The sequence below is a fragment of the Acetobacter pasteurianus genome (assembly GCF_009914215.2).
Taxonomy (GTDB): Bacteria; Pseudomonadota; Alphaproteobacteria; order Acetobacterales; family Acetobacteraceae; genus Acetobacter; species Acetobacter pasteurianus.
In genome coordinates, this window is record NZ_CP039846.2 from 460792 (window position 1) to 518462 (window position 57671).

General features: G+C 57.7%; 54 protein-coding genes (2 of these 54 only partly in view). 30 read left to right on the forward strand and 24 right to left on the reverse strand.

The genetic code is table 11. The features are described 5' to 3' along the window. Positions 1–899 carry the 5' portion of a cell division protein ZapE gene (zapE, locus tag FCN51_RS15585; RefSeq protein ID WP_012812673.1) on the reverse strand. The gene continues 451 nt to the left of window position 1, outside the view, so only the first 899 of its 1350 coding nucleotides appear in the window; it begins with the start codon at positions 897–899; its stop codon lies beyond the left edge, outside the window. A gap of 17 nt (positions 900–916) precedes the next feature. Here zapE and FCN51_RS15590 point away from each other — a divergent pair, with 17 nt between their 5' ends. Next, on the forward strand, positions 917–1255 hold the full coding sequence (locus FCN51_RS15590) for a carboxymuconolactone decarboxylase family protein (protein ID WP_003628378.1): 339 nt from the start codon (positions 917–919) through the stop codon (positions 1253–1255). A 10-nt stretch (positions 1256–1265) separates the two neighbouring features. Here FCN51_RS15590 and FCN51_RS15595 read toward each other — a convergent pair whose 3' ends face one another. After that, positions 1266–3464: a ComEC/Rec2 family competence protein gene (locus FCN51_RS15595; protein ID WP_201762589.1), complete on the reverse strand. Its 2199-nt coding sequence runs from the start codon at positions 3462–3464 to the stop codon at positions 1266–1268. A gap of 38 nt (positions 3465–3502) precedes the next feature. On the opposite strand from FCN51_RS15595, the gene gltX reads away from it, so the two are divergent. From gltX to FCN51_RS15645, 10 genes are all read left to right on the forward strand, one after another. Further along, positions 3503–4909, forward strand: a complete 1407-nt coding sequence (gene gltX / locus FCN51_RS15600; protein WP_160256305.1) for a glutamate--tRNA ligase — start codon at positions 3503–3505, stop codon at positions 4907–4909. Next, entirely contained in the window at positions 4902–5843 is a 942-nt protein-coding gene (locus FCN51_RS15605) for an aspartate carbamoyltransferase catalytic subunit (RefSeq protein WP_003628385.1), read from the forward strand. The genes gltX and FCN51_RS15605 overlap by 8 nt, the downstream gene beginning before the upstream one ends. Continuing rightward, entirely contained in the window at positions 5840–7132 is a 1293-nt protein-coding gene (locus FCN51_RS15610) for a dihydroorotase (RefSeq protein ID WP_003628387.1), read from the forward strand. The genes FCN51_RS15605 and FCN51_RS15610 overlap by 4 nt, the downstream gene beginning before the upstream one ends. Beyond that, on the forward strand, positions 7132–7773 hold the full coding sequence (gene plsY, locus FCN51_RS15615; protein ID WP_124295176.1) for a glycerol-3-phosphate 1-O-acyltransferase PlsY: 642 nt from the start codon (positions 7132–7134) through the stop codon (positions 7771–7773). Before FCN51_RS15610 ends, plsY begins: the two co-directional genes overlap by 1 nt. A 30-nt stretch (positions 7774–7803) precedes the next feature. Beyond that, complete coding sequence (dprA, locus tag FCN51_RS15620) at positions 7804–9042, forward strand: DNA-processing protein DprA (RefSeq protein ID WP_160256306.1); 1239 nt, start codon at positions 7804–7806, stop codon at positions 9040–9042. A 29-nt stretch (positions 9043–9071) separates the two neighbouring features. Further along, positions 9072–11765 (forward strand): type I DNA topoisomerase, encoded by a 2694-nt coding sequence (topA, locus tag FCN51_RS15625; protein ID WP_160256307.1) that lies wholly within the window; start codon positions 9072–9074, stop codon positions 11763–11765. Positions 11766–11771: 6 nt separating this feature from the next. Continuing rightward, a complete protein-coding gene (locus FCN51_RS15630; protein ID WP_160256308.1) occupies positions 11772–13802 on the forward strand; it encodes an RNB domain-containing ribonuclease in 2031 nt (676 codons plus the stop codon). A gap of 46 nt (positions 13803–13848) precedes the next feature. Beyond that, positions 13849–15504, forward strand: a complete 1656-nt coding sequence (locus FCN51_RS15635; protein WP_201762616.1) for a S41 family peptidase — start codon at positions 13849–13851, stop codon at positions 15502–15504. Positions 15505–15514: 10 nt separating this feature from the next. Further along, positions 15515–15856: a DUF1491 family protein gene (locus tag FCN51_RS15640; protein ID WP_003628397.1), complete on the forward strand. Its 342-nt coding sequence runs from the start codon at positions 15515–15517 to the stop codon at positions 15854–15856. 129 nt (positions 15857–15985) lie between these two features. Beyond that, entirely contained in the window at positions 15986–17221 is a 1236-nt protein-coding gene (locus FCN51_RS15645) for an OmpA family protein (protein WP_012812663.1), read from the forward strand. A 103-nt stretch (positions 17222–17324) separates the two neighbouring features. Here FCN51_RS15645 and cysK read toward each other — a convergent pair whose 3' ends face one another. Then, complete coding sequence (gene cysK, locus FCN51_RS15650; RefSeq protein WP_201762590.1) at positions 17325–18326, reverse strand: cysteine synthase A; 1002 nt, start codon at positions 18324–18326, stop codon at positions 17325–17327. Between the two features lie 139 nt (positions 18327–18465). On the opposite strand from cysK, the gene FCN51_RS15655 reads away from it, so the two are divergent. Next, positions 18466–18915, forward strand: coding sequence for an RrF2 family transcriptional regulator (locus tag FCN51_RS15655; RefSeq protein WP_012812661.1), 450 nt, complete (start codon positions 18466–18468; stop codon positions 18913–18915). 123 nt (positions 18916–19038) lie between these two features. Here the strand turns inward: FCN51_RS15655 and FCN51_RS15660 are convergent, their stop codons facing one another. Further along, complete coding sequence (locus FCN51_RS15660) at positions 19039–19566, reverse strand: Ig-like domain-containing protein (RefSeq protein WP_012812660.1); 528 nt, start codon at positions 19564–19566, stop codon at positions 19039–19041. Positions 19567–19954: 388 nt separating this feature from the next. Between FCN51_RS15660 and FCN51_RS15665 the strand changes: the two genes are divergently transcribed. The 3 genes from FCN51_RS15665 (at position 19955) to FCN51_RS15675 (ending at position 23623) form a co-directional block, all read left to right on the forward strand. Continuing rightward, entirely contained in the window at positions 19955–20482 is a 528-nt protein-coding gene (locus FCN51_RS15665) for a hypothetical protein (protein WP_003628405.1), read from the forward strand. A 105-nt stretch (positions 20483–20587) separates the two neighbouring features. Then, on the forward strand, positions 20588–22627 hold the full coding sequence (parE, locus tag FCN51_RS15670; protein ID WP_004448940.1) for a DNA topoisomerase IV subunit B: 2040 nt from the start codon (positions 20588–20590) through the stop codon (positions 22625–22627). Between the two features lie 69 nt (positions 22628–22696). Further along, positions 22697–23623 (forward strand): EamA family transporter, encoded by a 927-nt coding sequence (locus FCN51_RS15675; RefSeq protein WP_160256311.1) that lies wholly within the window; start codon positions 22697–22699, stop codon positions 23621–23623. Between the two features lie 24 nt (positions 23624–23647). Here FCN51_RS15675 and FCN51_RS15680 read toward each other — a convergent pair whose 3' ends face one another. From FCN51_RS15680 to FCN51_RS15735, 12 genes are all read right to left on the reverse strand, one after another. Further along, on the reverse strand, positions 23648–25165 hold the full coding sequence (locus FCN51_RS15680) for a complex I subunit 4 family protein (protein ID WP_004448938.1): 1518 nt from the start codon (positions 25163–25165) through the stop codon (positions 23648–23650). A gap of 118 nt (positions 25166–25283) precedes the next feature. Further along, positions 25284–27215: a DNA mismatch repair endonuclease MutL gene (mutL, locus tag FCN51_RS15685; RefSeq protein WP_160256312.1), complete on the reverse strand. Its 1932-nt coding sequence runs from the start codon at positions 27213–27215 to the stop codon at positions 25284–25286. A 17-nt stretch (positions 27216–27232) separates the two neighbouring features. Then, the gene (locus tag FCN51_RS15690) at positions 27233–27763 is read right to left on the reverse strand and encodes a DUF3035 domain-containing protein (protein ID WP_003628412.1); all 531 of its coding nucleotides are present in this window, start codon (positions 27761–27763) and stop codon (positions 27233–27235) included. A gap of 46 nt (positions 27764–27809) precedes the next feature. Then, positions 27810–28325, reverse strand: a complete 516-nt coding sequence (gene lspA, locus FCN51_RS15695) for a signal peptidase II (protein ID WP_003628414.1) — start codon at positions 28323–28325, stop codon at positions 27810–27812. Then, positions 28322–31237: an isoleucine--tRNA ligase gene (ileS, locus tag FCN51_RS15700; RefSeq protein ID WP_160256313.1), complete on the reverse strand. Its 2916-nt coding sequence runs from the start codon at positions 31235–31237 to the stop codon at positions 28322–28324. Before ileS ends, lspA begins: the two co-directional genes overlap by 4 nt. Before the next feature lie 172 nt (positions 31238–31409). Then, on the reverse strand, positions 31410–32357 hold the full coding sequence (locus FCN51_RS15705; RefSeq protein ID WP_004448934.1) for a bifunctional riboflavin kinase/FAD synthetase: 948 nt from the start codon (positions 32355–32357) through the stop codon (positions 31410–31412). A gap of 3 nt (positions 32358–32360) precedes the next feature. Beyond that, positions 32361–33065, reverse strand: a complete 705-nt coding sequence (gene mtnC, locus FCN51_RS15710; RefSeq protein ID WP_124305776.1) for an acireductone synthase — start codon at positions 33063–33065, stop codon at positions 32361–32363. A gap of 11 nt (positions 33066–33076) precedes the next feature. Beyond that, positions 33077–33622: a 1,2-dihydroxy-3-keto-5-methylthiopentene dioxygenase gene (locus tag FCN51_RS15715; RefSeq protein ID WP_160256314.1), complete on the reverse strand. Its 546-nt coding sequence runs from the start codon at positions 33620–33622 to the stop codon at positions 33077–33079. Continuing rightward, a complete protein-coding gene (locus FCN51_RS15720) occupies positions 33619–34242 on the reverse strand; it encodes a methylthioribulose 1-phosphate dehydratase (RefSeq protein ID WP_160256315.1) in 624 nt (207 codons plus the stop codon). The genes FCN51_RS15715 and FCN51_RS15720 overlap by 4 nt, the downstream gene beginning before the upstream one ends. 33 nt (positions 34243–34275) lie before the next feature. Then, positions 34276–34533, reverse strand: a complete 258-nt coding sequence (locus FCN51_RS15725) for a twin-arginine translocase TatA/TatE family subunit (RefSeq protein WP_004448930.1) — start codon at positions 34531–34533, stop codon at positions 34276–34278. A gap of 128 nt (positions 34534–34661) precedes the next feature. Continuing rightward, positions 34662–35120 carry a CHAP domain-containing protein gene (locus tag FCN51_RS15730; RefSeq protein WP_003628427.1) on the reverse strand — a complete coding sequence of 153 codons (459 nt, stop codon included), beginning with the start codon at positions 35118–35120 and terminating at the stop codon, positions 34662–34664. Next, complete coding sequence (locus FCN51_RS15735) at positions 35117–35779, reverse strand: RecX family transcriptional regulator (protein WP_160256316.1); 663 nt, start codon at positions 35777–35779, stop codon at positions 35117–35119. Before FCN51_RS15735 ends, FCN51_RS15730 begins: the two co-directional genes overlap by 4 nt. Positions 35780–35978: 199 nt before the next feature. On the opposite strand from FCN51_RS15735, the gene FCN51_RS15740 reads away from it, so the two are divergent. The 7 genes from FCN51_RS15740 to FCN51_RS15770 all read left to right on the forward strand — a co-directional run bounded on the left by FCN51_RS15740 (position 35979) and on the right by FCN51_RS15770 (position 44627). Then, positions 35979–37226, forward strand: coding sequence for an aspartate aminotransferase family protein (locus tag FCN51_RS15740; protein WP_201762591.1), 1248 nt, complete (start codon positions 35979–35981; stop codon positions 37224–37226). Between the two features lie 11 nt (positions 37227–37237). Then, on the forward strand, positions 37238–38224 hold the full coding sequence (gene argF / locus FCN51_RS15745; protein ID WP_160257143.1) for an ornithine carbamoyltransferase: 987 nt from the start codon (positions 37238–37240) through the stop codon (positions 38222–38224). A 4-nt stretch (positions 38225–38228) separates the two neighbouring features. Beyond that, positions 38229–38546: a hypothetical protein gene (locus FCN51_RS15750; RefSeq protein ID WP_003628432.1), complete on the forward strand. Its 318-nt coding sequence runs from the start codon at positions 38229–38231 to the stop codon at positions 38544–38546. Between the two features lie 123 nt (positions 38547–38669). Beyond that, the gene (gene hslO / locus FCN51_RS15755) at positions 38670–39620 is read left to right on the forward strand and encodes an Hsp33 family molecular chaperone HslO (protein ID WP_004448926.1); all 951 of its coding nucleotides are present in this window, start codon (positions 38670–38672) and stop codon (positions 39618–39620) included. Positions 39621–39722: 102 nt separating this feature from the next. Then, entirely contained in the window at positions 39723–40703 is a 981-nt protein-coding gene (locus FCN51_RS15760) for a hypothetical protein (protein WP_236661321.1), read from the forward strand. Positions 40704–40802: 99 nt separating this feature from the next. Then, entirely contained in the window at positions 40803–43370 is a 2568-nt protein-coding gene (gene hrpB / locus FCN51_RS15765; RefSeq protein ID WP_160256318.1) for an ATP-dependent helicase HrpB, read from the forward strand. Between the two features lie 138 nt (positions 43371–43508). Next, a complete protein-coding gene (locus tag FCN51_RS15770; protein WP_160256319.1) occupies positions 43509–44627 on the forward strand; it encodes a S1C family serine protease in 1119 nt (372 codons plus the stop codon). A 16-nt stretch (positions 44628–44643) separates the two neighbouring features. On the opposite strand, the gene FCN51_RS15775 is transcribed toward FCN51_RS15770, so the two are convergent. Then, positions 44644–45498, reverse strand: a complete 855-nt coding sequence (locus FCN51_RS15775; RefSeq protein WP_160256320.1) for an aldo/keto reductase — start codon at positions 45496–45498, stop codon at positions 44644–44646. Between the two features lie 106 nt (positions 45499–45604). Between FCN51_RS15775 and FCN51_RS15780 the strand changes: the two genes are divergently transcribed. Beyond that, positions 45605–46051, forward strand: a complete 447-nt coding sequence (locus tag FCN51_RS15780; protein WP_004448917.1) for a DNA polymerase III subunit chi — start codon at positions 45605–45607, stop codon at positions 46049–46051. A 61-nt stretch (positions 46052–46112) separates the two neighbouring features. Here the strand turns inward: FCN51_RS15780 and FCN51_RS15785 are convergent, their stop codons facing one another. Next, positions 46113–47597 carry a leucyl aminopeptidase gene (locus FCN51_RS15785; protein WP_003628446.1) on the reverse strand — a complete coding sequence of 495 codons (1485 nt, stop codon included), beginning with the start codon at positions 47595–47597 and terminating at the stop codon, positions 46113–46115. A 143-nt stretch (positions 47598–47740) separates the two neighbouring features. On the opposite strand from FCN51_RS15785, the gene cysQ reads away from it, so the two are divergent. The 4 genes from cysQ to FCN51_RS15805 all read left to right on the forward strand — a co-directional run bounded on the left by cysQ (position 47741) and on the right by FCN51_RS15805 (position 51647). Beyond that, positions 47741–48511, forward strand: coding sequence for a 3'(2'),5'-bisphosphate nucleotidase CysQ (gene cysQ, locus FCN51_RS15790; protein ID WP_174714300.1), 771 nt, complete (start codon positions 47741–47743; stop codon positions 48509–48511). Between the two features lie 89 nt (positions 48512–48600). Continuing rightward, a complete protein-coding gene (locus FCN51_RS15795; RefSeq protein ID WP_160256321.1) occupies positions 48601–49602 on the forward strand; it encodes an L-threonylcarbamoyladenylate synthase in 1002 nt (333 codons plus the stop codon). Next, the gene (locus tag FCN51_RS15800) at positions 49599–50162 is read left to right on the forward strand and encodes a hypothetical protein (RefSeq protein WP_012812648.1); all 564 of its coding nucleotides are present in this window, start codon (positions 49599–49601) and stop codon (positions 50160–50162) included. Before FCN51_RS15795 ends, FCN51_RS15800 begins: the two co-directional genes overlap by 4 nt. Positions 50163–50177: 15 nt before the next feature. Continuing rightward, positions 50178–51647 (forward strand): FAD-binding oxidoreductase, encoded by a 1470-nt coding sequence (locus FCN51_RS15805; RefSeq protein WP_160256322.1) that lies wholly within the window; start codon positions 50178–50180, stop codon positions 51645–51647. Between the two features lie 89 nt (positions 51648–51736). On the opposite strand, the gene FCN51_RS15810 is transcribed toward FCN51_RS15805, so the two are convergent. The 3 genes from FCN51_RS15810 to FCN51_RS15820 form a co-directional block, all read right to left on the reverse strand. After that, entirely contained in the window at positions 51737–52204 is a 468-nt protein-coding gene (locus FCN51_RS15810; RefSeq protein WP_124295162.1) for a hypothetical protein, read from the reverse strand. A 33-nt stretch (positions 52205–52237) separates the two neighbouring features. Next, on the reverse strand, positions 52238–52894 hold the full coding sequence (locus FCN51_RS15815; RefSeq protein ID WP_124295161.1) for a hypothetical protein: 657 nt from the start codon (positions 52892–52894) through the stop codon (positions 52238–52240). A 275-nt stretch (positions 52895–53169) separates the two neighbouring features. Then, a complete protein-coding gene (locus FCN51_RS15820; RefSeq protein WP_160256323.1) occupies positions 53170–53736 on the reverse strand; it encodes a cob(I)yrinic acid a,c-diamide adenosyltransferase in 567 nt (188 codons plus the stop codon). Between the two features lie 70 nt (positions 53737–53806). Here FCN51_RS15820 and FCN51_RS15825 point away from each other — a divergent pair, with 70 nt between their 5' ends. Together FCN51_RS15825 and FCN51_RS15830 are read left to right on the forward strand one after the other, a co-directional pair. Beyond that, positions 53807–54265, forward strand: coding sequence for a DUF423 domain-containing protein (locus FCN51_RS15825; protein WP_004448904.1), 459 nt, complete (start codon positions 53807–53809; stop codon positions 54263–54265). Further along, entirely contained in the window at positions 54262–55227 is a 966-nt protein-coding gene (locus tag FCN51_RS15830) for an SAM-dependent methyltransferase (protein ID WP_012812645.1), read from the forward strand. The genes FCN51_RS15825 and FCN51_RS15830 overlap by 4 nt, the downstream gene beginning before the upstream one ends. A 72-nt stretch (positions 55228–55299) precedes the next feature. On the opposite strand, the gene FCN51_RS15835 is transcribed toward FCN51_RS15830, so the two are convergent. Both FCN51_RS15835 and FCN51_RS15840 read right to left on the reverse strand, forming a co-directional pair. Further along, positions 55300–55587, reverse strand: a complete 288-nt coding sequence (locus tag FCN51_RS15835) for a hypothetical protein (RefSeq protein ID WP_004448902.1) — start codon at positions 55585–55587, stop codon at positions 55300–55302. A gap of 9 nt (positions 55588–55596) precedes the next feature. Continuing rightward, positions 55597–56172 carry a hypothetical protein gene (locus FCN51_RS15840; protein ID WP_174714313.1) on the reverse strand — a complete coding sequence of 192 codons (576 nt, stop codon included), beginning with the start codon at positions 56170–56172 and terminating at the stop codon, positions 55597–55599. 99 nt (positions 56173–56271) lie between these two features. On the opposite strand from FCN51_RS15840, the gene FCN51_RS15845 reads away from it, so the two are divergent. Beyond that, the gene (locus tag FCN51_RS15845) at positions 56272–56535 is read left to right on the forward strand and encodes a DUF1653 domain-containing protein (RefSeq protein ID WP_236661323.1); all 264 of its coding nucleotides are present in this window, start codon (positions 56272–56274) and stop codon (positions 56533–56535) included. A gap of 24 nt (positions 56536–56559) precedes the next feature. On the opposite strand, the gene acs is transcribed toward FCN51_RS15845, so the two are convergent. Further along, on the reverse strand, positions 56560–57671 hold the 3' portion of the coding sequence (gene acs / locus FCN51_RS15850; RefSeq protein ID WP_160256325.1) for an acetate--CoA ligase. Its footprint extends 811 nt past the window's final position; only the last 1112 of its 1923 coding nucleotides appear in the window; its start codon lies beyond the right edge, outside the window; its stop codon occupies positions 56560–56562.

Below are 57671 nucleotides of genomic sequence, written 5' to 3' on the forward strand. Positions count from 1 at the left end.
CTGCTTTTGGCCTGAGAATCCGCAGGTACAAGCCATGTTTCACGGTCCTGCTCACGCCCTCGGCGGTAATCACGCGGCGAATCCAGCTCAATCGTATCCAGTTCACGCTGGATAACGGCAATAAACGGTTTAAACGCATCTGCGCCGGGGCGGTTCTGGAACAGTTGCGAAGGTTCTGTGTTGGAGGTGGCCACAATCACCACCCCATTTGCAAACAGGGCCTCAAACAGCCGGCCCAGAATCATGGCATCGGCAATGTCGTTCACCTGAAACTCATCAAAGCACAAAAGCTGTGCCTTGCTGGCAATGGTTTTAGCCAGCGGCGGAATGGGGTCTGCCATATTGGGGTTGGCGGCTTTAAGATCATGCAGATCACGGTGCACATCCTGCATGAAGCGCAAAAAGTGGATGCGCTCCTTTTTCTGCACGGGCGCGCAGGCGTAGAACAGATCCATCACCATGGTTTTGCCGCGCCCCACACGGCCCACAATATACAGCCCACGCGGGCGCACCGGGCGGGTGGCAGATGTATCTGCCTGCGGGCGCAACCTGCGGGCCAGCCCGGCCAGCAAGCCTTTGGCCTTGCCTTCCATCCCCTGCGCGGGTGATGGCGCAGCCAAAGCTGGCATGCTTGCCAGTTCCTGCCACAAGGTGTTCAGCCGCGTTATTACACGCAGCTGGTCTGGATCACTCTTGAGTTCCCCCGCTGCAATACGCTGCTGGTAAACTGCCAATGGCCCCAGCCGTGTTGCGGCTGATGCCCCGTTCATGTCTGTCTGTGTCATAATCCTGCCCGATAACGGCTCCACCGCACATTCCGCAAGCGTACAAGCCTCTCCTAACCGTGTCGTGACAAAAAGCGCCACATCTGATGCAGTTGTGATCGGTTTAGACCACATAATTCAGAGAGGCGATCATGACAGACTGGAATGCTTACCGTGCAAACATGGCACAGAATGTCAAAACGCTGGCGTCCCTAACACCCAATACTCTTAAAGGGCTGCAAACGCTGGAAACACCCCTGCCAGAAAAAAAGCATCTGGATGACAAAACGCGCGAGCTGATTGCGCTGGCCGTAGCCGTGACCACCCGATGCGATGGGTGCATTGCCGTGCACTCCGCCGCTGCCAAAAAAGCCGGTGCCAGCAAGGAGGAAATTGCCGAAGCCCTTGGCGTGGCCGTGGCGCTAAATGCCGGGGCAGCACTTGTATATTCCAGCCGCGTGATGGAAGCGTTTGAAGATACGCCGGAATAAAGCCCCTTATTTATTCCGAAGGGGCTAGTGGCAGAACAGGCATACCGTGGCCACCGGGTTTTAACACCCATGGGCGTTGCCCGCGCCATGCACGATCTGTTCTGACCACATTTTTGCTTTGATGCACAAACACGGCTTCCGCCCCGTTTTCCCACGCTGAAAACCGATCCAGCCTTATGGGCACATTCAGGCAGGAAGCGCGTAAGGGCGCTGTGCTGATAACCACATCCGCCCCTGTGCATATATCGGCAGACAATGGCACGCGCCCATCCGAGGCATCCTGCCTGCGCACCACCACCTCCTGCCCACGTAGCAGAGCCACACAGGTATCTGGTGTATCTTCTACCCCGCATGTCAGCGCGCCATCGGGCGCTTCTCCCTCCGGCGGAAACACCTCTACGGGTTGGGCAAAATATTGGCCCCATGCCTGCATAATAGGCCGCTGTGCACGAGATTGGCCGATGACATAAACCTTACCGGAATCCCGCACCCCTACCAGCCCGCCATCTGGGCTAATCACCACATCTGGTTGCACCAGTAACCACGGGCTTGCCATGCCCAACACCAAACCAGCGCACCCTACCCAGCGCCAATGCTGCCGCCATAAACATATCCAGCTCAAGCCCAGCATAACGGCCAGCAGCCCCCACCCCGGCATGTGTGGCACAACCACGCGCGCGGCAGGCCAGTGCGCCACTATGTGCGCCAACCATATAACGGGGCGGATACCTGCACCCATCAACCATAAAAACGGGACATCCATATGCAAGGGCATGAAGCCCACGGCCAGCAAGCCTAATGGCATAATCCAGACAGCCATCAGCGGTACGGCCACCATGTTGGCCACCACAAAAAACGGCTGGATAACGCCAAAATGCGCCATAGCCACCGGCAAGGTGGCACAGCCTGCCAGCACACTGGTTAATGCCAAAACAGCACCATGCCATGCCAGCCAGTGCCCAAACCCCGTTGTGCTGGCGCGCCAGCGCGTAAGTTTTGGCTGCAATACCTCATACCCGGCCACCAGCGCCATAACCGCCGCCATGGACATCTGAAACGCAACACCCATCACCACCTGCGGCATACACAGCACCAGCACGCAGGCCGCCACCGCCAAGCTACGCATGGAAACAACGCGCCGCCCTGCGGCAATGCCCAGCACTGCCACTGCGGCCATGAACAGGCTGCGTTGGGCGGGCAGATGCGCCCCCGTAAGCAGTACATAAACCAGCCCTACACTCCACGCGCATAAAGCGGCCAAGGCCTTACAGGGCCAACGCAAGGCTGTGTATTCCGTGGCAGCCAAAAGCAGGCGGCTTGCTGCCATAACAAGGCCCATCACAATGCCCAGATGCAGCCCTGCAACGGCCAAAAGATGTGCCAAGCCAGAGGCTGCAAAATCTTCCCGCACCTGTTTTTCTACAGTTTCAGAAGCTCCCACCAGCACAGTGGCCGCCACACCACCCTCCGGGCCGGGGAGAATAGTATGGATACGGGTGTTGATGCGTTCGCGCAGGTTTTCAAACCACAGTTGCAGTTTATGCCCGTGCCCCGTTTGCCCCATTGCAACAAGCTGCACATGCCCCAAGGCCCGGCCACTCCCCGCCTGATTGGCAAACCATGCATCAAACTGCCTGTCTCGCGCGCCGGGAAGTGCTGGAAATGGAGGTGGCTGCAAAAGAGCCTTTACATTCAGATGGTCGCCCGCCTGCAACGAAACAGAATCATTGGGTTGGAGATATATAGAAAGCACGCGCCTTAAGGGCGGCATGCCCTCATCCAGCACGTTGTGAAAAACGGCCTGCGCCAGATCTACTCTGCGCTCAAACGGTACATCAGTGCCATCTGCTAGTGGTAATAGGGCTATGGTCTCCACTGTGCCCGATATTTCTGTGGCAAAACGGGGCAAATCGGGCATGGGCGTATGCCTGTGCGTGCCACCCCAAGCTGCGGCAAACCCAAGGGCCACAGTTATGCACCCGCCCCAGAGCAGACGCCCCCAAAGCGAATAACGCATACGCCACGCCGCAATGCTGGCCAGCACAGCCATACCGCACGGCAGCACAAACCCTTCCAGCAGGCTGGGTTCTGTACGCAACAGGCCAAAATACAGCACCGCACCCAGCGCCAAGCCCACCGGTGCCCACAGCACCAGCCGCCTTTGTTCCTGAACAAGCAAAGAATGCAGGTGTAACATCAGGCGTGGCATATGGCTCCTTGCGCTTGCGCATGGTATGGAACCACCCCATGACCACCATCCGTACACGCTTCGCTCCGAGTCCTACAGGCCTGCTGCATATTGGCAACGCCCGCGCAGCCCTGTTCAATTTCCTCTTTGCCCGTCATCACGGCGGCGAGTTCCTCCTGCGTATTGAGGATACCGACCGTGAGCGTTCCACCCAACAGGCTGTAGACGTTATTTTTGACGGTCTGGCCTGGATGGGGATTGAACCGGATGAAGAACCCGTTTTCCAGTCCTCGCGTGAGGATCGGCACCGGGAAGTCGCCCTTGAGCTGCTGGAAAAGGGCCTGGCCTATAAATGCTACTGCACGCCTGAAGAGCTGCACCAGATGCGTGAGGACGCCAAGGCCAAGGGCCTGCCCCCGCGCTATAACGGCATGTGGCGGGACCGTGACCCATCCGAAGCCCCGGCTGGCGCACCTTTTGCCGTGCGTATTAAAGCCCCGCGTGAAGGGGAAGCCACCATCAATGACCTCGTGCAGGGTGAAGTGCGCGTTGCCAATGCCGAACTGGATGACATGATCATCCTGCGGTCTGATGGCACCCCCACCTATCAGCACGCCGTTGTGGTGGATGACCACGATATGGCCATTACCCACGTGATCCGTGGTGATGACCACCTGACCAACACCTTCCGCCAAGCCATGATCTACCGCGCCATGGGGTGGGAACTTCCGCGCTTTGGGCATCTGCCGCTCATTCACGGGCCGGATGGCGCAAAGCTTTCCAAACGCCACGGCGCGCAGTCTGTGGTTGAGTTCCGTGAAATGGGTTACCTGCCCGAAGCCCTGTGCAACTATCTGCTGCGTCTGGGGTGGGGCCACGGGGATGCAGAAATCCTCTCGCGTGAAGAGCAGATCAAGCTGTTTGATATTGATGGCGTTGGCCGCTCTCCTTCCCGCATGGATTACGCCAAGCTGCTGCACATCAACGCCGTATGGCTGCGGCAGGCGGATGATGAACGCCTGACCAACGATGTGATGGAACGATTCAAGAAAATGGACGGCGTAAGTGTGGATGAAACCACCCGCGCCCGCGTGGCCGCCCTGATGCCGGGGCTGAAGGAACGCGCACGCACGCTGGTTGAGCTGGCAGAAAGTGCGGCTTTCCTTGGCCGTCAGGTACCGCTGATGTTCAATGACAAAGCGCAAAAGCTGCTGACGCCAGAAGCCCGTACCATGCTGGGTGAACTGGCGCGTGATCTGGCCGCCGTGCCGGACTTTACGCCAGAAGCCATTGATACCACCCTGCGCAACTTTGCTGAAAAGCATGAGTTGAAGCTGGGCAAGGTGGCCCAGCCTGTGCGCGCTGCCGTAACAGGCTCCAACACCTCCCCCGGCATTGATGCCACCCTGCAAGCACTGGGCAAGGATGAAACCCTCGCCCGTTTGGGAGCCGTTCTGCATGGCTAGCTTTCCCGGCCGCCACACCCGGCATCTGCTCGGGCTGGAAGGCATGACGCCCGACCAGATCGAGCCTTTGCTGGATCTGGCCGAAAGCTATGCCCTGCTTAACCGCTCCCGCAAGGTGCCGCGCGATGTGCTGCGGGGGCGCACCCTTATCAACCTGTTCTTTGAGGACAGCACGCGCACCCGCACATCTTTCGAGCTGGCGGGTAAGCGTTTGGGGGCGGACGTTATCAATATGTCCGTTGCCCAATCCTCGGTGAACAAGGGTGAAACCCTGCTGGATACGGCCGCAACGCTTAACGCCATGCGGACAGACCTGCTGGTGGTGCGTCATTCCCAATCCGGCGCACCGGCCCTGCTGGCGCAAAAGGTGGAAGCCAGCGTGGTCAACGCTGGTGACGGCATGCACGAGCACCCCACACAGGCCCTGCTGGATGCGCTGACCATTCGCCGCCACTTAGGCACATTAGGTGGGCTGAAAGTGGCCATTTGTGGGGATGTTTCGCATTCCCGCGTGGCGCGCTCCAACATCTTCCTGCTGACAGGCATGGGCAGCACGGTGCGGCTTGTTGGCCCGCCAACACTGGTGCCCGGTGCCATGAAGCAACGCGGGGTGGAAATCTTCCACAACATGGAAGAAGGCTTACAGGATGTGGACGTGGTGATGATGCTGCGTTTGCAGCGTGAGCGCATGTCCTCCGGCCTTATCCCCAGCGCGCGTGAATATTTCCGCTTTTTTGGGCTGGATCAGCGCCGGTTGCAGTTAGCCCGCAAGAATGCGCTGGTTATGCACCCCGGCCCCATGAACCGTGGGGTAGAAATAGACAGTCTTGTCGCTGATTCTAGCCAGAGCGTCATTCAGGAACAGGTTGAAATGGGCGTTGCCGTACGCATGGCCGTTCTGGACCGCCTTACCCGCAGCAGGCCCGCCGCATGAATACCCTTTTATTTGAAAACGTCCGCCTGATAGACCCCGCATCCGGGCTGGACCAACCCGGCCGCCTGCTGGTGCGCGATGGCGTTATTGCAGGCACAGATAAAGCCGGAGCCGAAGGCACGCCAGAAAACGCCACCGTTATTGATGGCAAAAATGCCGTACTGTGCCCCGGCCTTGTGGACATGCGCGTAGAAATTGGTGAACCGGGATACGAATACCGTGAAACCGTTTCCTCCGCCGCGCGGGCCGCTTCTGCCGGGGGCATTACCACCCTTGCCGTGCTGCCCACCTGCAAACCGGCCATAGATAACCCGGCCCTTGTGCGCATGCTGCGCACCCGTGGGGAAGAAACCGGGGCCATTACCATTCTGCCCTATGGTGCCCTTACCAAAGGGTGTGAAGGGAAGGAACTGGCAGAAATTGGCCTGCTGCACGAAGCCGGTGCCGTAGCCTTTACAGATGGCGCACGTGCGCTAGACCCCGCACGCCTGATGCGGCTGGCCCTTTCCTACGCCAGTGGCTTTGGGGCCATGATTGTGCAGCACCCGGAAGAACCCTCGCTGGCGGGGTCTGGCTGCGCCACGGCGGGAGCTTTGGCCACGCGGCTAGGTCTACCCGGCATTCCGGCAGCGGCAGAAGCTATCATGATTGCACGGGATATTCGTCTGGCTGAACTTACGGGCGGACGTCTGCATTTCGCCCATGTTTCCACCGGTGAAGGCGTGGCCCTTATCCGCCAAGCCAAGGAACGCGGGCTGAACGTAACGTGTGATACCGCTCCGCCGTATTTTGACCTGAACGAAAACACGATTGGCGATTTCCGCACCTACGCCAAATTCTCTCCCCCATTGCGGAGCGAGGATGATCGGCTGGCCATTTGCGCCGCGCTGGCAGATGGCACGATAGACGCCATTGGCTCGGACCATCTCCCGCGTGATGCAGATGACAAGCGCCTGCCCTTTGCGCAGGCGGCAACCGGTGGCACAGGCTTGGTAACACTTCTGGGTGTTACGCTGGCACGCGTACATGATGGTACGCTCACGCTGCCTCAGGCACTTTCCCTGCTAACCCATCGCCCTGCACAGTTGCTTGGCGCAGAATGCGGCACGCTGGCTGTAGGCGCTGCGGCGGATCTGTGCCTGTTCGACCCCGAACAAAGCTGGCTGGTAGAAGCAGGCAAACTGCCGGGCCGTGCACAAAACACACCTTTTGATGGCCGCCCGCTGGAAGGCCGCGTGCTGGGCACATGGAAAGCTGGCCGCCGGGTGTATGAGGCAGGGCAGGCATAATGGAAGCTCTGCCTCCCTATGCCTTAAAGCTTGTGGCTGCCATGGCGTTCATGGGGTACACGCTGGGCAGCGTGCCTTTTGGCCTGCTCCTTACCAATCTGGCTGGTGCGGGAGATTTGCGCAAAATTGGTTCCGGCAATATCGGGGCTACCAATGTATTGCGCACGGGCCGTAAGGATCTGGCCGCCGCAACGCTGCTGCTAGATGCTGCCAAGGGCTTTTTGGCGGTTGCCATTGCCTGGATTATGACCCCGCCTGATTTTTCAGACCGCACCGTAACTGTGGCCGCTCTGGCCGCTGTGGTGGGGCATTGCTACCCGATATTTCTGGGGTTTAGGGGCGGTAAAGGTGTTGCAACCGGTCTGGGTGCCATGCTGGCTCTTTCTCCTCTTACTGGGCTAGCTGGCTGCGCCACGTGGCTGGGTGTGGCCAAGCTCACGCGTATTTCCTCTGCTGGGGCTTTGGCGGCCTTTATCATTATGCCGGTGGTATTGCTGGCACTTTATGGCTTTTCCTTTCAGGCTTCTCCCAAGCCTTTGGCTGCGGTGCTTATCAGCGTGTTGGTAATTGCGCGGCATCATGAAAACATTGTCCGCATTTTCAGCGGGAAAGAGCCGCGGATTGGCGAAAAAAAGCCGTGATCCGCAATTTGGCTGCCTGATTACCTAAGCATGACATCCCTGCCCGCCTGCCTTCGTCTGGCACGTACCGAACAGGTTGGCCCACGCACATGGCGGAAACTGGTAGATAAATACGGCTCTGCCGCAGAAGCGCTGGAAGCCCTGCCCTATCTGCCAGTGCGCGGGCGCAACCAGCCAGTTATACCGCCCATGGATGTGGTGATGCGGGAAATAGACGCCACCTTGCAAATGGGCGGCTGTTTTCTCACACTTTTTGATGCAGATTACCCTGCTCTTTTACGCCAGATTCCAGATGCGCCACCCGTGCTGAGTGTTCTGGGCGATGTTTCATGCCTCAGCCGTGCGGGGGTTAGCATTGTGGGGGCACGTAATGCCTCGGCACAGGGCATGCGGCTGGCAGAAAGCCTTGCGACAGAACTGGTGGAAGCCGGGCTAACTGTTATTTCTGGCTTGGCGCGCGGTATTGATAAAGCTGCCCATAAAGGTGCGCTGCATCGCCAAGGCTGCACCATTGCCGCCATTGCTGGCGGGCTGGATTGCCCCTACCCGCCAGAAAATGCCAGCCTGCAGGCAGAAATTGCCCAAAAAGGTGCAGTGGTTACCGAAGCCCCATTGGGCACGGCCCCCTTGGCACGCCACTTCCCTCGCCGCAACCGGCTTATTGCTGGCTTGGGCCTTGGGTGTGTGGTGGTGGAAGCCGCACCCCATTCCGGCACACTTATTACTGCACGCATGGTGGTGGATTACGGGCGGGAATTATTTGCCGTTCCCGGATCACCGCTAGACCCGCGTTGCCGGGGCAGTAACAATCTTTTGCGTAACGGCGCTATTCTTACAGAAAGTGTGGCAGATATTTTGCCGCATTTGCCGCCAGTCATTCCGCAATCTGCTGGCTCTACAGTGTCCCTCCCCGGCGTTTCTGCTCCACGCCAGAAAAAATCTGTATCCCCTGCTCAAACCGGTCTGCCTTTTGTTTCAGACCCTCCTGAGCCCGCATTTTTTGCTTCTCCCCAAAATGTGGATGAAAAAGAGCCAATTGCTCTAAAACCGCATTTTTCAGCGGCTTCCACCGCGCAAGATGTGCGTGAAAACCTGCTTTCGCTCCTCTCCTTTACGCCTATAGCGGTTGACGATCTGATTAGGCGCTGCCAGTTCTCGGCTTCTGCCGTGCTTGTCGCGCTCACGGAACTTGAGCTTTCGGGCTGCGTCTCCACTTATTCTGGAGGCATGGTCGGTCTGGCGGATAATCAGGCAGAAACGGCAGGGTAAGTGCTGCTTGCAGGCAGGTCGGAGAGAGTATGACTGACGTTGTTGTGGTCGAATCGCCCGCAAAGGCAAAAACGATCAACAAATATCTGGGTGATGGCTACACGGTGCTGGCCTCCTTCGGGCATGTGCGCGATCTGCCACCCAAGGATGGCTCCGTGCTGCCGGATGAAGACTTTGCCATGAAGTGGCAGTCTGATGAGCGGGGCATGAAGCAGGTTGCCGCCATTGCCAAAGCGCTTAAGGGTGCCCACCGACTGTACCTGGCCACTGACCCGGACCGTGAGGGTGAAGCCATTTCGTGGCATGTGCGCGCCATGCTGGAAGAACGCAAAGCCCTGAAAGGGGTGGATGTTCAGCGCGTTACGTTTAACGAAATTACCAAATCCGCCATCCGCTACGCTATGGAGCACCCGCGGGATCTGGATTTCCCGCTGATTGAGGCCTATCTGGCCCGCCGGGCGCTGGATTATCTGGTGGGCTTTACGCTTTCCCCCGTGTTGTGGCGCAAACTGCCGGGGTCTCGCAGTGCGGGGCGTGTGCAATCTGTGGCGCTGCGCCTGATTTGTGAGCGCGAAGCCGAGATTGAGGTTTTTAAACCGCGGGAATACTGGAGCGTTATTGCATCGCTGCTCACCCCCGCAGGTGCTGCCTTTACTGCACGGCTGACTCATCTGAACGGCAAAAAGCTGGATCAGTTTGATCTGCACAATGCGGAACTGGCCGAGGCCGCCAAAAAGGCGGTGGAAGCTGAAAACCTTGCTGTAAAATCTATCGAACGCCGCAAGGTTCGCCGTAATCCGCAGCCACCGTTCACCACCTCCACCTTGCAGCAGGAAGCCTCCCGCAAGTTGGGCATGAGCGCGCAAACCACCATGCGCACCGCCCAGCAGCTTTATGAAGGGATGGATCTGGGCGGTGAAACCGTAGGTTTGATCACCTATATGCGTACCGATGGCGTGACGATGGCGCAGGAAGCCATCAACGCCATTCGCCAGCATATCGGCCAGAAAATTGGCACGGAATACGTGCCTGCCAAGCCGCGCATCTATACCTCCAAGGTCAAGAACGCGCAGGAAGCGCATGAGGCCGTGCGCCCCACCGATGTGTCCCGCACGCCCGAATCCGTCGCCCGGTTCCTAAACAATGACCAGCGCCGGTTGTACGAACTGGTATGGAAGCGTGCTGTTGCCAGCCAGATGGAATCCGCATCGCTGGATCAGGTAGCGGTAGATATTGCAGGCCCCTCCGGCCAGACCGTACTGCGTGCCAATGGCTCCATCATCACGTTTGAGGGCTTTCTCAAGCTCTACCGTGAAGGGCGCGATGATACGGAAAAAGCAGCGGATGATGATGCCCGTATGCTGCCAAGCATGCAGAAAAAAGATCCGCTCAAGCGCGAAAAGGTGGATGCCGAACAGCACTTCACCCAGCCGCCGCCGCGTTATTCCGAAGCATCGCTGGTGAAAAAAATGGAAGAGCTGGGCATTGGTCGCCCCTCTACCTACGCTTCCATTCTAACCGTGTTGCAGGACCGCAGCTATGTGCGGCTAGAAAACCGCCGCTTTATTCCCGAAGCACGCGGGCGGCTGGTCACGGCCTTCCTTGTCTCGTTCTTTGAGCGGTATGTGGATACGGGCTTTACCGCCAGCCTTGAAGAACTGCTGGATGATATTTCCGGTGGCCGTGCGCAGTGGAAGCAGGTTCTAGCCGCGTTCTGGAACGATTTTTCCAAGGCCGTATCCGGCACCAAGGAACTCACCATTACCGATGTGCTCAATGCACTCGATAAGGACCTGGGACCGTTCTTCTTCCCCGAACGGGCAGATGGATCAGACCCTCGGGTTTGCCCCTCCTGCGGTACAGGCCGCCTTGGGCTGAAGCTGGGCCGTTATGGCGCATTTATTGGCTGCTCCAACTACCCGGAATGCCAGTATACCCGCCGCTTAACGTCTGACAGCGCGGAAGAAGGTGATGATGCCGCCCTTAAAGACGGCATGCGCCTTTTGGGCCAGAACCCGGAAACGGGTGAGGATATTACCGTGCGCCAAGGCCCGTGGGGCCTATATGTGCAGCAGGGTGAACCCAACCCGGAAGACAAAAAAGCCAAACCCAAACGCGCCTCCCTGCCCAAAAATATCAATGGGGAAAGCATTACGCTGGATCAGGCCCTTGGCCTGCTCTCCCTGCCACGCCTTGTTGGTATTCACCCAGAAACGGGTGAGCCCATTCAGGCCGGGCTTGGGCGCTTTGGTCCGTTTGTAAAAATGGGTGCGGTGTATGGTTCGCTGGACAAGGACGATGATGTTCTGACCATCGGCCTCAACCGTGCTGTGGATGCGTTGGCTAAAAAGCTGGCTTCCATCCGCAATCTGGGCGTGCACCCCAAGGATGGTGAACCGGTTATGGTGCGCAAGGGCCGCTTTGGCCCGTATGTGCAGCATGGCCAGATGGTGGCCACCCTGCCGCGCGGTACGGATATGGATGCCGTAACGCTGGATGAGGCCGTGGCTTTGCTGGCAGATAAGGGCAAACCCCTAAAAGCCAAGGCTGGCGCCAAAAAGAAAGCCACCACCACCAAAACGGCGGCCAAAAAGAAAACCGCAACCAAAAGCACAGCCAAGGCTGATGCAGAGGGTGCGGAAAAAGCGGCTCCCAAGAAAAAGGCGCCCGCTAAAAAGAAGGCCGCCACCACAACGCGCAAGAAAAAAGCCGAGACCGAGTAATCTGTCATGTCGGCAAGCCCGTACGCTTCTGCCCTGCCATCTGTGCAGGAGCTACGGGCTTTTCTTGAAAGCCGCGCCGGAGCCTCCACCGGGCTCACGGACATTCTGCGCAACTTCCTGCTTCCCATGCGGCAAAAGGCCACCATACGCGCCCTGCTGCACGATATGGCTGTTGCGGGGGATTTGCTTGATCTTGCACCCGGCACGCTCAAGGCATCCATCGGCCTGCCAGATGTGGCCCGCATGCGGGTTTCCTATATTCGGGATGATGGCAACGCGGCTGGCTTTTTGGCTGATGATGCTCTCTCCCGCCCCGTTGTATTGCTGATAAAGCCGCCGGATACGCCGTATCTCTTTCCCGGCGATATCGTGCTGGTGCGCCTGCGCCCGGCAACCGGCACCCAAAAGCGCGAGGCACGTGGCCTGCGGCTGCTGACCCGGCTTGATAACAACCTGCCCGTTACCCCCGCACGCACGCCAGAACATCTACTGCTGCCATGTGATGCCCGGCTGAACCTGCCGCTTACACCAGAAGAAAACGCCAGTTCTCTCCCGCTCACATCAAGGCAGATTGGGCTTGCAACGCCTCATGCTCTGCCCAATGGCACTTATGCTGGACGTGTACATAGCGTTTTGGGGTACGCTGATGATGCAGGCATGCCCTCACGCCTCAGCCTGCTGATCCATCATTCACCCACCGCATTTTCAGAACAGGCCGAGGCCGAAGCCCGGCAGATCGCACAGCAAAGTGCTGCCTTACAGGGCGCACCAGCACCTGCTGGGCGCACAGATTTACGCCACCTGCCACTCATCACTATTGATGATGCCTCAGCGCATGATTTTGATGATGCGCTCTGGGCCGAGCAAACAGCCGATGGCTTTCATCTTATCGTAGCCATTGCCGATGTGGCGCATTGGGTAAAGCCCGGCTCCGCGCTGGATGAGGAAGCGCGAGAACGGGGTAATTCCATTTATTTGCCAGACAAAGTGGTGCCCATGCTGCCTCTGTCCCTTTCTGCGCAGGCGTGTTCACTGCTGCCGGGGCAGGATCGGCTCTGCCTATTTGCTGATATGCACATCACCCCACAAGGGCATGTGGTTTCTGCCCAAATCAGCCGCGGGATCATGCAAAGCGCGGCCCGGCTGACATATGAGGCCGTGCAGCACGTATTTGATGCTACACCCCACCAAACCTCCTTGCCGCCCGAACATCCTGCGGCCCTGTTGCCGCCTGCCCTGCTTCCTACACTGCGCAAGGTGGGGGCTATTATTCGGCAGGCCGCCACACAGCGCGGTGTGATGGAACGGGAAGAAACGGGTTGGAACGTACAGTTTGATGCCAACGGGCAACCCTGTGCCTTTGTGCCGCGTAACACTCAGGAAGCACATTATATGGTGGCGGCGTGCATGATTCTGGCTAATCAGATCGCGGCGGAAAAATTGCAAGCGCAGGCATTGCCAGCACTATTCCGCACCCATGCGCAGCCCAGCCCAGATAGCCCACGCCCCATGGCGCGCTATAGCACCCGTGCAGCGCCCCATTATGGCCTGCGGCTGGGCAACTACACACATTTTACCAGCCCCATCCGCCGGTATGCAGACCTGCTGGCACACCGCGCCCTAACCCAAGCAAACGACTCCTCTATGCAGGCCGAGACATCTGCCCACACACCAGATGTGGCTTTGGCATCACAGCTAAACTTTACAGAACGCCGGGCAGCTACCATCATGCAGGATAGTCTGAACCGGCTGGCTGCCATCTTTCTTGCCCCGTTTGTTGGCCAGAGAATGTCTGCCCATGTCATGACAGCAACACGGCATGGCTTGCGGGTGAGATTGACGAAAACCGGAACTCCGTCTTTCCTTGCATGGTCAGCTTTTCCGGATCGCACAGGGATGAATGACGACTCGCAGCACACCCATGCCTCGGCACATCACCCCCACGTGCAAAGTGGGGCTGTGCTTTCAGTTACCTTGGCGGGCACCTGCCCGGCACGAGGTACGCTGATGCTGACTGATGCCGTATATGAGCACTGATACCGCCATCTGGTTTGTGCGTGGTCTGCCGCGTGCCTTGCCGGGCATGGTGCTGGCTGTGTTGCTTTTTTGCCAGCCTGCGCCCCTGCACGCCCAAAGCAAAGCCGATACACCGCCACCAGAAAGTGCTCCGGGTTCTGCCTCCACAACACAGGCAGCGGCATCTGCATCACCTGCGGCTGAGCAACAGCCTGCTTCCGCTGCTGTGCCAGACAAGGCCCCCGTGCCGGATATGCTGATGGTTAAATCCGTTATCAGCACCGCGCTCCAGTTTTTGCAGCCGCGCACGCTGGAAGCTCACAGCTATCGGGATTTTACGCTTTGGGGGCTAGCAAGCCTTTCAGCGCTTGATCCTTCCCTGTCCTTCGATTCCCGCGGCGCCAATATCCAGCTTCTTTCTGGACAGACCAGTCTGCTCTCCCGCCCGGCCCCTACTGATGGCTCAGCGGATGATTGGGCACAAATTGCCGTGGATTTTCTGGATACTGCACGCGCGCATTCCCTTGCCGTGCGCACAACCAGCCGTGAAGAACTGGTGCAGGCCTTTTTTGATGAGCTGTTTAACCACCTAGACCCCTACTCCCGCTACATCGGCCCCAGTTCCGCCACCTCGGATCGAGCTGCTCGTGTGGGGGGGGAAGCAGATATTGGTGTCAGCCTTGGGCAGAGTGGCCGCTACCTTGTTATCTCCGCCATAAATGCCAACGGCCCGGCATGGACAGCCGCCGTAGATACGGGTGACCGGCTGCTTTCCGTCAACAACCGTTTAACGGCAGGCAAAACGCCAGAAATGGTTATGGACTGGTTGCGGGGGGAAGAAGATACCCCTGTGGTACTGCGCCTGCTCACACCCCGCCAGCGCCGTGCGCGCACTGTAACCCTCCGCCGCGCCAAAACACCGCCTGAAACCGTATTTGCTTTTGCCAGTGGTTCCATTGTGGTGCTGCGCGTGACAGCCTTTTCCGCCGACACTGCGGAGGAAATGAGCCAATATCTGGATCAGGCCGTGCAGGATACGCACCTAAAAGGTCTGATTATAGATTTGCGCGGCAACCGTGGCGGCGTGCTGCAACAGGCCGTAACCGCTGCCGCCCTGCTGCTTGATAGAGGTGTGGCAGCCGTTACCAGCGGGCGGGATTCTCAGGCCAACCATATCTGGGCCGTGCAGGGTGGAGATATGACAAACGGCCTGCCCATTGCCATTTTGGTAGATGGACGCACAGCAAGTGCGGCAGAAATTCTGGCCGCAGCCTTGGCAGACCATCGCCGCGCGGTGGTGATCGGCAGCGCCACATTGGGCAAAGGCCTGGTGCAAACCGTAGCCCAGTTGCCCGATGAAGGTGAGCTGTTTGTGACATGGAGCCGCGTGATAGCCCCATTGCGCTGGCCATTGCAGGGCTTGGGCGTGATGCCTCAGGTTTGCACCAGCCTTGGTGCCGCAGATGTAGAAAAAAATCTGCATGATCTGGCAGAAGGGCAAGTGGCCAATCAGGCTGCCATTACGGCGTCTCGCAACGCACGCTTCCCGATTCCCGTTTCACAGATCATGGCCATCCGCAAAACCTGCCCGGCCGCTCTGGGCACTGACCGGGATGTGAACGTGGCGCGCAACGTGCTGGAGAATCCGGAATGGTATAAAACGGCCATCAACGCCATTCCGGATGATGCCGTAACGGCGCCTCAGATTTCCGCAGCCCCGTAAAGCAGGATAGATGACACCCCCACCCCGCCTTAAAACCGATATCATGGCCCGCGCCATACTCCGCCAAAGTGGGCAGGATGGCAGCTCCGCCATGCTGTTGCGCAAGGGAGACCCAGACGCAGGGGGTATTCTGGTGGTGTTGGCGGCACGCAACGGTTCTGGCGTGGTTTTAAGCCAGACCCGTACACCAGAAGGTGAACCCGCATGGCTGCGTGCCACAGGTAATACGCCTGTTGATGCGGAACAGATTCAGAAGTTTATAGAACGTCAGGTTAAGTTTGACCCCGACTTATGGGTTCTGGAAATTGAATCGGACAGCTTCAGCCCTTCGTTTGAAGCAATACTGCTCTGATACAATTTCCTTAATTGTGGCTTATCGCACACGCCTGCGGCATTTATTACACATAAATCCTGTCTGTTTGTGTCAACTGGCCGTTCTACCTGTTGCACAGCGGGCAACTTTACAGCAAAGAAGGCAAGCATGTGTGCCTTCGTACTATTAGATGCGATGCCGGACGTATCGCGCGACTACTGCCATAGCAGGGAGAAGACCATGAAGCCGCGCCAGAAATTGCTTGCGCAAACGCTGCTTTCTGCGCCGCTGGCCGCGGGGCTTCTGTTGTGTGCTGCCGTAACCGCAAAAGCCCAGCCTGTGCAGGGGCTTTATATTGCGGGTGAAGGCGGTGCCACCTTTAACCAGGATCAGCGCGTACGTACGTCCGCCCAGTTTCCTGATGGGCGAGACCGCTGGCGCACGGGCGCTGCGGGTATTGGCTCCATCGGTTGGGGTTTGGGCAACGGCTTCCGTGTGGAAGTTGAAGGCGATTACCGCAGCATGGGCTACCAGCGGTTTGTGACCAACACCTTCAACAGCCGTGCAGATGGCCGCCGCCAGACCTATGGCGTTATGGCCAATGCCCTGTTTGATCTGGATGTTGGAAAACCGTGGCTGTTCCCGTATTTTGGGGCTGGTATTGGCTATGGCTGGACAGCCATGCGCACATCCATAACCGCACCGGGCAACCAGCTTGCAGAAAAAATGGGCGGCACGTTTGGCAACTTTGCCTATCAGGGCATTTTTGGCCTCGCCTTCCCCATTCCTTGGGTTGTAGGGCTTTCCGCCACAGCAGAATATCGGTTCTGGACCATGCTTGGCCCGCAGTCTCATGGCGCTACGTCATGGGGCACCATTGGCGGCACCATCAACAGCATCAACCAGACACACCCGTATCAGTTCTCCAGCGGGCACCACGATACCAAAACCGATTTCAACCACACCCTCATGCTGGGGCTGCGGTATGAATTCAATCCGGCCCCGCCGCCCCCACCGCCAGCACCTATTGTGGCAGCACCCGCCCCGGCAGCCGCCCGCAGCTATCTGGTGTTCTTTGATTGGGATAAATCCGACCTGACAGATCGGGCGCGTTCCATTGTTGGCGTAGCCGCACAGGCAGCCGCCCATGTGGCGCTCACCCGCATTACGGTTTCTGGCTATACGGATAACTCCTCCGCTCACCCGGGCCAGAAAGCGGGTGAAGAATACAACATGCGGCTTTCCCTCCGCCGTGCAGAGGTGGTGAAAGCCGAGCTGATGCGTGATGGCGTGCCGGGCACCACCATTGATATTCATGGATACGGTGAAACACATCCGCTGGTCACAACAGGCCCCAACACCAAGGAAGCCCAGAACCGGCGCGTGGAAATTATTTTCCGCTAAAAAGTTGCTTTAGCTTTACAGCTTCAAAAAAAGCCCGTTGGCCACATGGCCGAACGGGCTTTTTTGTGGCCAACAGGCCAAACCTGATGACTGAAAACCGACCTTACAGACCGGTAAACAGAGGAGTGGACAGGTAACGTTCAGCAAAGGAAGGCGCAATGGCTACAATGGTCTTGCCCTCGTATTCATCCTGCCCGGCCAGTTGCAGTGCAGCATGCAAGGATGCGCCGGAAGAAATACCTACCGGAATACCATCCAGACGCGCACAACGGCGCGCAGCCGCAATGGCCTCACGCTCTGAAACGGTGATGACACCATCCAGCAGCTTTGTATTCAGCGTGGCGGGGCAAAAACCGGGGCCAATACCCTGAATTCCGTGGGGGCCGGGTTCATCACCATTCAGAATCGCACTTTCTGCTGGTTCCACACCAAAAACCTGTAGAGTATTGCGGCGGGGCTTTAGGGCTTCTGCAATACCTGTGGCCGTGCCGCCAGTGCCAACACCAGCCACAACCACATCCACCTTGCCATCCGTATCAACCCAGATTTCTTCTGCCGTGGTGGCGGCATGCACTGCGGGGTTTGCCGGATTATCAAACTGATCTGGCATCCATGCATCTGGGGTTTCGTTTAAAATTTCGTTCGCACGGGCAATGGCCCCGGCCATACCCAAACGCGAGGGGGTGAGTTCCACCTGCGCGTCCATCAGGCGCAGCATACGGCGCCGCTCAATAGAGGCTCCCTCTGGCATGGTCACAATCAACCGGTAGCCCCGTGCGGCCGCCACAAACGCCAGAGAAATGCCCGTATTGCCGGATGTAGGTTCTACCAGCAGAGTGCGGCCCGGTGTGATCAGGCCCTTGCGTTCAGCATCCAGCACCATGGCGGTGCCAATTCTGTCTTTTACAGAACCAAGCGGGTTAAAAAACTCCAGCTTCAGCAGTACGCGGGCTTTGAGTTCATCTTCCTGTGTCAGCCGCGGCAACGCAACAAGCGGCGTGCCCCCCACCAGATTAAGGACAGACTCGTAAACCCGCCCTCTGGGTGCGGCAAAGCCGTAATCCTCTTTTTCCTGCGTTGATGCTGCCATTAGAAGCTCTCCCATGTCTGTTTTACAAATCTCAGACCCATATAATACGAATTTATAGCGTAGATAAACCATATCTGTGCTGCTATACTGAACATAAGATCTGGAAATAAAACATGATCAACCATACCCCCAACCAGGACAGGGACTGTTTTGCATGATCCTCCGTCGTGATAGAGCCATGACCGCCGTTCTTATTATGCTGGATGTTGCGTTTCACGCCGGGCGTTCCGGCACGGTAAGTGCTGCTGATATTGCAGAACGCTCCGAATTGGCGCGGCGTGGTATAGAACCATTGCTTCAGGCTCTTTCCCGTTCTGGTTTGCTGGAAAGCATTCGTGGCCCACGTGGGGGCTATCGGCTTGGCCGCCCCCGGCGCGATATTTCCTTGGTGGATATTATTGAAGCCGTGCTGAACACAGATGCCGATGCCAATGATGGCCCGCAGGGTGCGCTGTTCCAGAAAGTTCTGGCCCCATGTTGGGACAAGTTTGATCAGAAGCTGATTACGCAGATGAGCAAGACCACGCTGGATGATCTGGTCAAACAGGCAGAATCCGCGGGGCTAAAACGCCCGCTGGCCGAACCCATTACATTTTCCATTTAATTTCTATTCTGCCCCACACGCTGCCGGGTTTTGCCCGGAGCGTTACGGCATAAAAAACGGTGCTCCATTTCTGGAACACCGTTTTTTTAATTTCATCACCCAAAAGCTGGGCAGTGGGGCAGATTAGCGCTTACGCGTAACAGCCTTGCGCACCACTGCTTTCTTTTTAGGAGCTTCTGCCGCAGGTGCCGTTACAGCCGCATGCGGAATAACCACGCCCGTTGCATCCACCTGCGCCGTCACTGTCAGGCGGGTGCGCTGCTGGCCGGGGCCGGGAATAAGGATAACCGTAAACTTATCCTGCCCAGCATAGCCCAGTGTAGGGGTGTAGGTTACGTGCGTATCGCTATCCAGCGTGTACAGGAACGCCTTGCCGTGTTCTGGCGCAGGGGAAACCCCAAAGGATGCATACGGCTTGCCACCGGGCTGATCTACCAGCACTTCGCACAGCCCATCATCAGACCGCACGGTCATCGTGGTGGAAAGTGAGCCATCAGCTTCTTTCTTGATAGGCGTTGTGCTGCACACGGCAGACTTTTTAAGGTACCCAAAGGGATTGGGGGACCCGACATGAATAGGGCCGCCCGTTGTTGCACAGCCGGCAAGCATCCCACCAGTTAGCGCCAAACCGGCAATTCCTCGTAAGCGCACTCGACAGCTCCGCTTCTGTTGTATCAATTAAACTTGCAATCTCTTCTGCACGCTTCGGGGCGGAATGGAAAGAGGCCCAAACCGGGCACCTGCCCCTTACCCGCAAAGCATGATTCGCATCTGCCTTTAAAACATCCCGCTGCAGGAAGGAAGAGGCATACAGCACAGCTGGGCAGCTTGTCGCATATCAACTTACACACAACTGCGCGAAAACATCTTTTAACCGCAAATATTCTGTTAAACAGAGCCGCCTATTTTTCCAACTTTTACGCCAAAATAACATGCTGGCTTACCCGCACCCCCCAAAGCAGGCAGACGGTATGAAAAAATACCGGTTTCTTTCTTGCGTGAATGCGGTATTCCCTTCCCAGCATCTGTCGGAGGTACTATGTCCTTTTCCCGTTTCCTTGCCGCGGGGGTTCTTGCCGCGGGCGTTCTGCACAGCTCGGCTTCCTTTGCCGCCAGCGAATGTGGCCACTCCCCTGCGCATGAAGCCTTTAACGTGCAGGGCCTTAAAAGCGAACTGATGGTGACTGCGCTGTCTTGCAATGCGCAGGACCGCTACAACTCATTCGTGGCCAAATTCCGCACCACCCTCCTGCGGGAAGAAGATCGCCTTAACGGCTACTTCCGCACCACCTATGGCCGCCGTGCCCAGCAGGAGCATGATGATTACATCACGCAGCTGGCCAATGTGCAGTCTGAACGTGGCCTGCAGTCTGGCACAATTTTCTGCCAGCAGCGCCTTGCCATGTTTGATGAAGTGAACGCACTGGAAAGCGGGGAAGATCTTTCCAGCTATTCCGATGCCAAGGACGTCACGCAGCCAGCATCTTTTGAAACCTGCGCAGCGCCTTCCTCTTCCCGTTCCACAACGCACACCACTACGCGCCGCCGTACCACACGCCGCGCCTAAAAAGCCTGCTGGTAAGGGGGCTTTGGCAAGGAAGCTGTTAAAAGCTTGCCGCCCCCTCACCACTACGCTTGACGAATCAGCGCCAAAGCGGGACAGATTTCCCGCATGAGCGATCTGTTTTCCAATACCCCACCAGCCCGCAAATCCTCCACCGGCAAAACCCGCGATGCCAAGCCGGGCACGCAGGCAGACTCGGCACAGGCCTATGATGCCAGCGCCATTGAGGTTCTGGAGGGTCTGGAACCCGTACGCCGCCGCCCCGGCATGTATATTGGCGGCACGGATGAAAGTGCGCTGCACCATCTGGCAGCGGAAATTCTTGATAACGCCATGGATGAAGCCGTGGCAGGCCATGCCAACACCATTGATGTGCGGCTGGATACGGAAAACCGCCTGACCATTCGGGATAACGGACGCGGTATTCCAGTGGACCCACACCCGCGCTTTCCCGATCGTTCTGCGCTGGAAGTTATTCTCACCACCCTGCATGCGGGCGGTAAGTTTTCTGGCAAGGCCTATGCCACCTCTGGCGGCCTGCACGGGGTTGGCTCTTCTGTGGTGAATGCGCTTTCCACCCGTATGGAAGTGGAAATTGCGCGTGATCGCACCGTGTGGAAACAGGTGTATGAACGCGGCAAACCCGTAACCAAGCTGGAAAAAGTGGGCGCAGCCCCCAACCGGCGCGGCACGCAGATTAGCTTTCAGCCGGACCCGGAAATATTTGGCACGCATGTTTTTGTGCCTTCCCGCCTGTACCGGCTCTGCCGCTCCAAGGCGTTTTTGTTCCGTGGCGTTACCATCCGCTGGTCCTGCGATCCGGCGTTAATCAAAGCGGGGGATGAAACCCCGGCAGAAGCCACCCTGCACTTCCCCGGTGGGCTGGCAGACAGCCTTACGGATGAACTTGGCCCCAAAGCCCCGCTGCTCACCCCTCTGTGGGCTGGAGAGGCCCCTCTGCCGCCCGCAGCAGACGGCACAGATAACGGCAAGGTGGAATGGGCCGTAGCATTTTTAGAACACGGTCCGGCCTCTTTGGTGTCTTACTGTAACACCATCCCCACCCCGCAGGGCGGCACGCATGAAACCGGATTCCGCAACGCGCTGGTAAAAGGCCTGCGTGCTTGGGGGGACCAGCGGTCCATCAAAAAAGCCTCCGCCATTACGGCAGAAGATGTGCTGGGCATGAGTGCCGGGCGGCTTTCCGTATTTATTCGTGATCCGCAGTTTCAGGGCCAGACCAAGGAAAAACTCACCTCATCCGGTGCCAGCAAACTGGTAGAAACGGCTCTGCGTGACAGGTTTGACCACTGGCTGGCGCAAAACCCGCCACAGGCCGATACGCTGCTGGGCTTTGCCATAGAACGCGCAGAAGAACGCCTGCGCCGTAAGGAGCAGAAGGAAACACCCCGCAAAAGTGCTACCCGCCGCCTGCGCCTGCCCGGCAAGCTGACGGATTGCACCAAGGAATTTGCCCCGGATACAGAAATCTTTCTGGTAGAGGGCGACTCGGCAGGTGGTTCGGCCAAACAGGCCCGTAATCGTGAAACACAGGCCGTTTTGCCCCTGCGCGGTAAAATTCTGAACGTTGCCAGCGCCACGGCAGAAAAATTGCGCGGGAATCAGGAACTGCGTGATCTGATTGAAGCTCTGGGCTGTGGATCGGGCGATAGATTCGATCTTTCCAAACTGCGCTACGGCCGCGTGATTATCATGACCGACGCAGACGTGGACGGCGCGCACATTGCCTCGCTGCTCATGACATTCTTTTATCGTGAGCTGCCGGAGCTTATCCGTAACGGCCACCTATATCTGGCCCAGCCCCCGCTCTACCGCCTGACACAAGGTGCAAAATCGGTTTACGCCATGGATGACGCAGACCGTGACCGCAAAATGAAAACCGAGTTCAAGGCGCGTGGCAAAATTGATGTTTCCCGCTTTAAAGGGCTAGGGGAAATGCCGCCGGGGGATCTGAAAGAAACAACAATGGACCCCAAGCGCCGCACTCTGCTGCGCGTTATCACCCCGCAGGAGGACAGGCTTTCAACACGCCAGCGGGTAGAAAGCCTGATGGGCCGTAAACCAGAACTGCGCTTTGCCTTTATTCAGGAACATGCCCGCACCGTAGATGACCTGCTGGATGTTTAACCCGCTCTCCAACGTAGCAGATGGGCAACGCGGCATGGGGCTTGTGCATCTGCCTCCATATGGGTGTGCATGACAGCGGCTCCATCTTCTGCCTCTGCTGCCCTGCCCCTTCGCACACGCCTGCTGGCCCTGTCTCAACTACTGGTCAGCATGGTGTGCATTCAGTTTGGCTCTTCCATTGCCAAATCCATCTTTCCGGTATTTGGCACATCCGGGGTTGTTGGCCTGCGTGTTTGCCTAGCAGCCTTTATGCTGGTGCCGCTTTTTAGAAGCTGGAGGTTTCTGTCCGTTCCTGTTCTGCGGCTGGTCATCCCTTACGGGTTAGCCATGACAGGCATGAACCTTTGCTTCTATCTGGCGCTCCAGCACATACCTCTGGGCACTACGGTTACATTGGAATTTATTGGCCCGCTTGTTGTGGCTTTTGTGGGCTCTCGCAAGCTGTCTGATATCGGGTGGATTCTGCTTACCGTGCTGGGGTTGGCATTGGTGCTTAATCCTTCAGCCTCCACTGGAGCAGATCTTGTTGGTGTAGGTTTTGCATTGCTGGCTGCACTCTGCTGGGCGCTTTATATTCTGTTCGGGCAGCGCGTGGCTGGCAAAGTGCCGGGGGCACATGCTTGTGCACTCGGCATGGCGTGTGGTGCGTGCGTTGTGTTTTTGCCTTGCTTTGTGCCAGCCCTGATTATCGGCTTTTCTGCCCCTGCCATGTTGGGGCTGGGCGTATTGGTGGCGTTCTGTTCTTCCGCCCTGCCCTATTCTCTGGAAATGCTGGCCATGCAGAACCTGAACGCTCGCGATATCGGTATCCTGAGTAGTCTGGAACCCGTATGCGCCACAGTAGCTGGCGCGGTTATCCTGCACGAAACGCCATCTCCCCTTCAGCTCTGCGGCATTTTGTGCGTGGTGGCGGCATCGGCCGGTATTATTCTCAGCCCCGGCTCACCAAAACAAAAGGCAGCTCCAGCACGCGATGTGCCAGAACTGCCCAACTAGAAGAACCTACGCTTTTAAACCCTGTTAACGGGCTGCCACATGCAAAACGCTGTGCCCAGCAGCCGAAGCTACATTGGCCGCACTGCCGTGAATGGCCTGCATGATTACGGGGTCAAACAACCGGGTAAAGCTGCCCGGGTGCACACCCATCCACAATGTTACGATTGCCAGCGGGGCCAGCACGGCAATTTCTGCGGCGGTGAGGTCTCGCAGCAGGCTGACCGTGCCTTTTACGCCCCCAAACAACACCCGCCGATACAGTGAGAGCATGTAAACCGCACCCATAATCATGGTGCTGCCTGCCAGCAATGCCACCCAGAAGGACACATGCACAGCGCCCATAAGCACCAGCAACTCCCCAACAAAGGAGCCTGTGCCCGGCAGCCCCACATTGGCCATTGTGAACAGCATAGCCAACAAAGCCAGCACCGGCATCTGGCGCGCAACGCCACCTAGCGCATCAATCTGCTGGGTTTCAGACCGCCACGCCACCGCTGCCACGCAGAAGAACAGTGCAGCAATGACCACCCCGTGCGAGAGCATCTGGAAGATTGCGCCATCAATGCCTTCCGCTGTCAGCGTAAACAGGCCCACGGCAATCATGCCCATGTGGGAAAAGGAGGAATATGCAATCACGCGCTTCATGTCTGTTTGGGCAAAGGCCACAAAGGCCGCGTAAATAATGGCCACAACCCCAAGCGCCAGCACATAGGGTGCAAACAGCCGCACGGCATCGGGGAACATCAGAACCCCAAAACGCAGCAGCCCGTAAGCGCCGGTTTTAGAAAGCACGCCAGACAACATGGCCGAAGCTGGTGTTGGGGCTTCGGAATACGCATCGGGCAGCCAGGCATGCAGCGGAAACAGCGGCAGTTTGACACCAAAGGCCAACAAAAAGGCCAGCAGCAACCATCCCTGCAAAGGCTGGGAGAAGCCCGCGTGCATTAAGGCCGGAATATCCGTGGTGCCCGTTTGCAGCCACATGGTGATAAGCCCCACTAACATGAACAGCGAGCCACCAAACGTAAACAGAAAGAACTGAAGCGAAGCCCAAACACGCTTTGGCCCACCCCAAACGCCTATCATCAGGCTACCGGGAATAAGCGTTGCTTCGTAAAACACATAAAACAGCAGCATATCCTGCGCAGAAAACAGGCCAAACAAGGCTGTTTCCAACGCCAGCATGGCAGCCACAAACTGCCGCCCCTGTGTATGCACGCTGCGCCAGCCTGCCCCCAGCGCCAACGGAGTCAAAAACGCTGTAAGCAGAATGAACACCAGGCTGATGCCATCTACCCCCGTGTGATAGGAAATACCGTAATCCCCCATCCAGCGCAGGCGTGTCTCAAATTGCAGGCCGGGCTGAGCAGGATCAAACTCCAGCCACATCAGCACGCTAAGGCCAAGGGTAATCAGGCTGCTCCACAGCCCAACCCACCGGGCTGTACTATCCTGCTGTTCTGGCCTGCCGGGGGCAAAAAATGCCACCAGCGCCGCAACAAGAGGAAGATAGGTTATGAGCGAAAGCAGGATGGGCTGCACGGCATCACCACCATTCAGGTTATATGAAGATGCTGCAAACCTGCTCTTTTTTGCGGGCTGATGCCAGCAGGCGGCCGTTCACGTTCAGCCGATCACACTACGCAGAACAGCCATATCCCTAACGGCGGCCAAACAACTTTTCGAGATCGGCCTTGCTGAGCTTCAGCCACGTGGGCCGCCCGTGTGAGCATGTGCCTGCGCGGGGTGTTTCTTCCATCTGGCGCAGCAGCGCGTTCATTTCTTCCACGCTCAGCCTGCGCCCGGCCCGAATACTGCCGTGGCAGGCCATACGGGCAATAACGGCATCCAACCGCCCATCAAGTGCTGCCATTTCATCTGGGGCGCCGTTTTCATCCGCTTCTAGCTCATCGGCCAGATCACGCAGCAGGCTTACGGCATCACTGCTGCGCAGCATGGCAGGCAAGGCCCTTACCAGAACGGAGTCGCCGCCAAAGGCTTCAATTTCCACACCCAGTTTTTCCAGCGTGGGTTGGCGTGCCAACAGCAGGTCCACCTGCACACGGGGCAGATCCACCACATCGGGCACCAGCAAACGTTGTGCCTGCACATGTCCGCTTAAAAATTGCGCCCGCAAACGTTCATGCGTTAGCCGCTCATGCGCCGCGTGCTGATCCACCAGCACCAAGCTGCCATCTGCGGCCACGGCCAGAATATAGGTGTCCAGCACCTGTGCAATAGCCGCACCCAAGGGGTGATCTGCCGCCACTGGCTGTGCAGAGGCTGTATAAGCTGCTTCAGCCTGCCCGGTTGCTGGCGTGCCAATTGCCGGAGCATCCCACCCGGCATGGGGTGAAGGCATGGCCACAGGCGGCAAGGTTCTGGCTGCCGGGGCATCACCAAACTGCAAGCGGCCTTCTGCAAAACGCACGCCCTCTGGCGTGGGAGCATGAAACGCAGGGGCAGGAACAGGTGGGGCTGCCCCTTTTTCTGGCGGATACCAAATACGTGCCTGCCGTGGCGCGGAGGAGAGAACAGGCCGCACACCTACGCTACCTGCCCCATGCTCTAACGCACGCTGAATGGTGCCAATAACAAGGGAGCGCACGCTGGCTTCATCGGCAAAGCGCAGTTCCGTTTTGGCCGGGTGCACGTTTACATCCACCCTATCCGGCGGCACCGTGAGCATAAGCGCCACAACAGGGTGCCTGCCGGGTTCGATCACGCGCCTATAGGCCACGCGCACGGCGGTTTTAAGCACCGGGTCCACCACAGGGCGGCCATTTACCAGCATGAACTGCCCATTGGCCGTGGACCGATGGACTGATGGCGGGCAGATAAACCCGCTAAGGGTCATGCCATCGCGCTCACCAGAAATTTCTAAAAAACCATCTGCCTCGCTGGCGTCCAGCAAGGCGGCAGACCGGGCGGCCATATCCTGCGCGGGCAAATCAAACAGCACGCGCTCATCCAGCATAAACCGGAAAGCCGTTTGCGGCACAGCCAAGGCCAGACGCCGCACCACGTTTTCAGCGTGTCGGCCTTCCACACGCGCGCTTTTCAGAAACTTACGGCGGGCGGGCGTGGCAAAAAACAGGTCTTCCACCACCACACTGGTGCCCGGCGCACCGGCTGCGGGTTCAACGGGGGAAACCTTGCCCCCTTCTACCCGAATGCGCCACGCGCCACTTTCCCCCCTTGGGCGGGAGGTAATGCACAGCCGCGCTGCCGCCCCGATGGAAGGCAGAGCCTCCCCCCGAAAACCCAGCGTGCTGATATGCACCAATGTTTCATCGCGCAGTTTGGATGTGCAGTGCCGATCTACCGCCAGAGCCAGATCATCGGCTGACATGCCCACACCATCATCGGTGACGATAATGCGGTCTACACCCCCGCCAGCCAGAGAAACCTCCAGCCTGCGCGCACCTGCATCTATGGCGTTTTCAACCAGTTCCTTCACCGCTGCGGCGGGGCGTTCTATCACCTCACCCGCAGCAATGCGGTTAACAATAACCTCTGGCAGCCGCCGCACATGGGGCGGCGTTTCGGGCTGGTGTGTATCCATACCGGGTTCAGCAAACAGGCCGGACATGGGTCAGACCTTTCCGATCAGAACAGACCGGAGCCTTTAGCATGCTGTGTGGGCGTAACCCCTTTGGTGGGGGAATTGCCAAGGGCAGCATTGGTTTTCAGACGGCGGTTTTCTCCATCTGCATCCACCACAGCCCCGGCCTTGCCACCTTTCCAGAACATCAGTTCCTGCACAAAGCCTGAACCGGCTTCACCCAGTTCACCCCGGTCTGGTGCATCCGATGCCTCTGTGGCCTCGTTCACCAAAATGGTCTGGCCTTCACTGGTATCACCGTTTGTGCCGCGCAGCGCTACATCGGGGGAAAGTGTTTCCAGCGCCTGCAGGCGTTCACTTTCATCCTGCCTCCGGTCATCACCCTTTGTGGGCTTTACCAGCTCATCTGATGGCGGCATGGAAAGCGGGGCACGGGTTGTAACCGTGTATTCATCCGGCAAGCTGCGTTCCAGCCCGAAAGCACGGGCGGCTTCGTTCCCTGAGCAGCCACTTAGCAAAAAGCAGCCGCCAAGAAGCAGCAGCGGAGAAATCAGTGTCGAAACACGGCGCGCCATCGTCTGCCTTCCACTCATCCTGAAAAAACACCCAGCCCTTTGGGGGTTACCCGGTTTTTACGTTGTCTTGTTGCTGCCCGCCTGCCAGAAAATTCTGCACCAGCAGCATGCATACGGCGCATACTATAGCGGAATCTGCCACGTTGAATACATACCATGACCACCCAAAAGCATGGGCATGCAGAAAATCCACCACGGCCCCATAGCGCACACGGTCCATAACGTTGCCAATGGCCCCACCTGTAATGGCCCCAACACACGCAGCGGTAAGTTTGCTGGGCGTGCGAAAAATCCATACCAGCAGGCAGCAGGCCACGGCCAGCGCAATAGCGGAAAACACAATGCGCCCCGCCCCGCCAAGCCCGCCAAACATGCCAAAAGTAACGGCGTGGTTCCATACCATAGTGAAGTTAAGGAACGGCAGCACTTTAACAGAACCCCGTGCGGGCAGATCCAGCCCGTACAGAATCCAGTATTTACTCAGCTGATCTGCTGAAAGCGTAAGCATCAGCACCAGCAGGCCGAGGCCTGCCGGGCGCAGCATGAAGGGGCGAGAACTCACGCGCCCTCCTGCCCTGTGCGCGGGCCACCCTGTTGTTCCACCACATCGGCGCAGCGCAGGCACAGTCCTGCGTAATCATCCCGCGTGCCGGTTTCTGGCAGAACCTTCCAGCAGCGCACGCATTTTTCACCGTCTGCAACCTGCACAACTGGCGCACCATGCAGCGTGCCGCCTTCATCCCCTTCCACGTAAATGGAGGAAGACGTGGGGTCCACCACCACATCCACGTGGGAGACAATGGCCAGTTCGCTCCAGTTTACACCGGCAAACAGTGCGGCTTCTTCTTCAGAGAACGTCAGTTCAACCTGTGCCTGAAGGGAGGAACCAATGGTGCCTTCGCGCCGTGCGCCTTCAATTTCCGTGGTGATGATACGCCGCACGGAACGAATACGCGCCCAGCGTTCATCCAATGCCGGATCATTCCATTCTGCAGGCAGTTCAGGGAAGGCCTGTTCATGCACGCTCTGGTCTGACCCAAAGCGGGCTGTCCATGCTTCTTCCGCCGTAAACACCAGTACGGGGGCCAGCCATGTTGTCAGGCAGCGTTGCAGGATATCCAGCACCGTGCGGGCTGCGCGGCGTGTGGGGTTGGAGGGTGCATCGCAATACAACGCATCCTTACGGATATCGAAGTAAAATGCAGACAGATCCGTGGTGCAGAACCCATGCAGGGCCGGATACACACCCACCCATTCATGCGTTTCCACCGCGCGGGCAATCAGCCCACCCAGTTCTGTAAGGCGATGTAGCACCCAGCGTTCCAGCTCTGGCAGCTCGGCATACGGCACGGCTTCTGCTTCCGTGTAGCCATCCAGCGCACCTAGCAGCCAGCGCAGCGTGTTGCGCAAGCGGCGATACAGTTCACCCTGTTGTTTGAGAATTTCCTTACCAATGCGCAGATCATCATTGGTATCGGAGTTCACCACCCATAGGCGCAGCACGTCTGCACCCAGGCTGTCATTCACATCCTGCGGGGCAATCACGTTGCCGAGGGATTTGGACATCTTGCGGCCCTGTTCATCCAGAACAAAGCCGTTGGTCACAACCGCCTTGTAGGGTGAAACGCCGCGCGTACCCACACTTTCCAGCAAGGAGGACTGGAACCAGCCGCGATGCTGGTCCGAACCTTCCAGATACAGATCTGCAGGGAAGCTTAGCCCCGGCTGGCCCAGCACGAAGGCGTGGGTAGAGCCACTTTCGAACCACACATCCACGATATCGAACACCTGATCGTAATCATCCGGGTTCCGATCCGGGCCGAGGAAGCGTGCGGGTTCAGAGCTATACCACGCATCTGCCCCTTCTTCCTTAAAGGCATCCACAACACGCTGCATCACATCAGCATCGCGCAGCACTTCGCCGGTACGTTTTTCAACAAACACGGCAATAGGCACGCCCCATGCGCGCTGGCGGCTGATGCACCAGTCTGGACGCGTGCGGATCATGGATGTCAGACGGTTGCGCGCCTGTGCGGGCACGAAAGTAACGTCTTCCAGCGCCTTAAGGGCTTTTTCACGCAGCGAATCTTCACCATCCATGCGGATGAACCACTGCGGCGTGGCACGGTAGATTACCGGCGCGCGGGAACGCCATGAATGCGGGTAGGAGTGCACAATTTCACCACGCCCCACCAAGCCTGCGGGGGCTGTGCCGTTGGCGTTGGCATGTTCCATCACGGCTTCCAGCGTGGAGCACACAACATCTGCCGCCTTGAACACATGCGTGCCTGCAAAGCCTGAAACCCACGGGGCGTATGTGCCATCGGCCTGCACCACTTCTGGCACTTCCACGCCATACATGCGGCAGAGCTGGAAGTCATCCTCACCATGAGAAGGCGCCATGTGCACAAGGCCAGTACCGGCCTCGGTGGTGACAAATTCACCCGGCAGCATGGGCACATCAAAATCATACCCGGCACCACGCAGCGGATGGGAGCATACAGCCCCTTTCAGCGCGCTGCCCGGCAGGGTGTAAAGGATATGGTGCGCAGTAACATGGGCTTCCTGACAGAAAGCATCCACCAGCACTTCGGCCACCAGCACCTTTGCGCCGGGTTCAAGCAATGCGCCCTCACCCGTTTCATCCACCCGCAGCACCACGTAGGTGATTTCTGGCCCATAAGCCAAGGCACGGTTGCCGGGAATGGTCCACGGTGTGGTGGTCCAGATGACAACAGACACATCTTCCAGCGCATGGGCTGGCGTGGGGTCCCGCACAACCGGGAAGGCCACCAGAATAGTGGTAGAGGTGTGATCGTGATATTCGATTTCAGCTTCGGCCAGAGCGGTTTTTTCAACCGGGCTCCACATCACGGGGCGCAGGCCACGATACAGCCGCCCATTCAGCAGGAACTTGCCAATTTCGTTCACAATGGCTGCTTCGGATGAGAAATCCATGGTGGCGTAGCGGTTCTGCCATTCAGCCTGCACGCCAAGGCGCTTGAATTCCTGCATCTGGATATTCAGCCACTCGCCCGCATAGGCACGGCATTCGGCACGGAATTCCAGCACAGGCACGGAATCCTTGTCCTTTTTTGCCTTGCGGTATTTTTCTTCCACCTTCCATTCAATCGGAAGGCCGTGGCAATCCCACCCCGGCACATAGCGCACGCCGTAGCCAGACATGCGATGGGCGCGGTTGATCACATCCTTGTTGATCTTGTTCATGGCATGGCCAATGTGCAGGTGGCCATTGGCATACGGGGGGCCATCATGCAGCGTAAAAACTGGCCGCCCTTCTGCCTGCTGTTTCAGCCGCGCATCCAGCCCGGTTTCTTCCCACTTTTTCAGCCACTGCGGTTCCTGCTTTGGCAGGCCCCCGCGCATGGGGAAAGAGGTACGGGGCAGGAACACCGTATCACGATACAGATCGGCGGGGGATTGGGTGTCCTGGTCGCTGCTGGATGTGGTCATGAGCGGGTGATGTCACTTCAGTTCGGGTTCATGGTCTGGCCCCGCATGTGCTGGTCAAACCATCTTGCATTCAGGCTCTTATCAAAAAGGACAAGCGCAGGGTCAAGCATGAACGGCCACATTGCAGCCGCAAATTATATTCTGCCCTATCTGCCCGTACTTTTACAGGGGGTTATATGCCCGCCAGTTCGGCGTTCAGAACCATGCGTGCCTGCTGCGCATCCTGCGCGATCTGGGCCTTGAGTTCATCCAGCCCGGCAAAGCGCTGTTCTGCCCGCAGCATTTTGTGCAGCGCCACAGAAAGTGTTTGGCCGTACAGATCACCATCAAAGTCAAACAGGTTCACTTCTACGCGGCTTTCCTGCCCATCGTTAATGGTGGGCCTACGCCCAATATTGGCCACGCCGGGGCGCGTATAGCCACCGGGCAGGCGCACCGTTACGGCGTAAACACCACGTGCGGGCTCCAGATGCCGCCCAAGCGGAATGTTGGCTGTGGGAAAGCCCAGCAGACGGCCGCGTTTATCACCATGCTGCACCTGGCCACGAATAAACCACGGGCGACCGAGTTCTTCCGTTGCGCGTTCAGGATACCCTTCCTGCAACAACCGCCGGATACGGGTGGAGGAATATGGCCCTGCGGCATCTGCCAGTGCGGGCACGGATGTAAAGCCCATGCCCAGCTCACCCGTGCGTTCGGCCAGAAACGTAACATCGCCCCCGCGCCGATAACCGAATGCAAAATCCGGCCCGCAGGCAACGTGGCGCAGGCACAGGGCATCGTGCAGCACGTCTTCTACAAACCGTTCCGCCGTCATGCGGGAGAATTCTTCATCAAACCCGATCTGGAACACATGCTGCACACCCAGCGCCTGTAGGGCGGCAAAACGCTCATCCGGCAGGCTCAGGCGGAATGGTGGGTCCTGCGGGCGGAAAAGTTCGCGCGGGTGAGGTTCAAACGTGACAACCGCCAAAGGCAGATCTGGCCGCGCCGCGTGGGTGGAATGAACCAGATGGGCGTGGCCCAGATGCACACCATCAAAATTGCCAAGCGCTGCCGCACAGCCGTGCGCTTCCGGCGGAATATCCCGCCAGTTTGTGTGCAACTGTGCTTTCAGCACTTTTTATGCTCCTTCCGGCAGGCCAAACATCTGCCCCGCCTGCGGCAGAGATTGCGCTACAGGGTGGGTAGTACCTGCCACCGTGCCATCTTCCGGGCGGGCAATCTGGCATACACGCAGGCCCGCTTGGGCCGCTGCATCCAGCTCTGCCACCACATCGGACAGAAACAGCACATCCTGCCCCTGCCAGCCACTTTGTTCCAGAATATGGCGATAACTTTGCGCGCTTTTCTTACCACCAACACGCAGATCAAAAAACGCGCTGAAAAGCGAGGTCAGGTTCCCCTGCTCGGTATAGCCGTAAATCAGCTTCTGCGCAGCTTCGGAACCGGAGGAATACACGGCCAACGTAAGGCCTGCGGCTTTCCATGCCTTTAAGGTGGGCTCAACATCTGGGTAAAGCTGGGCTTCCAGTTCCCCTTTTTCATACCCTTGCTGCCAGCACAGGCCTTGCAGGCTTTTAAGCGGGGCAACCTTGGCATCTTCCGCCATCCAGCGTTCAAGCTGTTCCAGCGGCGGCACGCCGGGGGCGGCTTGGGCAATCTGTGTCAATGCTTCCTGCACTACCGGATTTTCACGCTGTTCCAGCAATGCGGGCAGATGTTTGCGCGCGTAGGGAAACAGCACTTTATGCACAAAAGCCACTGGCAGGGTGGTGCCTTCAATATCCAGCAGCACCACGCGCGGAGGAATCCGGGTATCGGCCATTATGCCCTCAATCAGTTTGCGTAAGAAGGAAACTGCCGGGCAATATCGGTGCCTGTATAGCGGGCCACCCAGCCTTCCTTGTGTGTGAAAATGCGCAGCGTGACCATATCTGGCTCTGGCCCGGCATCAAACCAGTGCTTTGTGCCTTCTGGCACAGAAATCAGATCAGTTTGCGTGCATTCCACATCATAAACATAGCCTGCAATATGCAGGATGAAGTGCCCGCTGCCGTGCACAAAAAAGCGAATTTCATCTTCACTATGCGTATGTTCGGACAGGAACTTATCCCGCAAGGCCTCGCGGTTGGGTGTAGATGGGCTAACCCGCAGCACATCAGCAGAGCCTGCACCTGTTTCGCCCATCAGCTTGTCTAAAAATGGGCCATACACACCCAGCACGGCCTGCTCATCTGCATCCCTTGGGGGAATTTGCGGGCCTTCCCAACGTTCAAACCGCACGCCTAGTGGCGCCAGAACACGGGCCATTTCTGCCGGGTCCTGCGTTTGCAGCACGGGGTGTTCGGGGGTGGTATCTTTGTAAACTGTCAGGGAACTCATGCGTGCAGTTTCCTTCGCTCAAGCGCGCAGGCCAGCAGGAACTCCAGCCCTTCCAGCCGCGCAAGGGCGGTGGGCATATCCTTACCCCACACATACACACCGTGGCCGCGAATAATGTAGCCCGCAGGCATACCGGTGCCAAAAAATGGTTCCACCACTTCCGCCAACCGCGCAATGTCCTGATCGTTCTCAAACAAGGGCACCTGCACGGATGTTTCGTGCGTGGTCTGCCCTTCAAACACTTTCAGAACTTCGTAATCCGCCAGCGTAAGTGCTGCTGTTTCTTCTTCCATGGACAGAACAGTGGAGGCCACGGAATGGCCATGCAGCACTGCGCCCACTTGCGGGAAATGGCGGTAAATCTGGCAATGCAGCAGCGTTTCCGCACTGGGCCGGTTTTCCGGGCTATGCGGTTTGCCCTGCATATCCACGGTAATAACGTCTGCCGCCTGCAAAAAGCCTTTGTGGCAGCCGGAGCGCGTAATGGCTATGCGGCCATCTGCCAGCTTGCGGCTGATATTGCCTGCCGTGGCTGGCACCCACCCGCGCTGATCCATCCGCTGCCCGGCAAACAGAATATCCTGCACGGCACGGGCAAAATCCGTAACGGTTTGATCCATGGCGTTCTCTGCCCGTCTTGAACTGATAGAGCCTTACGGCTGAACAGATTTATCCGCTGGCGCAGCTGTGCGCTGCTCCACTGTGGAAGATGCGGGTGGTGGGGCAATATGCCCGTTACCGGGGCGTGCCGTGCCATCATCCATCGGTTCATCATCCGCCATGTGTTTCTTGAAGGATTTGATGCCCTTGGCCATATCGCCCATCAACGAGCTGATTTTGCCGCCGCCGCCAAACACCACAAGTACAACCACAAGCACGATCAGCCAGTGCCAGATACTTAAGCTACCCATCAAACCAGTCCCCTACACTTGCGATACGCACCCAAAATGAACGCATACCACACATCCTTGTTTGTACATGATGGCGGAAACACTTTCTTGCAAGTTTTTCCTTGCGCGACCTACCCGCTAATTGGGTGCTAACTGCCGCCCGTGCCTGTTGGTTCAATAAAGCCATAAACCGGATAAACCGTTTTGCCCATGGCATGAATGGGGCTCCACCACACGCGCACGCGGGTCCAGTTATTATTGGGGGAAACATCAACAACGGGGGCACGATGCGTGACTTCTCCCGGCTCCCAATTTGCGTGGTCCACCAACACAAGGCGGGAATTTCGCACCTGTTTGACCACAGAAACATGGCCCGATGGCAGCCTGCCGGTAGAACGGAACACCAGCACATCCCCCGCACGGGGGGAGGACGTGCGGTTATATTGGCCCTGTGCTTCCCCCCACCAGCTTGCTGCCGCACCGCGCAGGTTTACGGCAGAATGTTCCCGCGCATAGGGGGCACATTGCACAGATCCGTTCCAACTTCCGCGCCCGCCTGCACAGGCTGCAAGTAATAAAGGCAGAACAAGAACAAGGCTACGCTTCACGATTCGGCCCTCAAACGTTGCATCCAGTCCTCCGCTTCTGTGGGAGGCATATCCAAAACCTGCTCCGCCACATCCCGCGCATACCCCGCACGGGCCAGCACACCCAGCGCCTTGTGCCTGCGGGCCAGAGCCTGCTCGGTATCAGCATCTTCATCATCCGCAACATAAGGCATGGCAAATGGCCCCAACCTGCGCTTGCGGGCCAGAACCAGTGCGGCACATAATTCCCTTTGCGCAGGAGAAAACCCTTCCACCGCATCCTGCAAGGCGGCATCGCGCAGATCAGCCTCCACGCCGCGCGCAGCCAGATGTGCCTGCACCGCCAGGCCAGAGCGGCCAGACCGCACCAACCTACGTGCGCGGGCTGTTGCAAAACTGGCATCATCCACCGCACCAAGGCGCACCATTTCTTCTGCTATTTCAGCTACTACGGGGCGGAGCGCCTGTGCAGCTTCGGCCACTTCCTCCGTATCGGCTCCAGCTTTGAGGGCCTGTTTTTCCCACCGTGCAATCCGGCGCAAAAGCACCTGTTCCAGCCCGTGGCGTGTAGTGCCAAACCGTGCCAGATGCGCCAGTGCGGCCTCTCGCAACACGCGGCGATCAAGCTGCGGAAACCCCGATGATGTGTGGACAGATGAGGAAGAACCAGAATGCGTCATCCCTCTTTCTTACCCACTCCTTACGTGCAGGAAAATACGGAACGGGCCATGCCGCGCATGTTTCGTATGCAGAATTTTTTCACACAGAATATTTGACTTTAATCTGCACAAAAGGCCATGATACGCCCGCAATACGGGCCGCCCGCTCACCTTATATCAAGGCAGCGGGCGTTTTTCGTTCTGCACTCCACTTCTCACCATGCAGGTTCAACAACCGCCAACACAAAGACCAGATTCCATGATTTCTGCCCTGATGCCGACATACAAGCGCGCTGATCTCGCCTTTGAGCGGGGAGAAGGCTCCTGGCTGCAAACGTCGGACGGGCGACGATTCCTGGACTTTGCTGCGGGCATTGCCACGTGCTCCATTGGCCACGCACACCCCAAGATGGTGGAAGCCGTAAGCACGCAGGCTGCCAAGGTCATGCACGTTTCCAACCTGTTTCAGATTCCGCAGGCGGAAAAGCTGGCACGCAGGCTGGTTGAAAACTCCTTTGCCGATAGCGCGTTCTTCTGCAATTCCGGCGCAGAAGCCAACGAAGGCATGGTGAAGATGGCCCGCCGCGCCCAGATGATGGCAGGCCACCCCGAACGCACAGACATTATCTGCATGGATGGGGCTTTTCATGGCCGCACGCTGGCCATGCTTTCCGCCACCGGCAACCCTAAATATCTGGAAGGCTTTGGTGAGCCTGTAAAAGGCTTCCTGCACGTGCCTTTCAACGATATTGAAGCCGTAAAAGCCGCCATTACCCCCAACACCGCAGCCATTATGCTGGAACCCATTCAGGGTGAAAGCGGCATTAAGGTGGCCAGCCCGGAATATCTGCGTGCCCTGCGCGCGCTGTGCGATGAAACCGGCGTGTTGCTGGCGCTGGATGAGGTGCAGTGTGGCGTTGGTCGCACAGGCCGCCTGTTTGCGCATGAATGGGCTGGCATCAAGCCCGATATTGTCAGCACGGCCAAAGGTTTGGGCGGGGGCTTCCCCATTGGGGCCATCCTCACCACAGAAACCATTGCCAAGAGCATGACACCGGGCACACACGGCACCACATTTGGCGGCAACCCGCTGGCCTGCGCGGCTGGTAACGCTGTGCTGGATGTTATTCTGGCCCCCGGCTTTTTAGATCAGGTTTGCACCCGTGCGGCCCTGCTGGATGAACTGCTGGACAGCCTTGTGGCCGATGCGCCGGATATTTTTGCCCAGCGCCGTGGCCTTGGCCTGCTGATAGGCCTGCGCTGCGTGCCCGCAGTGGGTGATGTGCAGGGTGCCGCACAAAATGAAGGCCTGCTGTGTGTAACCGCGGGTGATAACGTGCTGCGCCTTGTGCCGCCGCTTACTGTTTCCGAAGAAGAATGCCGCAAAGCTGTGGCCCTGCTGGTGCAGGCTGTCAGCACACTCAGAAAAAATCATAACAACAAGACAGTTCTGGAGCCAACAGCGTGAGCGCCGCCAACATGACCACTGCCCTGCCCTCTTCTTCCTTGGCAACGCCCCGCCATTTTCTGGATCTGAAAGATCTGGATGCCGCAACCCTGCGCCAGATTCTGGATGTAGCCGCCAGCATGAAGCGCATGCAGCAGAACCGCCGGTTTCCGCTACACCCGCGCCAGCCGCTGGCCGGGCGGCAGTTGGGGCTTATTCTTTCCAAGCCATCCACCCGCACCCGTGTTTCTTTTGAAGTGGGCATTCGCCAGCTTGGGGGCGATGCCGTGGTGCTCAGCCCGCAGGAAATGCAGATTGGCCGTGGTGAAAGCATTGCCGATACAGCCCGCGTGCTCTCCCGCTTTGTAGATGCCATTATGCTGCGCACCGGCAACACAAAAACCATGCACGAACTGGCACAGTGGAGCACAGTGCCCGTTATCAATGGTCTTACCCCGCATTCTCACCCGGTGCAGATTCTGGCCGATATCATGACGTTTGAGGAACATCGTGGCCCCGTGCGTGGCCGCACCTTTGCGTGGACGGGTGATGGCAACAACGTGCTTGTCTCCCTTATTGAAGGGGCCGTGCGTTTTGGCTTTGCCCTGCGTGCCGCCACCCCCGCAGACATGAAGCCCCCGCAGGACGTGCTGGACTGGGCCCGTGCCGAAGGCGGTGATGTGGAATGGACGGTAGACCCAAAAGCCGCCGTAAAAGGTGCCGATTGCGTGGTGACGGATACATGGATCAGCATGTCTGATTCCCCCAAGGAAGCCGCCACCCGCATGAGCAAGCTGGAACCCTACCGCGTAAATGCAGATTTAATGGCCCTTGCTGCGCCAGATGCCCTGTTCATGCACTGCCTGCCTGCCCATATAGGGGAAGAAGTAACCAAGGACGTGTTTGAAGGCCCGCATTCTGTGGTGTTTGATGAGGCGGAAAACCGCCTTCATGCCCAGAAAGGCGTGCTGGCATGGACAATGGGTGGCACAAACTGGACCTCTTTCGGCAAGGAATAAGCACATGAGCGGCACAGACAGAACAGTTTCCATGACATCTACCGAAGATACACCCGCTACCCCCGGCTGGGTGGAAAGCAGTCTGGATGCTATTCTGGCGACGTTGCCGTTCCCGGCAGATAAGCTGGCACCGTTCCGTAGCGCCTATCTGGATTGTCTGGCAGGCTGTGGTCGTACGGAAGATCTGGATAGCGAGCACGATGCCTGCCGCAAGGGGCTGCTTGTTGCGCTTAAGGACGGTTTGAACATGGATTCAGAAACCGGTCGTGCCCTTGAACAGAAGCTGGAAAAGCTGGAGCTGGATATTTCCGCAGGGGCGTAACCCCCTGCTTTCCACCTTTTCCTTTTTGTCCGCCTGAAAAGCATCACCAGAGTCCGCACGCATCAGGCGCATGTTCTTGATATTCCCGTATTCTTGATGGACTCAGGACAAACTTAAATTCCCATGGAAAAACCCGCTTTTCTTGATCGTGACCGCCCAGATGTGCCCGATTTGGTGGTGCCCGGTGGTGTAACACCTTTTTATCTGGCTGGTCGGCCCGTGCGTGGCCGGTTGGTGCGTTTGGGCGTGCTGGCCGATACGCTGCTCACACGTCATGATCACCCAGCCCCTGTTACGCGCCTTGCTGGCAAGGCATTGGCACTGGTGGCAGCTTTGGCCTCTGCCCTTAAGTTTCAGGGCTCTTTCTCCCTTCAGATGAAGGGTGATGGCCCTGTTTCCATGCTGGTGGCAGACTGCACCAACACCGGCGCGCTACGCTTTTACGCCCGCACGGATGATGAGGCGCTGGCAGCCCTGCTGGAAGAAACCCCCAAACCCACAGACCGCGAATTGCTGGGTAACGGCTATATGGCCCTTACGGTGGACCAAGGCCCGGAAATGGACCGGCATCAGGGTATTGTGGAAATTGCGGGGGATGATCTGTCTGCAATGGCCATGCATTACTTTGCCAGCAGTGAGCAGCACGCCTGCTGGATTATGCTGGCCTGCCAGATGACAGATGCAGGCTGGCGCGCAGGCGGTCTGATACTGGAACGCATTGCGGGCGAAGGCGGCAGCCACGTGGTGGAAGACGAAGCCGCAGAAGCAAGCTGGGAAACAGCCACCATTCTGGCAGGCACCCTTTCCACCAAGGAACTGCTGGACGATAGCCTGCCAACATTGCAGCTTCTGCACCGGCTTTTCCATGAAGAAGACCTGCATGTCAGCCAGCCTCGGGCTTTGGCCTTTGGGTGCCGTTGCTCCCGCGCGCGTTTGGCCAATGTGCTGGAAACCTTCCCGCAAGATGATCTGGACCACATGTGCCAGGATGACGGAAACATCGTGATGACGTGCGAATTCTGCAATGTGGATTTCCGCTTTGCACGCAAAAACATTGCCACGCAGGCACAGTAAAACAGTAAATATAGCCGCAAAGTTTGCCAGCAGGGCCCTAAGCGCAATATCTTAAGGTGCTGCTGGTATAAGATATCTGCCACAGGGCAGGCATTTTTCAGAATGTCAGATAAAGTTCACAAGAGGTTTTGCGCCATGATGCTGTTTTCCCGCATGCGCCTTTCTGGCCTAACAGCCGCGCTGCTGTTTCCTGCCCTGCTGGCAGGCTGCGCGGATCAGAAACAGCCTACGCAGTTTGCACCACTGCGGTATGATAACCTCAGCCAGATCAACCTGAACGTAAACACCCTGACATTGGTGGATAACACGGCAACCCACCCGGTTGCGGGCGATATCGGTTATAAATCCCCCACCCCACCAGTACAGGCCCTGCGCCAGATGGTGCAGGACAGGCTGGCCGCCAAAGGGGGCATTACCAGCGCCAATTCCGCCCAGTTTGTGATTGATCGGGCCTCCATCCTGCACGAACCCGGTGGCACGCTACAGGGCCAGATAGATGTGCATCTGGATATTCTGAACCCCGATGGCAGCAAAACTGCCCATACAGAAGCCCACGCCACCCAAAGCCTGCACCCGGACCCCACGGAAGATACAGAAAGCCAAGCCAATCTGTACAACGTCACCAAAGGGATGATGGACAGCATCAATACCGAGCTGGATACACAGGTGCATCGCGCCCTTGGCAAATGGCTGGTGGATGCCGGGGGTATGCCGGTAGATGGTGCTATTCAGGCCCAGCCTCTCACAGCTGATGGCTCACCCGCTCCTGCCTCCACGGGTGCTAGTGCCGCAGCTACGCAAGAGGCGCTTTCCCCCGTTTCAGCAGCTAAAACCGGGCAGGCTACATCCCCCGTAACGGTGCCGGAAAACGCCCCTGTTGTTGCACCTTCTACCGATGCTGCAACACAGTCCACCACCAGCAGCACGGAAGCCAAACCTGCCGCAGCCTCCAAAACGCAGGATAGTGAACCCAACGCCATCTTCCCGGCGGGTGAGGATGATGATTCGTCCTCAAGCTCATCCTCTACAAAGGCGACATCCCCTAAACCGGGCTATCTCAAGCTGCCGTCTCAGCCTCAATAAGGCTGTTATCCTCAGCAAAGCGCCTGAATACTTAGCGCATATAGCCCCCACCGCCGCACAACATTGCGCTGCGGCGGTGGGGCCGCCATAAAGCAGGGCATGACCGCTTCCGCCTCCAGTCTGAACCCGTTTTCCATTGCGCAGGGTCTGCCTGTGCAGGATGTGCTGCCAGAACTTTGCGCAGTGCTGGCTCAAAACCCCGCCACAGACCATCCGGCATCCGCCATTCTGGTGGCGCCTCCGGGCGCGGGTAAAACCACATCCGTGCCGCCCGTTCTGGCGGCTGCAGCATGGCGCGCACCATCTGATAAAATTATTATGCTGGAACCCCGCAGGCTGGCCGCCCGTGCCGCTGCCCAGCGCATTGCATCCCTAATGGGGGAAGATGTTGGCGGTTTTGTTGGGTTCCGCACCCGGCTGGAATCCGCTGTTTCTGACCGCACCCGTATTGAGGTGCTGACAGAAGGCCTGTTCCTGCGCCGCCTGCTGGGTGACCCCATGCTGGAGGGCGTGGCCTGCGTTATTCTGGATGAAATACACGAACGCTCATTAGATGCAGATCTGGCGCTGGCTTTCTGCCTGGATCTGCAACGCACCTTGCGGCCTGATCTGCGCCTTGTGGCCATGTCCGCCACAGCAGAAACAGAACGCCTTGCCACGCTAATGAACGCCCCTGTGCTGACCAGCGAAGGGCGGATGTTCCCGCTTACTGTCCACCATGCCAAGCACGATATTCCCAGCCTGCGCGATATTGCCACCGCCACAGCAACAGGCGTGCGGCAAGCTCTGGCGGAAACAGAAGGCGATATTCTCACCTTTCTGCCCGGCACGGGAGAAATCCGCCGGGTGATGCAGCTTCTGGATGGTGTGCCCGCCACAGTGCTGCCCCTGCATGGTGAACTGCACCCGGCAGAACAGGCCCGTGTGCTGCGCCCCGGAAATGAAGGGGAACGGCGAGTTATTCTGGCAACCTCCATAGCCGAAACATCCCTTACCGTGCCCGGCGTGCGCGTTGTGGTGGATTGCGGTTTCCGCCGTGTGCCAAGGTTTGATGCCGGGGCTGGGCTTTCCCGGCTGGATACGGTGCGTATCTCCAAAGCAGCCGCGCGGCAGCGTGCAGGACGTGCGGGGCGAGAGGCTCCGGGTATGGCGTATTGCCTGTGGTCTGCCCATACTGAGCGCGCCTTGCCCCAGCATGACAGGCCAGAAATTCTGGAAGCCGATCTGTCTGATTTTGTGCTGGCCACCGCCTTGTGGGCCGATACGGTAGGCTCTGCCGATACGCCGCTTCCCCTACCAGATCAGCCCCCCGGCAGTGCGGTAGCCGCCGCAAAGGAACTACTGATTCTGCTGGGTGCGTTGGATGATGCAGGCCAGATTACAAAACTGGGCCGTAGCATGGCCGATCTGGGCACGCACCCACGCCTTGCCGCCATGATGCTGGCTGCCCGCACACCGGAGGAAGCCGCACTGGCCGCAGACCTTGCCGCCCTGCTGGAAGAACGAGACCCCCTGCGCCCACGCGCTGCCGGGCGTGGTGGGCCGCCGCCTATTCCGCCCGCAGATATTACCCTCCGGCTGGATCTGATTGCGGGTGAAGATAACACCCCACAGGCAGACCGTGGCGCTTTGGCCCGCATTCGGCAGGCAGCGGCCCGTTTTCGCACACGCATGGGGCTGAAGGCGCGCCACCCGGCAGCAGGTGATGCCGCAGCCCTTCTGGCCGCAGGCTTTCCTGATCGTATCGCCCTGTGTCGGGGGGATATGGGCAGTTACCGCATGGCCAATGGCAGCAATGCCCGCCTACGCCGAGATGATGGGCTAGCCAAACACAAGCTGCTGGCAGTAGCGGGCCTGCACCTGCGCACCGCTGCTGAAATACGTATGGCAGCCCCGTTGGATAGCAACGCCCTGCCCCCAGCCTTGCTGGAGCGCACGCGTGAACAGGTTGAAACCACGCTGGACCCTGTATCGGGCAATATCATGGCCCGCAGGCGCACCCGCATTGGCTGCCTTGTGCTGCGAGACCGCACGGAAAAAGTAAAACCGGAAGATGCAGGCCCGCTGCTGCTGGCACAGGCCAAGGAGACACCGGAAACCACGCTTAACTGGTCAGACGCCGTAAAACAGCTTCAGGCCCGTGTGGAACTGGCCCGCACCCTGCCCGGTGGTACCGGCATAGAAGAAGAGTGGCCAGATTTTTCCTCCACAGCCCTTGCTGGTTGTATGGATGAATGGCTGACCCCGTATGTTGAAGGCTGCACATCCATTACTGCATTGCGGGAGCTGGACATCCTCAACCTGCTGCGCACTTATCTGGGTTACGCCCGCACAAGCTGGCTGGATAAGGAGCTCCCTACCTCTCTGCCCTTCCCCGGCGGTGTGGCGGAGGTGGATTATACGCAGCCCGTGCCTGTGGCCTCGGCCCGAGCGCAGGCCTTTTATGGCACGGCGGAAACATCCAAACTGGCCGGAGGGCGCGTGCCGCTGCGGCTGGCACTGCTTTCTCCCGCAGGGCGGCCACAGGCCATTACGGCGGATCTGGCTGGTTTCTGGCAAGGGGGTTGGGCAGATATGCGGCGCGATATGCGCGGGCGTTACCCCAAGCATGAATGGCCAGAAAACCCCGCTTTGGCCCCGGCGCGCCCACGCGCCAAACGCAACTAAGGCCTATGGACGTGGCGCAAACAACACCCTCGCGCCATAAAAACGTACCAGATCAAGGGCAAACCCGTATAGCCGGTTGCATAAAGCAGATAATCCGGGCCACAAGTTTGTAATGTCTGGAGCTTTATTGCCATTTCCATGAAGACGCTTCTACGGAACCTGCCTGCACTGGCCGTAGCCTGCTTTTCCCTTCAGGAAACAGGCGCGCACCATTTGGCACAGGCTGCATCTCTCCCGACATTTGAGCCCGCAGTGCCGCTGGTTTCTGGCGGGCCTATCAGCTTTGCGCCTTTGGTGCGCAAGGTTGTGCCCGCAGTAGTGAATATTTCTGTCACGCGAGATTCGGATACCAGCGCCAAACACAAGCTGCCATCCACCGTTAAAGGCACCCCGCTGGAAAAGCGCTACCGCGAACGCATGCGCCGCCATAGGGATGAACTGCTTGGTGCGGGTTCGGGCTTTATTATAGACCCCGAAGGCACCATTGTTACCAATGGCCACGTGGTGGAAGATGCAGACAAAATTACCGTGGCCCTTGCCAGTGGTAAGGAATTTACAGCCACACTGGCAGGCATAGATAACTTAACGGATATTGCCGTTATAAAAATCAGCTCCCCACAGCCCCTTCCCTACGTCACATGGGGGGATAGCAGGCAGGTGCAGGTGGGAGACTGGATTATGGCTGCGGGCAACCCATTTGGCCTTGGGTCATCCGTTACCGCAGGTATTGTGTCCGCCCGCGGGCGCGATATTGGCACCAGCCCGTTTGATGATTTTTTGCAACTGGATGCACCCATAAACCCCGGTAATTCCGGCGGCCCTACGTTTAACCTTGCCGGGCAGGTGGTAGCACTTAACACCGCCATTGTTTCCCCCACCGGTGGCTCTGTGGGGCTTGGGTTTTCCATTCCCTCCGAAATTGTCATCCCCATTGTGGAAACACTGCGGCAGGCCGGACATATTGAGCGCGGCTGGCTGGGCGCTACGCTGGAAGATATCATGACCCATAATGGCACGCAGGTAACAGAGGTGGACCATAACGGCCCCGCTGCCAAAGGCGGGCTGAAAAAGGGTGATATCATTGTGGGCATGAACAACGAGCACGTAGAAACCGCCCGCGCCATGATACGCGCTGTGGCATCTGCCAAGCCGGGGCTGGATGCGCAGTTGAACGTGCTGCGCAATAATCAGCCAATAACACTAACCATCCACATTGGTCGCCGCCCTAAATGGGAGGATGGCAACGGGGGCAAATAGCCCCCATTCCGGCTTTTTAGATCATATCCAGCGGTGTTTTTTTGGTAGGCGGCGGAAACGCTGCATCCAACTGCGCCAGATCCTGCTCTGTTAATTCAAGGTCTCGCGCAGCCAGATTCTGCTTCATGTGCTCGTGCGAGGCTGCTTTGGGAATAGCCAGTACATTGTTCTGGCGTAGCACCCATGCCAGCGCAATTTGTGCCGGTGTGGCCGGGCCAAGCGCAGTGCTGTGCCTGCTGGCAATATCTGCCAAAACCGGGTTTTTGAGCAGTTCCTGCCCCTGCCCGATGGGGGAATAGGCCATGGTCACAATTTTGCGGCGATAATCCGTTTTCAACAGATCATATTCCACGCCGCGATGCTCCAGATTGTACAACACCTGGTTGGCAACACATTCCCCAACGCGGGAACATCCATCCAGTTCATACACATCATCCGTATCAAAGTTTGAAACACCCCAATAGCGGATCAAACCTTCACGTTGCAGCTTTTTAAATGCGTCTACCGTTTCGCCCAACGGTACACCGCCCCGCCAGTGCAGAAGGTATAGGTCTATCCAATCTGTTCCCAAACGGCGCAAAGACTTCCGACAGCTTTCGGCCACACCTTGGGCAGATGCGTTTGAAGGCAACACTTTGGTCACCAGAAAAACCTTTTTGCGGTAAGGATAAATGGCCTCTCCCACCACACTTTCAGAGCGGCCATTGCCATACATTTCGGCTGTATCCACCACCTGCACACCGTTTAATACGGCATAGCGCAGGCTTTCCACTTCCTCTGGCCAACGGGCGGGGGTTTCCCCCATATTCCAAGTGCCTACCCCCAAAGCGGGCAGAACAGTGCCATCGGCCAGCGTTACTGTATTTGCCATTGCGCCGGTTCTCCTTTGCAAAACAGGCGGCTTATCTGCCTGTTAATTTTCTAAACGCGCTCAATCAGCCTTCTGCCCGCAGGTAAGGCTGGATATACTAACACGTATGACTCAGATTGGTTTTTACCACCTTACGCGCACAAGCGTGACCGAGGCCTTGCCCAAACTGTTGGCCCGCACACTGGCCAGCGGGCAAAAAGCCGCTGTGTGGTGTGCTAGCAAACCCATGTTGGATGATCTGGATAAAGCCTTGTGGAAAGTGACCACCCCAACATGGCTGCCACATGGGCGCGAAGGTATTGCCTGCCCGGATCTGCAACCTATCTGGCTGAGCATGGGGGAAGATACCCCTAACAATGCGCGCTTTCTGTTTTTGCTGGAAAACCGCAGCTTTCCCGATCTGGCAGCATTTGAACGGGTGTTTGACCTGTTTGACGGCCATGATGAGGAAGCCGTAGCCGCCGCCCGCACCCGCTGGAGCGCCGCCAAAGCTGCCGGGCATGAACTGGCCTACTGGCGGCAGGAAGAAAAAGGCTGGAACCGCGCCCGGTAAACCTACCGCAACGCCTTTCCAGCCTTTGATCTTATACCAACTGCTTTAAATTACAGCGGGTTCAGTCTTTCGGTTCGTATTCGTAGCCATCGCGCACAAAACGATCGAGCAGACGCACACCAAAGCCCGTTGCGCCTTTGGGCTGGCCATTCTGCGCCTTGGAAGCCCAAGCCACACCGGCAATATCCAGATGCGCCCAAGGTGTTTCACCCACAAAGCGCTTGAGGAACTGCGCTGCGGTAATGGAACCACCCGCACGGCCACCACTGATGTTTTTCATATCCGCAATGTCGGATTTCAGCAGGGCATCGTATTCCTTGCCCATGGGCATACGCCACAGCTTTTCACCCGCAAACGCACCAGCATCTGCAAGGCCTGCAGCAAGCTGATCGTTATTGGAGAACAGGCCCGCATATTCGTGCCCAAGGCTGATGATAATGGCACCCGTAAGCGTTGCCAGATCTACCATAATCTGCGGTGCAAAGCGTTCACGCGCATACCAGAGAATATCTGCCAGCACCAAGCGGCCTTCGGCATCGGTGTTCAGTACTTCAATGGTCTGGCCAGAGGCACTGCGCACCACATCGCCGGGGCGCTGGGCAGTGCCAGACACCATGTTTTCCACCAGCCCCACAACACCAACGGCGTTGACCTTAGCCTTACGCCCGGCCAGTGCTGTCAGCAGACCGGTTACCGTAGCAGCACCGGCCATATCCCACTTCATGTCTTCCATGCCAGCGGCAGGCTTGATGGAGATACCACCGGAATCGAACGTCACGCCTTTACCAATAAAGGCCAGCGGGGCTTCATCCTTGTTGGCGGCACCATTCCAGCGCAGGATAACGGTGCGCGGTTCGTTCGCACTGCCCTGTGCCACGCCAAGCAGTGCACCAAAGCCCAGCTTTTCCATGGCCGCGCGGTCCAGCACTTCCACTTCCAGCCCCAGGCTCTTCAAGGTGGTGGCGCGCTCTGCAAATTCTACCGGGTTGAGCACATTTGCAGGTTCCGTCACCAAATCACGCGTCAGCACCACACCACGTGCCACGGCGGAAAGGGATGGCCATGCTTCTTCTGCGGCATCCACGTGGTCTGTCAGAACAGAAAGCTCGGCAAGGCGATGGTTTTTGCTGGCTTCTGGCGCGCCATGATACAGGCCAAAGTGGTAAGCCCCCAGCACGGCACCTAGTGCAGCATGTGCTGCCAACGCGCCGGACAGATCACCCACTGCCAAAGTTGCCTGCTCATCACGGCCCAGACGAGATGCGGCTGCACCACCGGCCTTTTCTGCGGCCCAGGCATCTACGGCTTCCAGCTTGCCAATGCCAATCAGCACCACGCGTTCAAACGCATCGGATGGTGCCAGCACAACGCAGGCGGAGCCTTCCTTGCCGGTAAAATCATCCGCTTTGGCTGCGCGGGTTAGCGCGCCATTGGTGGCTTTATCGGCTTGCTGAAAAATGGCAGAGCGTTTTTCCCCTTCCGGCACCAAAATGGCCAGAGCGCCACCTGCTGGCAGCGAAGCGGAAGAAAACTTGATCTGAAGCATGGTGTTTACTGCCCTTTCTGTAAACTCATCCTTCCTGCGTACGTCTCCCCCGGCGGCTTGGCAATAGGAAGCCCGCGAGTGCATGACATGCGCTTGCAATTGTAGGCATGACGCAGCCCGCGTGCTGGCGTATGCTAGCAGCTATGACAAGCCATACCGATGCCGACCTTCTGGCCCTTGCCGCCAGACTGGCCGATGAAGCTGCTGAAATTATTCGTACAATTCGTGCGCGCGGCTTTGAAACCATAACCAAAACCGATTCTTCCCCCGTAACGGAGGCAGACCACGCTGCAGAAGCGCATATTCTGCGCGGCCTGCGGGCAGCAACGCCGGATATTCCCGTTATTGCGGAAGAAGAAGTGGCTGCTGGCAAACAGACTGCCGTAGCCCCCGCCTATTGGCTGGTGGACCCGCTGGACGGCACGCGTGAATTTGCCGCCGGGCGTGATGATTTTACCGTAAATATCGGGCTGGTGCGTGATGGCCGCCCGGTGCTGGGGGCTATGGCACTGCCAGCTTACCATCAGCTTTATACAGGTGGCGTAGGCTTGGGCGCACACCGCACGGATAAAAACGGCACGCAGCCCATTCATGTGCGCAAGGCTCCGGCAGAAGGGCTGACTGTTCTAGCATCTCGCCACCATGCAGATGACAAACGTCTGGCCGAATATCTGAATGGCCGCCCGGTTGCCAAACTAGGCAATATTGGCTCGGCCGTAAAATTTGCCCGTGTGGCCGAAGGGCTGGTAGACCTTTACCCACGCCTTGGCCCCACCATGGAATGGGATACCGCAGCCCCGCAGGCTATTGTGGAAGCCGCTGGCGGAAATATTACGCTACTGGACGGTTCTCCGCTGGTTTATGGCAAAACGGGCTGGAAAAATCCGCCGTTTGTCTGTACCGGAACGCTGTAAACCCATTACGCTGCACTTTGGCCAACCTTGCGCAAAGGCTGGCCAATGCAGCAAACAGGCCGCCCCTTTTGCGGCCATTACAGAGAAGTATGACCAACCTTCTGGATGCCTCCTCCTCTGGCCTTCAAACAGCTGCCCGCATTCTGCGCGAAGGTGGCCTGGTGGCGTTTGGAACAGAAACTGTTTACGGCCTTGGCGGAGATGCCACGCAGCCCAAAACCGTGGCCCGGATTTTTGAAGCCAAAAATCGCCCGCGCTTTAACCCGCTTATTAGCCATTTTGCAGATGCACAGGGCGCCTTCTCACAGGTTGATGCCAACCCGCTCGCACATAAACTGGCAGATACATTCTGGCCCGGCCCACTTACCCTCATTCTACCCCGCGCCCCCCACAGCACGGTAAGTGATCTGGCTGCCGATGGCCTGCCCACTTTGGCCGTGCGCGTGCCTAAGGGGGAAACCGTGCAGGCGTTGCTCAAGCTGGTGCAACGCCCCATTGCGGCACCTTCTGCCAACCGTTCAGGCCGCATCAGCCCTTCTGATGCCGCGCATGTGCTGGAAGAACTGGATGGCCGTATTGATGCCGTGCTGGATAGTGGCCCCTGCCAAGTAGGTGTGGAAAGCACGGTGCTGGATATTTCCAACCCCGAACGCCCTACCTTGTTACGCCCCGGCGGCATTACGCTGGAAGCCCTGCAAGCTGTTTGTGGCACCATATTTATGCCGGAAACCGAGGTAGATGCCGCCCCGGCCTCTCCCGGCAGACTGCTTTCACACTATGCGCCGCATCTGCCCGTGCGGCTGAACGCCACGGATGTTGCACCAGATGAAGCCTTGCTGGCCTTTGGCAACACACAGCCCAGCGGGGCCGCCGTAAGCTGGAACCTGAGCGAAAGTGGCAATCTGGAAGAAGCCGCCGCCCGCCTGTTTACCGGCCTGCGCACGTTAGACAAGCAAGGCCAGAGCCACCATTTGCGTGGCATTGCAGTACAGCCCATTCCGCAGCACGGCCTTGGGCTTGCCATACAAGATCGGCTTAACCGTGCGGCAGCACCGCGCCCCGCCCTGCCCCCGGAAGACTTGCCCGCATGAGCGATATTGACCCAAAAGAACTGAAAATCCTTTCGGATATTCTGGCACTGGTGCTGGAAGATCAGCCGGGCCAATCTGCCACTGCACTGGAAGCCCTGCGCAACCGGGCCAAACGCAATGCCACAACAGGCGGCGCACTTAAAAACCTGTTCCAGACCATTGCAGAAGACCCCGAAAAAGCAAAGCCCGCCCGCGCCAGCAAAGCACGCACCAGCAGCCGCGCCTCTGCCAACAAGGGGCAGGCGGATATGTCTGATACCTATCGCGCCCAGTTGCAGGAACTAAGAAACAATATTGTTTCTCTGGATCGTAAACTGCGCAGCGCCACCGCCCAGAACGAAACCCTTAAATCTGAGCTGTATATTACCTTACAGGCCCGCGCCGAAATGCAGGCCCAGATGGCGCAGATACAAAGCTTTGGCCAGTATCAGCGGCGCATGACCATCGTTATTGCCACTATTGCCGGGCTTTTGGCTGGTATTGCTGGCACCCAGCTTTTTCACGCCTTTTTTCCCCCGCACATCAATACTGCGGCAGAAAACGCCCGTTACCTTTACTGATGTTTTCTTTATTTTGTGTGTTCACCCCTTTTGCAGGAACCCGCGCCCATGCCTGAAAACGCCGCCCTTCCCCAACCCCTGCATGATGCCCTTTTACAGCTTTTGGGCCCTGCTGGCCTGCTGACAGCGGCTTCAGACATAGATCCGTTCTGCATAGATTGGCGCGCGCTTTATCATGGTAAATGCGCGGCTGTTCTGCGCCCGGCCAACACGGAAGAATGTGCAAAAGCCGTAGCCCTGTGTAACCAGCACAACGTGCCCATGGTGCCGCAAGGTGGCAACACAAGCATGGTGGGTGGCGCCACACCGGATGATACCGGTAAGGCTGTGGTGATTTCCACCACCCGCATGACGCGCATTCATGACATTGACCACGCTGATCTGACCATAACGGTAGAAGCTGGCGTAACGCTTAAAGCCGCGCAGGATGCTGCCGCCAAGGAAGGCCTGCTGCTGCCACTTTCCATTTCATCCGAAGGCTCTGCTGATATTGGGGGCATTCTGGCCACCAATGCGGGCGGCAACAACACCGTGCGCTACGGCAATGCGCGTGAACTGGCATTGGGGCTGGAAGCCGTAATGCCCGATGGCAACGTGCTGAACCTGATGCGCAAGCTGCGCAAGGATAACACCGGCTACGCCCTGCGGCAGCTTTTGGTTGGATCTGAAGGCACGTTGGGCATTATTACGCAGGCCATTATTCAGCTTCAGCCAGCCCCCCGCTCGCGCGAGACAGCTTTGTGCGCCGTGGCAGATGCCAAGGGTGCGCTGGATCTGTTTGCCGCTTTCCGCAAGCAGGACCCTTCTGCCATTCAGGCTTTTGAGTTCATGTCCGGCACAAGCATGGCGCTGGTAAACAAACTGATTGAAGGCGCGCCACTGCCATTAAGCGAACCCGCACCCGCCTATGCGCTGGTAGAGTTGGGCAGCCCCCGTGGAGATGACAGCCTGCGCTCCCTTATGGAAGACGTGCTGGGCACCGCGCTGGAAGATGGTTTGGTAACAGATGCCGTGCTGGCAGAAAGTGAAGCCCAACGCCAGAGCCTATGGATGATCCGTGAGGAACATGCAGAAGCCCAGAAACGTGCCGGGGCATCTGTTAAAAACGATGTGTCCGTGCCACTAGCCGCTATTCCCACCTTTATTGATGAAGCCACCAAAGCGTGTGAAGCCCTTATTCCCGGTATTCGGGTGGCACCGTTTGGGCATATTGGGGATGGCAACATCCACTTCAATCTGGTGCAGCCCGAAGGCGCAGACCCCAAGGCATTTCTGGCGCAGGATCATGCCATGATGGACACTGTGGCAGCTATTGTGCGCAAACTTGGCGGTTCTTTTTCTGCCGAGCACGGCGTGGGGCAGCTTAAAACCTACATGATGCCCGAATGGCGTGGCGGTGCGGAGCTGGAAACCATGCGCCGGATCAAAAATGCGCTGGACCCCAAAAACCTGATGAACCCGGGCAAGATTTTCCCCGCAGCCTGAAAATAATACAACACTCTACACAATAAAAAGGGCGACCAATTCAATGGTCACCCTTTTTATTACTTGAACAGATATTCCAGATTACAGAATTACCTACGGATTTTTAAAAAATCCATTGCGGGGTAACGCAACGCCAGAAGCTGCAAAACAAACGCAGGCAACACAATAAGCCCCGGATCAACCCCAACCAGCACCATGGCGGCAAAAGTAAAAACCGGCGCCAGATTACGTTCCATACGTGCGCCATCTGGCGTGCCACATGCCATAAGAGAGCACGCGCCCCCTACCACCAGCAATGCGGCAGCAGAAGCGGCCCGGAACGGATGGGCCATCATATCTGGCACCAATCCGCCCTGCATGGTTTCCAGTGAGGACATATCGGATGACCATCCTGCCAGCCCGAACAAAAAGCTGAACGGCAGAATAAGCACGCCAAAAATATCCTTCAACAAGGCCAGAAAGCCCATAACAAGAGGCGGCAGCAACACACAGGCCACCCCCACGGCAATATCCGCCACCAGCAACACCAACGCTGGCGTGACAGGAGGATTTCTCACGCAGAGTGTCTTTTTACAAACAGAAGCAGAGTGTTAGTCCTTCCACCATTTTACGGGCTGCGGTTCATCTTCAACCGTTTCTTCTTTTGCCAGTTCATACTGGCGGCGCGGGCGGCCACGCGGCTTGGCTTCCACCTGCCGCTTTAAGCTGGCAATTTCTTCATCACGCTCGGCCACCAACCGGTGCGCGGCCCGCAGCTGACGGCCAGTTTCAGCTAATTCGGCTTCCTGCTCCGCCACTTTGGCTTTCAGCTCACGCACCATCATATCGGCGTGGCCTTTTTGGGTTTGCAGAGCACGCTGGGCGGCCTGCACTTCCCCCATCTGGCGTTCCATGTCTTCCACACGCAGCTTTTCTTCTGCCACCAAACGGCGCAGACGAGAAACTTCGCTGTTTTCTTCTTCAGAAAAATGAACAGCGCGAGATGTGGTGGGGGTGCGGGGGGCTGCAACCGTGCGGGGCGTAATACGGGCCAGAGAATGTTTTTCTACTGGCACTTCGCCATCACGCACAAATCTTCGCCGCTTGTTGCCTGTGGCATCTGCCGCAGGGCGGGGGGAGGACGGCGCAGAGCGCCCTTTGTGAGATGCGCCAAGCCGTTCCAGCGCATTGCGCATGGAGGCTTCTTCCAGCCCTTCATCCCGTTCTCTATCGGCATCCAAGGGTGGCATAAAAGATGTTGTGTTCATAAATCTGGAAGTCACTTTAAGAAAAATGGTCTGTTGATACAGTTCTTAAACATTCCATCAGCCGTTATATTCTGGCATTTGCCCGCGCGATACCAAACACGGTTCCAGCCAATCCTTCATGATGCTTTACAGCAGGCATGAGGGCACACATTACAAACGGACAGACAGAATTATTACACACGTTTTATAATGTGTTTTGGTTCTTACTAAACAGTATTATCATGTCTTCCCTGCCATGTTCAAGCACAAGACAGGGGTTTTGGTAAGGTTTTCTCTTATTTTTCGGGAATCCATACCAGATCGGTCTGCCCATCTGCATTAAAGTGACGCGCCAGAACAAAAAAGTAATCAGATAACCTGTTCATGATCTGTAGCAGAACAGGATTGATTGTTTCTTTCTCAGCCAACGCCACCATACGCCGTTCTGCCGCACGCGCCTGTGTACGGGCCAGATGTGCCCACGCTGCGGGCACAGAACCACCGGGCAACACAAAACTTGTTAATGGTTTTTGGGCTGCGCGCAACTGCTCCACCCATTCTTCCAGTTTTAAAACGGCACTTTCCTGCATCCGCTTGGCGCGGGCTGCTTTTGGGCCTTCTTCTGGCTGGCACAAATCCGCCCCCATATCGAACAGCATGTTCTGCACGGCTGCAAGCTGGTTCACCACGGCGCTATCTTGCGGGGCATGGGCGCGCACAAGGCCGGTTATGGCGTTTACTTCATCCAGCGTGCCCAGTGCCTCTATGCGTGCACTGCTTTTTGGAACGCGCGCGCCATTGCCCAAAGATGTCTGCCCTCCATCTCCACCGCGCGTCACAATTCGGTCCAGCCTGATGCTCATGTTTTGGATTTTCCTGCTCTCATTTTTGCATCTGTTCCGCCACAACGCGGCGCATACTTTATAAAGGCCAATGCAGGAAATGGCCGGGCATGTTGCCTTTCCTGTTTTCCATTACGGCGGCTGCGCCTATACAGCAGAACTTATGTCCTTTTCACTTCTTCTTCCGCGCCTATGGCGCATATGCGGGGGCCTTCTGGCCGCTACCGGCACCGTTATGGGCGCACTTACCGCCCACCTGCCAGATTCGGCCTTTGCTGCCGGTGGCCGCGTTATGGCCCATAGCGGCATGGAAATGCAGATGTGGCAAGGCATTGCCCTTGTTGCGCTGGGTCTTACAGCTAAACCTCAAGCAGGCCGCATCTTGCTGGCTGGCGGATGCGGGCTGGTGTTGGGCACGCTGCTGTTTTGCGCGGGCGTGTATTACACAGCCTTTACGGGCCACCATGCAGCCCACGTTGCCCCAACAGGTGGCAGCCTGCTGATTCTTTCGTGGCTCTTACTTTCTGTTGGCTGGATGTGCCGGGCATGAGCACCATTCGCACCGCATGGTTGGCCGCCGATGGGCTGACATCCGTTTTAGAAGCTGATCTGGCATGGCGCGGCGTAACAATTGACCGCTGGCATGGCCGTTTGGCCCTTTCCAGCAGCAAGCCTGTGTATTCCCCTTGGGCGCTGGATATCTGGCTGGACCCTCAGGTGACAGAGATAACCTCCATCCGCAATGCCGCAGATACGTTGCGTGCCATCCAGCGGAACTGGAGCCTGTATACTATCGATCACTTTCGGCGTACCGCGCTGATCACAGACAAACTGCCCCCGGTTAAAGCCGCGCCACTGGTGTTTCCCACGCTGCCACCAACAAGCCCCTTGGGTGCGTGGACATTGCTGGACACCAACACGCTGCTTTTTTCTGCGCGCAAAACCAGCCCGTTTGTAAACGGCGCGCCACAGTTTGTAGAAAACCGCACTGGCCCACCTTCCCGCGCCTATCTGAAATTGTGGGAAGCCTGCACACGCCTTGGCCGCTGGCCCACACCGGAAGAGCGTTGTTATGATCTGGGCGCCACACCCGGCGGCTGGACATGGGCCATTGCCAACCTTGGTGCACAGGTAACGGCATTTGACCGCGCACCGCTTGACCCCAAAGTGGCGGCCATGCCGGGTGTATCCTTCCAACAGGCCAGCGCCTTTGGTTTAGAACCAGAAAAACTTCCTGCTGTGGACTGGATGTTTTCAGACATCATTGCCTATCCACAGCGCCTTTTACGGCTGACACAAAACTGGATAGCCTCTGGCAACACAGACAACATTGTGCTGACGGTGAAATTTCAGGGTGAAACAGACCATGAAATTGTAGCCGCGTTTGAGGCTATTCCGGGTGGCAGCCTGGCGCATCTGGCCCATAACAAACATGAGCTGACATTTTTCTGGAACAAAACAGCCGCAGCCGAAAACAGGCCCACATTGGCAGGCACAAATCTTACGCAATAAGACGCTTAAATACACACCGCGTGTCAGAGTGACATGCCAAAAACCAGATAACATCCGCTTTTTAGCAGGGCGTTATCTGGCCCGCCTGCGCCACCATTTTTCCAGCACCTGCACCAACAGAACAGCCAGAATAAAACAGCCCAACATCAGCCCGATGGATACTGCATTCTGGGTGCGGGCCTGCCCATCTCCTGCCAGAAGTTGCAGCAGATGTGTGCCCACCTGCCCTCCTGTTGCAGAATCAAATTTTGGCAGCAGCGCCAAGCCACCACGCAAAAGGGCAATCAACACCACGGTGATGGCCACCGTGGCCAGTGTTTTCAGCGCCGTATAGGCCAAACCGGGTTGAGGTGCAGGCACGTAACAAAATTACCGGGAAGAAGACTTACCGTGTTTACGCATCTGCGCCTGATGCTGCTCGATGGAATCTTTCAGCCCCGGCACATCCTGCGCCACAATGGTATCCACATAGGTATTGTTCTTCCAGACCCAGCGGTCTGTGCCATCCACCACAATATCCTTCATGCCCCCGTGGGAGGTAGACATCAGCTCAATCGGCCCGCTGACGGAATCCAGAATCTTGTCCCAATCATTCCCGCGCTTCAGATACACATCTGTTGAGCAACCGGCAGAACCGCACAGGCTGGCAGATTGCACCTGCACAAACAGCGCCATGCTGCCACCACTGGTGCTGAGCGGGGCAGAGCCAATAAGCACCAATGGCCGTTCCTTATGCCGGGCGGCGGCGGCCATATCCTCAGCATTCAGACGGCGGGCTTCCTTGTCCAGCGATGTACCGGGCTGGCTTGTCAGCACAACCGGGGCGCCACCAGCGGGGCTCCGGGCTGCTGCGGCGGCATGGTGCGTGCGCTTGGATGTATGCGCATGCGTTTTGGCATGGCCCGTGGTTGTGGCATGGCCGGGATTAACGCAAAACAGAAACATAAAGCCAGTTAACGCCTGACACAGCACAACACGATGGTTCAAAAGTGCGCTCCTTCCGCAACACAGGATCATAACCTACCCCAGCAGGATACCCCGATCATGATAGAACATAACCAGAATAATACAGATACCCAAGTGCCAGAAATGCCCTGCCCCGGTCTTTATAAACATTACAAGGGCGGACTTTATACTGTGATCTGCACAGGCCGCCACAGTGAAACCGAAGAATGGCTTGTAACCTACCGCAGTGAGGCACGTGGAGATTACTGGGTGCGCCCCCTTGCCATGTGGCAGGAAAGTGTAAACGGCGTACTGCGCTTTGCGTTGCTAAAAGCCGCCAACGCGGCAGAAACCGGGGCATAAGCGCCCCGGCCTTTTATAGGTTGATCAGCCGTTCTGCTGAGCCACCAGCTTTATCAGTTCGGCCACAATATCCGGGTCTGCCAGAGTGGACAGATCCCCCATATTTTCCAGATCATTCGCCGCAATTTTACGCAGCAAACGCCGCACAATTTTGCCCGAACGTGTTTTGGGCAGATCCGGCACCACGTAAATTTTTTCTGGCACCGCATAGCGGCCCACGCCTGCGGCCACGGCCTTGTTTACGGCTGTGGCATCAAACGCGCCCTCCGCCTTGGGCACCACAAACACTACAAGGGCCTGCCCTTTCAGATCATGCGGCACGCCAACGGCGGCACTTTCCACCACAGCATGATCTTCGGCCACGGCATCTTCAATTTCCGCCGTGCCAATGCGGTGGCCAGATACGTTCACCACATCATCCACGCGGCCGGTAATCCAGTAATAACCGGTGGCATCCCGCCGTGCGCCATCACCCGAGAAATAATGGCCCGGGCATGTGGTGAAATAGGTTTTGCGGAACCGTTCGTGGTCCTGCCACAGCGTCATGGCCTGTCCGGGCCAGGATTGCGCAAGGCACAACAGGCCTTCGCCCTCGCCTTCAATATCCTGCCCTTTGGTATCTGTCAGCGTAGCGGCCACACCCGGCAAAGGCAGCCCAGCGGCCCCCGGCTTGCCTGCAACATTCTGGGCGCAGGCGGTAATCATCACACCGCCGGTTTCTGTCTGCCACCATGTGTCCACCACCGGGCAGGCATTGCGCCCTACTTCTGCATAAAACCACTTCCATGCTTCCGGGCTGATAGGCTCACCCACCGTGCCCAGCACACGCAGGCTGGACAGAGAGCGGCTTTGCACCACGGAATCATCCTCACGCATGGCAGCGCGAATAACCGTGGGAGAGGTATAGAAAACCGAAACCTGATTCTGGTCTATCACATCCCACCAGCGACCGGGCTGCGGCCATGATGGCAGGCCTTCATACACAAGAATGGTGCCACCATTTACCAATGGCCCGTACACAACATAGGTGTGGCCGGTAATCCAGCTTGTATCTGCCGTACACCAGAACACATCACTGGGTTTGGCATCAAACACCAGTTCCTGCGTGAAAGAGGCCCACACCAGATACCCGCCCG

Coding starts and splice junctions, on each gene's coding strand:
- FCN51_RS15665 (WP_003628405.1), top strand. CDS start 19,955: ATGTCCTTTTCCCGTTTCCTTGCCGCGGGGGTTCTTGCCGCGGGCGTT.
- mtnC (WP_124305776.1), bottom strand. CDS start 33,065: ATGGCCGATACCCGGATTCCTCCGCGCGTGGTGCTGCTGGATATTGAA.
- FCN51_RS15740 (WP_201762591.1), top strand. CDS start 35,979: ATGCAGGTTCAACAACCGCCAACACAAAGACCAGATTCCATGATTTCT.
- FCN51_RS15735 (WP_160256316.1), bottom strand. CDS start 35,779: ATGACGCATTCTGGTTCTTCCTCATCTGTCCACACATCATCGGGGTTT.
- mutL (WP_160256312.1), bottom strand. CDS start 27,215: ATGTCCGGCCTGTTTGCTGAACCCGGTATGGATACACACCAGCCCGAA.
- FCN51_RS15655 (WP_012812661.1), top strand. CDS start 18,466: ATGATCCTCCGTCGTGATAGAGCCATGACCGCCGTTCTTATTATGCTG.
- cysK (WP_201762590.1), bottom strand. CDS start 18,326: ATGGGAGAGCTTCTAATGGCAGCATCAACGCAGGAAAAAGAGGATTAC.
- FCN51_RS15830 (WP_012812645.1), top strand. CDS start 54,262: ATGAGCACCATTCGCACCGCATGGTTGGCCGCCGATGGGCTGACATCC.
- FCN51_RS15595 (WP_201762589.1), bottom strand. CDS start 3,464: ATGCCACGCCTGATGTTACACCTGCATTCTTTGCTTGTTCAGGAACAA.
- FCN51_RS15750 (WP_003628432.1), top strand. CDS start 38,229: ATGAGCGGCACAGACAGAACAGTTTCCATGACATCTACCGAAGATACA.
- FCN51_RS15645 (WP_012812663.1), top strand. CDS start 15,986: ATGTGTGCCTTCGTACTATTAGATGCGATGCCGGACGTATCGCGCGAC.
- FCN51_RS15635 (WP_201762616.1), top strand. CDS start 13,849: ATGGTGCTGGCTGTGTTGCTTTTTTGCCAGCCTGCGCCCCTGCACGCC.
- argF (WP_160257143.1), top strand. CDS start 37,238: ATGACCACTGCCCTGCCCTCTTCTTCCTTGGCAACGCCCCGCCATTTT.
- FCN51_RS15840 (WP_174714313.1), bottom strand. CDS start 56,172: ATGTTTCTGTTTTGCGTTAATCCCGGCCATGCCACAACCACGGGCCAT.
- FCN51_RS15845 (WP_236661323.1), top strand. CDS start 56,272: ATGATAGAACATAACCAGAATAATACAGATACCCAAGTGCCAGAAATG.
- FCN51_RS15795 (WP_160256321.1), top strand. CDS start 48,601: ATGACCAACCTTCTGGATGCCTCCTCCTCTGGCCTTCAAACAGCTGCC.
- hslO (WP_004448926.1), top strand. CDS start 38,670: ATGGAAAAACCCGCTTTTCTTGATCGTGACCGCCCAGATGTGCCCGAT.
- FCN51_RS15605 (WP_003628385.1), top strand. CDS start 4,902: ATGGCTAGCTTTCCCGGCCGCCACACCCGGCATCTGCTCGGGCTGGAA.
- plsY (WP_124295176.1), top strand. CDS start 7,132: ATGGAAGCTCTGCCTCCCTATGCCTTAAAGCTTGTGGCTGCCATGGCG.
- FCN51_RS15800 (WP_012812648.1), top strand. CDS start 49,599: ATGAGCGATATTGACCCAAAAGAACTGAAAATCCTTTCGGATATTCTG.
- cysQ (WP_174714300.1), top strand. CDS start 47,741: ATGACAAGCCATACCGATGCCGACCTTCTGGCCCTTGCCGCCAGACTG.
- FCN51_RS15770 (WP_160256319.1), top strand. CDS start 43,509: ATGAAGACGCTTCTACGGAACCTGCCTGCACTGGCCGTAGCCTGCTTT.
- FCN51_RS15760 (WP_236661321.1), top strand. CDS start 39,723: ATGTCAGATAAAGTTCACAAGAGGTTTTGCGCCATGATGCTGTTTTCC.
- FCN51_RS15815 (WP_124295161.1), bottom strand. CDS start 52,894: ATGAACACAACATCTTTTATGCCACCCTTGGATGCCGATAGAGAACGG.
- FCN51_RS15780 (WP_004448917.1), top strand. CDS start 45,605: ATGACTCAGATTGGTTTTTACCACCTTACGCGCACAAGCGTGACCGAG.
- parE (WP_004448940.1), top strand. CDS start 20,588: ATGAGCGATCTGTTTTCCAATACCCCACCAGCCCGCAAATCCTCCACC.
- FCN51_RS15725 (WP_004448930.1), bottom strand. CDS start 34,533: ATGGGTAGCTTAAGTATCTGGCACTGGCTGATCGTGCTTGTGGTTGTA.
- FCN51_RS15820 (WP_160256323.1), bottom strand. CDS start 53,736: ATGAGCATCAGGCTGGACCGAATTGTGACGCGCGGTGGAGATGGAGGG.
- topA (WP_160256307.1), top strand. CDS start 9,072: ATGACTGACGTTGTTGTGGTCGAATCGCCCGCAAAGGCAAAAACGATC.
- FCN51_RS15775 (WP_160256320.1), bottom strand. CDS start 45,498: ATGGCAAATACAGTAACGCTGGCCGATGGCACTGTTCTGCCCGCTTTG.
- gltX (WP_160256305.1), top strand. CDS start 3,503: ATGACCACCATCCGTACACGCTTCGCTCCGAGTCCTACAGGCCTGCTG.
- FCN51_RS15640 (WP_003628397.1), top strand. CDS start 15,515: ATGACACCCCCACCCCGCCTTAAAACCGATATCATGGCCCGCGCCATA.
- FCN51_RS15715 (WP_160256314.1), bottom strand. CDS start 33,622: ATGAGTTCCCTGACAGTTTACAAAGATACCACCCCCGAACACCCCGTG.
- hrpB (WP_160256318.1), top strand. CDS start 40,803: ATGACCGCTTCCGCCTCCAGTCTGAACCCGTTTTCCATTGCGCAGGGT.
- FCN51_RS15785 (WP_003628446.1), bottom strand. CDS start 47,597: ATGCTTCAGATCAAGTTTTCTTCCGCTTCGCTGCCAGCAGGTGGCGCT.
- FCN51_RS15590 (WP_003628378.1), top strand. CDS start 917: ATGACAGACTGGAATGCTTACCGTGCAAACATGGCACAGAATGTCAAA.
- FCN51_RS15825 (WP_004448904.1), top strand. CDS start 53,807: ATGCAGGAAATGGCCGGGCATGTTGCCTTTCCTGTTTTCCATTACGGC.
- FCN51_RS15610 (WP_003628387.1), top strand. CDS start 5,840: ATGAATACCCTTTTATTTGAAAACGTCCGCCTGATAGACCCCGCATCC.
- FCN51_RS15630 (WP_160256308.1), top strand. CDS start 11,772: ATGTCGGCAAGCCCGTACGCTTCTGCCCTGCCATCTGTGCAGGAGCTA.
- FCN51_RS15675 (WP_160256311.1), top strand. CDS start 22,697: ATGACAGCGGCTCCATCTTCTGCCTCTGCTGCCCTGCCCCTTCGCACA.
- ileS (WP_160256313.1), bottom strand. CDS start 31,237: ATGACCACATCCAGCAGCGACCAGGACACCCAATCCCCCGCCGATCTG.
- FCN51_RS15720 (WP_160256315.1), bottom strand. CDS start 34,242: ATGGATCAAACCGTTACGGATTTTGCCCGTGCCGTGCAGGATATTCTG.
- dprA (WP_160256306.1), top strand. CDS start 7,804: ATGACATCCCTGCCCGCCTGCCTTCGTCTGGCACGTACCGAACAGGTT.
- FCN51_RS15690 (WP_003628412.1), bottom strand. CDS start 27,763: ATGGCGCGCCGTGTTTCGACACTGATTTCTCCGCTGCTGCTTCTTGGC.